The organism is Streptomyces sp. JJ36 (assembly GCF_021696945.1).
GTDB lineage: Bacteria > Actinomycetota > Actinomycetes > Streptomycetales > Streptomycetaceae > Streptomyces.
Genome location: NZ_JACYHE010000013.1, coordinates 56563 through 113776, shown reverse-complemented (window position 1 = coordinate 113776; position 57214 = coordinate 56563). Strand labels below are relative to the sequence as shown.

Annotated in this window: 48 protein-coding genes, 3 pseudogenes and 1 riboswitch (2 of these 52 running past the window's edge); of the genes and pseudogenes, 20 read left to right on the top strand and 31 right to left on the bottom strand. The window is 72.7% G+C overall.

All coding sequences use genetic code 11. The features are described 5' to 3' along the window. A protein-coding gene (locus HOY81_RS08145; protein WP_237319556.1) for a dienelactone hydrolase family protein crosses the window boundary here: on the bottom strand, positions 1-344 show its 5' portion. Its footprint begins 244 nt before the window's first position; the window shows 344 of its 588 coding nt (coding positions 1-344); it begins with the start codon at positions 342-344; the stop codon falls past the left edge of the window. Positions 345-444: 100 nt separating this feature from the next. Between HOY81_RS08145 and HOY81_RS08140 the strand changes: the two genes are divergently transcribed. Next, on the top strand, positions 445-1557 hold the full coding sequence (locus HOY81_RS08140) for a mechanosensitive ion channel family protein (RefSeq protein WP_237319562.1): 1113 nt from the start codon (positions 445-447) through the stop codon (positions 1555-1557). 193 nt (positions 1558-1750) lie between these two features. On the opposite strand, the pseudogene HOY81_RS08135 reads toward HOY81_RS08140, so the two are convergent. Continuing rightward, positions 1751-1955 (bottom strand): annotated as a pseudogene (locus tag HOY81_RS08135) (transposase); the annotation flags it as partial. Positions 1956-1971: 16 nt separating this feature from the next. Then, a pseudogene (locus HOY81_RS08130) lies at positions 1972-2319 on the bottom strand (ATP-binding protein); the annotation flags it as partial. On the opposite strand from HOY81_RS08130, the gene HOY81_RS08125 reads away from it, so the two are divergent. From HOY81_RS08125 to HOY81_RS08115, 3 genes and pseudogenes are all read left to right on the top strand, one after another. Beyond that, entirely contained in the window at positions 2278-4419 is a 2142-nt protein-coding gene (locus tag HOY81_RS08125; protein WP_306423455.1) for an ATP-dependent endonuclease, read from the top strand. The pseudogene HOY81_RS08130 and the gene HOY81_RS08125 sit on opposite strands and share 42 nt — an antisense overlap. A gap of 3 nt (positions 4420-4422) precedes the next feature. Next, positions 4423-6192 carry an ATP-dependent helicase gene (locus tag HOY81_RS08120; RefSeq protein ID WP_237319555.1) on the top strand — a complete coding sequence of 590 codons (1770 nt, stop codon included), beginning with the start codon at positions 4423-4425 and terminating at the stop codon, positions 6190-6192. Between the two features lie 36 nt (positions 6193-6228). Further along, positions 6229-7051: pseudogene (locus tag HOY81_RS08115) on the top strand (IS5 family transposase). Between the two features lie 141 nt (positions 7052-7192). On the opposite strand, the gene HOY81_RS08110 reads toward HOY81_RS08115, so the two are convergent. Beyond that, a complete protein-coding gene (locus HOY81_RS08110) occupies positions 7193-7456 on the bottom strand; it encodes a GntR family transcriptional regulator (RefSeq protein WP_237319554.1) in 264 nt (87 codons plus the stop codon). Positions 7457-7819: 363 nt separating this feature from the next. On the opposite strand from HOY81_RS08110, the gene HOY81_RS08105 reads away from it, so the two are divergent. Further along, positions 7820-8068 (top strand): hypothetical protein, encoded by a 249-nt coding sequence (locus HOY81_RS08105; protein WP_237319553.1) that lies wholly within the window; start codon positions 7820-7822, stop codon positions 8066-8068. A gap of 163 nt (positions 8069-8231) precedes the next feature. On the opposite strand, the gene HOY81_RS08100 is transcribed toward HOY81_RS08105, so the two are convergent. Further along, positions 8232-9173 carry an RluA family pseudouridine synthase gene (locus HOY81_RS08100; RefSeq protein ID WP_237319552.1) on the bottom strand — a complete coding sequence of 314 codons (942 nt, stop codon included), beginning with the start codon at positions 9171-9173 and terminating at the stop codon, positions 8232-8234. Between the two features lie 147 nt (positions 9174-9320). On the opposite strand from HOY81_RS08100, the gene HOY81_RS08095 reads away from it, so the two are divergent. Beyond that, a complete protein-coding gene (locus HOY81_RS08095) occupies positions 9321-10682 on the top strand; it encodes a peptidase M6 (RefSeq protein WP_237319551.1) in 1362 nt (453 codons plus the stop codon). An 87-nt stretch (positions 10683-10769) separates the two neighbouring features. On the opposite strand, the gene lspA is transcribed toward HOY81_RS08095, so the two are convergent. Beyond that, positions 10770-11372, bottom strand: coding sequence for a signal peptidase II (gene lspA, locus HOY81_RS08090; protein WP_237319560.1), 603 nt, complete (start codon positions 11370-11372; stop codon positions 10770-10772). A 43-nt stretch (positions 11373-11415) separates the two neighbouring features. Further along, entirely contained in the window at positions 11416-11889 is a 474-nt protein-coding gene (locus HOY81_RS27665; protein ID WP_237319550.1) for a TraR/DksA C4-type zinc finger protein, read from the bottom strand. A gap of 1 nt (position 11890) precedes the next feature. On the opposite strand from HOY81_RS27665, the gene HOY81_RS08080 reads away from it, so the two are divergent. Both HOY81_RS08080 and ileS read left to right on the top strand, forming a co-directional pair. Next, complete coding sequence (locus tag HOY81_RS08080; RefSeq protein ID WP_237319549.1) at positions 11891-12769, top strand: hypothetical protein; 879 nt, start codon at positions 11891-11893, stop codon at positions 12767-12769. Between the two features lie 812 nt (positions 12770-13581). Beyond that, positions 13582-16728 (top strand): isoleucine--tRNA ligase, encoded by a 3147-nt coding sequence (gene ileS / locus HOY81_RS08075; RefSeq protein WP_237319548.1) that lies wholly within the window; start codon positions 13582-13584, stop codon positions 16726-16728. A gap of 399 nt (positions 16729-17127) precedes the next feature. Here the strand turns inward: ileS and HOY81_RS08070 are convergent, their stop codons facing one another. From HOY81_RS08070 to rsmH, 16 genes are all read right to left on the bottom strand, one after another. Then, positions 17128-18291 carry a DivIVA domain-containing protein gene (locus tag HOY81_RS08070; protein ID WP_237319547.1) on the bottom strand — a complete coding sequence of 388 codons (1164 nt, stop codon included), beginning with the start codon at positions 18289-18291 and terminating at the stop codon, positions 17128-17130. A gap of 52 nt (positions 18292-18343) precedes the next feature. Further along, entirely contained in the window at positions 18344-18628 is a 285-nt protein-coding gene (locus tag HOY81_RS08065) for a YggT family protein (RefSeq protein WP_237319546.1), read from the bottom strand. A gap of 60 nt (positions 18629-18688) precedes the next feature. Beyond that, positions 18689-19318, bottom strand: coding sequence for a cell division protein SepF (locus tag HOY81_RS08060; RefSeq protein WP_237319545.1), 630 nt, complete (start codon positions 19316-19318; stop codon positions 18689-18691). Positions 19319-19481: 163 nt separating this feature from the next. Beyond that, a complete protein-coding gene (locus tag HOY81_RS08055) occupies positions 19482-20228 on the bottom strand; it encodes a YggS family pyridoxal phosphate-dependent enzyme (protein ID WP_237319544.1) in 747 nt (248 codons plus the stop codon). After that, on the bottom strand, positions 20221-20973 hold the full coding sequence (pgeF, locus tag HOY81_RS08050; RefSeq protein ID WP_237319543.1) for a peptidoglycan editing factor PgeF: 753 nt from the start codon (positions 20971-20973) through the stop codon (positions 20221-20223). Before pgeF ends, HOY81_RS08055 begins: the two co-directional genes overlap by 8 nt. 16 nt (positions 20974-20989) lie before the next feature. Beyond that, entirely contained in the window at positions 20990-22210 is a 1221-nt protein-coding gene (gene ftsZ, locus HOY81_RS08045) for a cell division protein FtsZ (protein ID WP_237319542.1), read from the bottom strand. Between the two features lie 240 nt (positions 22211-22450). Further along, positions 22451-23266: an FtsQ-type POTRA domain-containing protein gene (locus HOY81_RS08040; protein ID WP_237319541.1), complete on the bottom strand. Its 816-nt coding sequence runs from the start codon at positions 23264-23266 to the stop codon at positions 22451-22453. A 59-nt stretch (positions 23267-23325) separates the two neighbouring features. Beyond that, on the bottom strand, positions 23326-24420 hold the full coding sequence (murG, locus tag HOY81_RS08035; protein ID WP_237319540.1) for an undecaprenyldiphospho-muramoylpentapeptide beta-N-acetylglucosaminyltransferase: 1095 nt from the start codon (positions 24418-24420) through the stop codon (positions 23326-23328). Between the two features lie 6 nt (positions 24421-24426). After that, a complete protein-coding gene (ftsW, locus tag HOY81_RS08030; protein ID WP_237319539.1) occupies positions 24427-25815 on the bottom strand; it encodes a putative lipid II flippase FtsW in 1389 nt (462 codons plus the stop codon). A gap of 49 nt (positions 25816-25864) precedes the next feature. Then, complete coding sequence (murD, locus tag HOY81_RS08025; RefSeq protein WP_237319538.1) at positions 25865-27316, bottom strand: UDP-N-acetylmuramoyl-L-alanine--D-glutamate ligase; 1452 nt, start codon at positions 27314-27316, stop codon at positions 25865-25867. Beyond that, positions 27313-28377 carry a phospho-N-acetylmuramoyl-pentapeptide-transferase gene (gene mraY, locus HOY81_RS08020; protein WP_237319537.1) on the bottom strand — a complete coding sequence of 355 codons (1065 nt, stop codon included), beginning with the start codon at positions 28375-28377 and terminating at the stop codon, positions 27313-27315. The genes murD and mraY overlap by 4 nt, the downstream gene beginning before the upstream one ends. Beyond that, a complete protein-coding gene (gene murF / locus HOY81_RS08015; protein WP_237319536.1) occupies positions 28374-29777 on the bottom strand; it encodes a UDP-N-acetylmuramoyl-tripeptide--D-alanyl-D-alanine ligase in 1404 nt (467 codons plus the stop codon). Before murF ends, mraY begins: the two co-directional genes overlap by 4 nt. After that, the gene (locus tag HOY81_RS08010; RefSeq protein ID WP_237319535.1) at positions 29774-31363 is read right to left on the bottom strand and encodes a UDP-N-acetylmuramoyl-L-alanyl-D-glutamate--2,6-diaminopimelate ligase; all 1590 of its coding nucleotides are present in this window, start codon (positions 31361-31363) and stop codon (positions 29774-29776) included. The genes murF and HOY81_RS08010 overlap by 4 nt, the downstream gene beginning before the upstream one ends. A gap of 85 nt (positions 31364-31448) precedes the next feature. Continuing rightward, positions 31449-33581 carry a penicillin-binding protein 2 gene (locus tag HOY81_RS08005; protein WP_237319534.1) on the bottom strand — a complete coding sequence of 711 codons (2133 nt, stop codon included), beginning with the start codon at positions 33579-33581 and terminating at the stop codon, positions 31449-31451. Beyond that, entirely contained in the window at positions 33578-33940 is a 363-nt protein-coding gene (locus HOY81_RS08000) for a septum formation initiator family protein (RefSeq protein WP_237319533.1), read from the bottom strand. Before HOY81_RS08000 ends, HOY81_RS08005 begins: the two co-directional genes overlap by 4 nt. After that, positions 33941-34897 carry a 16S rRNA (cytosine(1402)-N(4))-methyltransferase RsmH gene (gene rsmH / locus HOY81_RS07995; protein ID WP_237319532.1) on the bottom strand — a complete coding sequence of 319 codons (957 nt, stop codon included), beginning with the start codon at positions 34895-34897 and terminating at the stop codon, positions 33941-33943. A 426-nt stretch (positions 34898-35323) separates the two neighbouring features. On the opposite strand from rsmH, the gene HOY81_RS07990 reads away from it, so the two are divergent. Genes HOY81_RS07990 through HOY81_RS07975 form a run of 4 tightly spaced genes read left to right on the top strand, consistent with a single transcriptional unit; the run spans position 35324 to position 40790 of the window. Next, positions 35324-35860: a carbonic anhydrase gene (locus tag HOY81_RS07990; RefSeq protein ID WP_237319531.1), complete on the top strand. Its 537-nt coding sequence runs from the start codon at positions 35324-35326 to the stop codon at positions 35858-35860. A 33-nt stretch (positions 35861-35893) separates the two neighbouring features. Further along, the gene (locus HOY81_RS07985; RefSeq protein WP_237319530.1) at positions 35894-36913 is read left to right on the top strand and encodes a MoxR family ATPase; all 1020 of its coding nucleotides are present in this window, start codon (positions 35894-35896) and stop codon (positions 36911-36913) included. Continuing rightward, complete coding sequence (locus tag HOY81_RS07980) at positions 36913-38211, top strand: DUF58 domain-containing protein (RefSeq protein ID WP_237319529.1); 1299 nt, start codon at positions 36913-36915, stop codon at positions 38209-38211. The genes HOY81_RS07985 and HOY81_RS07980 overlap by 1 nt, the downstream gene beginning before the upstream one ends. Continuing rightward, positions 38208-40790: a transglutaminaseTgpA domain-containing protein gene (locus HOY81_RS07975; protein ID WP_237319528.1), complete on the top strand. Its 2583-nt coding sequence runs from the start codon at positions 38208-38210 to the stop codon at positions 40788-40790. The genes HOY81_RS07980 and HOY81_RS07975 overlap by 4 nt, the downstream gene beginning before the upstream one ends. Positions 40791-40998: 208 nt before the next feature. On the opposite strand, the gene HOY81_RS07970 is transcribed toward HOY81_RS07975, so the two are convergent. The 3 genes from HOY81_RS07970 to HOY81_RS07960 all read right to left on the bottom strand — a co-directional run bounded on the left by HOY81_RS07970 (position 40999) and on the right by HOY81_RS07960 (position 43508). Further along, the gene (locus tag HOY81_RS07970) at positions 40999-41415 is read right to left on the bottom strand and encodes a DUF3040 domain-containing protein (protein ID WP_237319527.1); all 417 of its coding nucleotides are present in this window, start codon (positions 41413-41415) and stop codon (positions 40999-41001) included. 233 nt (positions 41416-41648) lie between these two features. Beyond that, a complete protein-coding gene (locus tag HOY81_RS07965; RefSeq protein WP_237319526.1) occupies positions 41649-42410 on the bottom strand; it encodes a methyltransferase in 762 nt (253 codons plus the stop codon). Between the two features lie 615 nt (positions 42411-43025). Then, positions 43026-43508, bottom strand: a complete 483-nt coding sequence (locus HOY81_RS07960) for an SAV_6107 family HEPN domain-containing protein (protein ID WP_237319525.1) — start codon at positions 43506-43508, stop codon at positions 43026-43028. 309 nt (positions 43509-43817) lie between these two features. Here HOY81_RS07960 and HOY81_RS07955 point away from each other — a divergent pair, with 309 nt between their 5' ends. Together HOY81_RS07955 and HOY81_RS07950 are read left to right on the top strand one after the other, a co-directional pair. Further along, positions 43818-44429, top strand: coding sequence for a TetR/AcrR family transcriptional regulator (locus HOY81_RS07955; protein ID WP_237319524.1), 612 nt, complete (start codon positions 43818-43820; stop codon positions 44427-44429). A 301-nt stretch (positions 44430-44730) separates the two neighbouring features. Then, positions 44731-46119, top strand: coding sequence for an NAD(P)/FAD-dependent oxidoreductase (locus tag HOY81_RS07950; RefSeq protein ID WP_237319523.1), 1389 nt, complete (start codon positions 44731-44733; stop codon positions 46117-46119). Between the two features lie 36 nt (positions 46120-46155). Here the strand turns inward: HOY81_RS07950 and HOY81_RS07945 are convergent, their stop codons facing one another. The 5 genes from HOY81_RS07945 to HOY81_RS07925 form a co-directional block, all read right to left on the bottom strand. Beyond that, complete coding sequence (locus HOY81_RS07945; RefSeq protein ID WP_237319522.1) at positions 46156-47325, bottom strand: hypothetical protein; 1170 nt, start codon at positions 47323-47325, stop codon at positions 46156-46158. A 24-nt stretch (positions 47326-47349) separates the two neighbouring features. Beyond that, a complete protein-coding gene (gene metF / locus HOY81_RS07940; protein ID WP_237319521.1) occupies positions 47350-48273 on the bottom strand; it encodes a methylenetetrahydrofolate reductase [NAD(P)H] in 924 nt (307 codons plus the stop codon). Between the two features lie 49 nt (positions 48274-48322). Then, positions 48323-49033, bottom strand: a complete 711-nt coding sequence (thiE, locus tag HOY81_RS07935; RefSeq protein ID WP_237319520.1) for a thiamine phosphate synthase — start codon at positions 49031-49033, stop codon at positions 48323-48325. A 113-nt stretch (positions 49034-49146) separates the two neighbouring features. Next, positions 49147-49512, bottom strand: coding sequence for an Rv2175c family DNA-binding protein (locus tag HOY81_RS07930; RefSeq protein ID WP_237319519.1), 366 nt, complete (start codon positions 49510-49512; stop codon positions 49147-49149). Between the two features lie 33 nt (positions 49513-49545). After that, positions 49546-50730: an NAD(P)/FAD-dependent oxidoreductase gene (locus HOY81_RS07925; RefSeq protein WP_237319559.1), complete on the bottom strand. Its 1185-nt coding sequence runs from the start codon at positions 50728-50730 to the stop codon at positions 49546-49548. A gap of 179 nt (positions 50731-50909) precedes the next feature. Next, positions 50910-51022, top strand: a riboswitch (TPP riboswitch). On the opposite strand from HOY81_RS07925, the gene thiO reads away from it, so the two are divergent. The 6 genes from thiO to HOY81_RS07895 all read left to right on the top strand — a co-directional run. Next, positions 51020-52219, top strand: a complete 1200-nt coding sequence (thiO, locus tag HOY81_RS07920) for a glycine oxidase ThiO (RefSeq protein WP_237319518.1) — start codon at positions 51020-51022, stop codon at positions 52217-52219. Its footprint overlaps the riboswitch before it by 3 nt. Next, entirely contained in the window at positions 52216-52428 is a 213-nt protein-coding gene (thiS, locus tag HOY81_RS07915; protein WP_237319517.1) for a sulfur carrier protein ThiS, read from the top strand. The genes thiO and thiS overlap by 4 nt, the downstream gene beginning before the upstream one ends. A 4-nt stretch (positions 52429-52432) precedes the next feature. Further along, the gene (locus tag HOY81_RS07910) at positions 52433-53230 is read left to right on the top strand and encodes a thiazole synthase (protein ID WP_237319516.1); all 798 of its coding nucleotides are present in this window, start codon (positions 52433-52435) and stop codon (positions 53228-53230) included. 152 nt (positions 53231-53382) lie between these two features. After that, the gene (gene pknB, locus HOY81_RS07905) at positions 53383-55377 is read left to right on the top strand and encodes a Stk1 family PASTA domain-containing Ser/Thr kinase (RefSeq protein WP_237319515.1); all 1995 of its coding nucleotides are present in this window, start codon (positions 53383-53385) and stop codon (positions 55375-55377) included. A 380-nt stretch (positions 55378-55757) separates the two neighbouring features. Then, on the top strand, positions 55758-56549 hold the full coding sequence (locus tag HOY81_RS07900) for a transglycosylase SLT domain-containing protein (RefSeq protein ID WP_237319514.1): 792 nt from the start codon (positions 55758-55760) through the stop codon (positions 56547-56549). Positions 56550-56578: 29 nt separating this feature from the next. Further along, positions 56579-57214, top strand: the 5' portion of a protein-coding gene (locus HOY81_RS07895; RefSeq protein WP_237319513.1) for a deoxyribonuclease IV. It continues 243 nt past the right edge of the window; 636 of the gene's 879 nt are visible here — the first part of the coding sequence; its start codon is at positions 56579-56581; its stop codon lies off the right edge, out of view.

Here is a 57214-nt window from a genome sequence, read left to right as displayed (position 1 = left end):
GACGCGTCCTCCGCGATGTCGGAGGTGCCGTGGAAGAGCAGCAGGCCGCGGGCCCGGGTGTCGCCGAGGGCGAGGGTCTGCGCGACGGCACCGCCCAGCGACAGGCCGGCGTAGACGAGGCCGTGCTCGGAGTGGGGTGCGGTGGCCGTGATCGCGCGCATCAGCAGCTCGTCCCGGCCGATCTCGTCGTGCAGGGCCATGCCCTCCTCGACCGTGCCGGCCGACCGTCCCTCGTAGAGGTCCGGCACATGCACCGTGTGACCCGCCTCCCGCATCCGGTCGGCGGCCTGCTGCACGGCGGGGCGCAGGCCGTAGGCGGAATGGAACAGCACGACAGTGGCCACGGGGTGTCTCTTCCCACACGGTTGCGATTTCCTACCCGCTCATCCTGCCAGTTAGCTTCGGACACCGTGGACCATGTCCGGCCGGAAGGAGCTGGAGGGGATGGAGCACGTACTGCGTCCGCTGGTGGTGATCGGCGGCACGGTCGCCCTGACGCTGGCTGTCGGCTGGCTGGTCGACCGGGTCCTGCACGGCGCGGACCGCCGGCATCCCGAGACACCGCTGTGGGGCCTGCTGCGCAACTGCCAGGTCCCGCTCCAGGTCGTGCTCGCCTCCGGCGCGCTGCAGGCCTCCTACGACTGGTCGGGGCTGGAGACCGGGAAGGAAGTCCTGATCAAGAACCTGCTGGCGCTGGTCACCGTCGGCTCGCTGGTCTGGCTGGCGGTGCGTATCGCGACGGCCATAGCGGAGACCTCGCTGGCCCGCTTCGCGGCGACCACGCGCGACCCGGCCCGGGTCCGCCGCTTCCGCACCCAGCTCACCATGGTCCGCCGGGTGGTGACCTTCGTGCTGGCCACCATCGCGGCGGCGATCGCCATCCTGATCCTCTTTCCGGACCTGCGCACCCTGGGCGCCTCGATGCTGGCCTCCGCCGGCGTGATCGGCATCGTGGCCGGTGTCGCCGCGCAGTCGATGCTGGGCAACCTCTTCGCGGGGCTGCAGATCGCCTTCGGCTCCTCCGTGAAGATCGGCGACACGGTGGTGGTGGACGGCGAGTGGGGCACGGTCGAGGAGATCTCGCTGGCCTTCCTGACCGTACGGATCTGGGACGACCGGCGGCTGACGATGCCGGTGTCGTACTTCAACAGCAAGCCCTACGAGAACTGGTCGCGCGGCGGGCCGCAGGTCACCTGCACCGTCTATCTCCACCTCGACCACGCCACCCCGGTGCAGGCGCTGCGGGAGCGGCTGCGTGAGGTGCTGGAGGACCGCGACGACTGGGACCGGCGGAGCTGGTCCCTGGTGGTCACCGGCACCACCCCCACCACCATCGAGGTGCGGGCCGCGATGTCGGCGGCCAACACCGACGACTGGTGGACGCTCCAGTGCGGCGTACGGGAGGAGCTGCTGACCTGGATCCAGCGGGAGCACCCCTACGCCCTGCCCCGGGTCGCCACAGCCCCCGCCGCCGTCGCACCCCGGGTGCCGCGGCCGGCCGGGCCGCCGGAGATCCCCGGCACGGCCGAGCCGCTGCCGCAGGACGGCGCGGGCTGACCGGGGACCGGCCGCCGGGCGCGGCCGGTCCTCCCCGCCCGGGCCGGTGGCCAGGCTGCGGCTGCGGCTGCGGCTGCGGGCACGGAACGACTAGTAGTGCTGGGTCAGGTGCGTATTGGGGTGGGTATGTCGCGGTGGCAGGTGGGGCAGGCGCCGGCCCAGAGCGCGAGGAGGGCCTGAAACTCGCGGACGACTAGGTAGAGGCTCGGGCCGACGCCGCGTCTCTTGGGGGCCGGGCCTGTCGCTGCAGGGTGCAGAGGGCGTGCGCGACAGCGACGAGGGTGACGTGGTGGTGCCAGCCTCGCCAGGTGGGCCTTCGAAATGGGCCAAGCCCAGGCCTGCTTCATCTCCCGGTAGTTGTGCTCGATGCGCCAGCGGAGCTTGGCGAGGCGGACCAGGGTGGTCAGCGGGGTCGGCGAAGCGGGTTGCGGCCCACTCCCGGGCCGTCCGGACCCGCTCCGCTACCGTGGCACTGGACTCCCCGGCGCCCCCGAGAGCGGTCAGCTCAGAGCGGGTCAGCGGCTCCACGGTCACCCGGAGATCGACCCGGTCCAGCAGCAGCCCGCAAAGCCGCGCCCGGTACCTGCGGACGGAGGCCGGCCGGCACTCGCACCACCCGCCCCGTACGCCGTGCCGTCCGCAGGGGCACGGGTTGGCCGCCAGGACCAGCAGGAACCGGGTGGGCATCCGGACCATGCCGCCCGCCCGCGCGACCACCACATGGCCCGACTCCAGGGGCTGCCGCATCGCGTCCAGCACCCGCGCGCCAGCGTCCGCGTACTACCCATCAGTTCACCTGCGCAGCCAGGGAGTTGTGTGGCATGGTGCACAGGGCTTCCTTGTGTGACACATGACGCTATGGGGGCTTTTGTTCTAGAATGTAGATATGCGATGCACGGGGATTTAACTATGGGCGGCGAGAACGTAGAGCCTGGAATGCACTTGCGGAGTCTCCGCATCAAGAACTTCCGATCTTGCTATGACACTGAGGTCGAGTTTCAACCAGGCATCACACTTCTCGTGGGTGAGAATAACTCGGGCAAGTCAAATGTGATCGAGTCGCTAAGGCTTGCGACTGCGCCGCTAAATCGCCGTGCCACCAGGTGGTTTGAGGAGTCCGACCTGTCGCATGGAAGGAAAAGCAAAGAAGCCGAGTTTCAAGCCTTCTACAACGGGCTGACAGAGGCACAGCGGGCGCACTACATCACCGCTCTCGACATTGACTCGAACCGGGCCATCTATACGACGACCTACAAGAAGGACCCTGCTCGCAATCAAATGCGCCCGAGCGTCACCGCTGGCCCAGTCGGTGGTCCGGAGGCAGAATCCAACAAGCGCGATCAGATTGCGCATGTCTATCTCGCTCCATTGCGCGATGCACAGAGAGAGTTGGACTCGTCGGACAGTCAGCGTCTTCTGAGGGTCATTCAGCACCTCACTACTGACGAGCAGCAGGAAGATTTTGTTAAGAGCGCCAATAAGTCCTTCAAGGCTCTGAAGGACCACGGGGTTCTCACCGTCGCCAAAGACGAGATTCAGGATCATCTAGGCAAGCTCACCGACTCTGTACGCGGCCAGAGTGTGGAAGTGACATTTGCGGACTACGAACTGAGTCGGCTGACTCGTAGTCTGCGGGTCAAAATGGCCGAGAATGGAATCGAGCCCGCCAACCTCATCGAGTCAGGTCTTGGGTATGCGAACCTGCTTTTCATCGCGACCGTCATTTTAGAGTTGCGTAAAGCCCGAGATTTCGAACTAACGCTCTTCCTTGTTGAAGAGCCCGAGGCCCACTTGCATCCACAGTTGCAGGCTGTGCTTCTTGAGTACTTGCGTGAGCAGTCCGAGGCGTCACCCAAAGACGACTCGAAGGGGCCCGCGGGCAGGATCCAGGTAATCGCCACCACACACTCACCAAACCTAGCGAGCAGCGTTGGGCTTGAAAACGTCGTCGCACTTCGCACGAAAGTAGAGACGGAGCAGGAAAAGGACGACGAAGGCAACGAGAAAAACGTTGATCGTCGCAAGACGCAAGCATTGCCACTCGCACAGCTCAACCTAACTCCCGATGAGCGACGCAAAATCAATCAGTACTTGGACGCAACACGTGCCGCCCTCTTGTTTGCGCGTCGTGTCATTTTGGTCGAGGGAATCGCTGAAGCAGTTCTCCTTCCAGTGGTCGCCCGCTACTGCGTATTCAGTGATGGTAAAAATGGCGACCACGTCAAGCAACATCGCGCCTTTCATGGGGTCACCATAGTCAACGTTGGCAGTGTCGACTTCGCACCTTACATCACTCTTCTCCTTTCATCTGTCAATGAATGTCGCCTCCTGGACAAACTGACGGTCGTTACCGACCGGGATCCAGACCCGGAGCTTCCGAAGAAAGAGAAGGAAGAGGGGGAGGCATCTGGCGAGCAGGAAAAAGGGAGTGGGAAATCTGCCGCAGAGGTAAGTAATGGGAACGATGATCGGGCAGCCAACCGAACCAAAGTCAGCAACCGCAAAGAGCAGCTTCTAAGGCACGCCGAGTCGATTGGGGCTGCTGAATACCTCGTTGTCGCCGAAGCTCCCCACACCCTCGAAGCTGACCTGCTCGGCCCAGAGAAAAACGAACCGGTCCTTAAAAGGGCGTACCTAAAACAACACAAGCAGTCAGAACATCACTGGACAGACATCCTGGAGCACGAGAAGGGTTCCTCCTTCGGCTTCTATCAAAAGCTTTGCAAGTACGACAAGTTCATCAGCAAGGGCGAGTTCGCTCATGACGTCGCACTCGCCATTGAAGATGGCGAAGAATTTGAGGCACCGGAATATCTAGCTGAAGCCATCCGTGGCGTGCTAGAGAGTGGAACGGATGGTTAGGGCTTGAGCACGATCGACCTGACGGAGGACCAGCGGGCCCTCGTTGATGCTTCGGACAGCCTGTTTGCTGTCGCGTGCCCTGGCGCTGGGAAAACCCATGCAATGGTGACGCGGTTTGTGAAGCGCACTGCGGAAGAACCACGCAAAGGAATCGGACTGATCTCCTTCACTAACGCAGCGGTCGACGAGGTCCGTCGCCGCTGCGGAGGTGATACTGAAGCCCTCAAAGCACCAAACTTCGTGGGGACCTTTGACTCCTTCCTCCATCGCTTCATAGTTACACCGCTCTTCACCAAGCACTACAAGAAGCCTCCGCGATACGTTCAGTCTTGGAAAGATGCACCAAGCGGCACCTTCCGTATGTACGACTACAGTCAAAGACGCGATCTCATCCCGGGATCTGAACCCATTCAAATGGGTTGGTTTGACTTTGACCTTAACGGTCGTGCGAGCCTTGTCAGAGTTCCGTCTCGCTTCGGCAAAACGGCGACTGAAACGCTCATGTCCTTGAGGGTGCAGGCGGAGGACCAAGCGTCAGACCGTTTCGGGAAGCTCATCAGGGAAGGAACTGTTACTTGCGAAGCCGGGAGAATCCTCGCTTGTATCTGGGTTCGCGATCCCAGGGCACGTAAGGTTATCGCACCACTCATTGCGGCCCGCTTCGCCGAGGTTATCGTCGACGAAGCCCAGGACTGTGGCGAAGAAGAGCTGCTTGTGCTGGGATTTTTGCGCGAATGCGGAATTCGCGTCATCATGGTAGGCGACATAGATCAGTCCATCTACGAGTTCCGCAGCGCAACGCCTCATGCGGTCCAAGCGTTCGCGGAAGACCTACCTATTCAACTAGAGCTGCGAGGTAACTTCCGTAGTTCGCCGGCCATCTCTGCCTTCAATAATGGACTGCGCTCGGGCAACCTTGTCGAGTCATCAAGCGGCAAGCACGCTACCCTCTCGACGCCGGTACATTTGCTTGAGTTCTCTAATCTTGACGAGATTGCGCCTGCGGCTCTCCGCATCGCGGAGAAGCACAAGCTCGATGCCAGTGACTTGATGCTTCTATCGCACGCTGAAGCACACAGCATGAGAGCTGCTGGAGTAACAGATGCCGAGAGCACCAGTAGCAAAGTTCTCGAAATCGCTGACGCGGGGTTCAAGCTAAGGGCAGCAGACTTCGATGCTCGTACTCGCCTTAAGATGCTTGAAAAGGTTGAGCGCTCCGTCTTGAAGCTACTTACCTACGGGAAAGACACGGGCCACAAGAGCTACGAGCTTATCCGCGAAGAGCTCGGGATCGACCCACGGTGGCTGCGTGAGTTTGCCGTTCGATTGACTGTAGCCTTGAATGCCACAGGAAAAAATCGGACCTCCTTTGCGGCTGAGGTTCGCGACTTTTTGAACAACGCGGACTGGGGCGCCGCCACGCCGCCCAAGGCGCAGGACATCAGCAATCTCTACAAGGCGCCCACAGAGAAGACCTGGGACAGCGTCACAGATCTGCAAGACGGCCCTGTGGTCCGTTATGCGACCGTGCATGGAGTGAAGGGTCTGGGATTCCGTGGTGTGGTGCTCATCATTCCCGAGGCACCGAAGAGCAAGGCCACCGAAGAAGTGCTGGACGCTTGGGAACGTGGTCAGGACGCTGAGGCACGACGCGTCTTGTACGTCGCCGGTTCCAGAGCAGAAGAGCTTTTGATGCTCGCCGTTCATACCAACCACGTGGATCGGGTTGCTGCTCTCCTTGTCGCTAAGGGTGTTCCTCACGAGCGGCCTTAGCGCTTGCCTCACGTGGCGTCGTCTTGATGCCGCAGGATGCCGTGGCATGGTGTTGATCTGTCGCAGCGGTTGGTTCCTGATGAACTCTGGGCGCTGGCCGCGCCGTTGTTGCCGTCGTTCTCCCCCCGCCCGCAGGGCGGTGGGACGGCGCCGGTTGATGAGCGGGCGGTCTCCACGGTTGTGTGGTGTACGTGTCGACGAGCGGCTGCGCCTGGCGACACCTACCGGAGACATTCGGTGTCTCGACCGCACACCGCCGCTTCGCCGCATGGACTCAAGGACGGGCTGTGGCGGCGGTTGCACCAGGCCGTGCTGGACGAGCCCGGCTCCCGCGGTGAGGTGGACTGGACCTCGGCGATCGTAGACACGGCCTCCGTCCGTGCGAAAAAGGGGGATCACTGTCCGGGCGCAATCCGGTCGACCGGGGCAAGAAGGGCAGCAAGCTTCACGTGCTGTCCGACGCCCAGGGCTTACTCTCACGCTCGGCGTCTCCGGCGCCAACGTCCACGACAGCCAGGCGCTCCTGCCGCTCATCGTGGGCATGCCCGCCGTCCGGTCCCGACGTGACCCCCGCAGACGGCGCCCTGGCAGGCTCCACGCCGACAAGGCGTACTACTCAACCGAGCACGTGAAGTGACTGCGGAAGCGGAACATCGTCCCACGCACTGCCCGGCCCGGCATCGAGTCCAGCGAGCGCCTCGGCCGGCAACGCTGGAAGATCGAACGCTCGATCTCCTGGCTCTTCGGGTACCGCCGTCTGACCACCCGGTACGAGCGAAGAGGCAGCCACTTCCTGGCCTTCCTCGGCCTCGCAGCGGTCCTGACCTGCTACAAGAAGCTGGCGAAACTCACCACGTGAGACACGGTCTAAGTCGTCAGGAGAGAACGAACGGTGGTATCGGCCTACGAGCTGGGCGTAGGCTGGGCTGAAACGCACCCGCAGTCGAGCATCGTCTTGCCGGCACCCGGCGGGGCGGCCCAAGGGAGACAGTCCAGAGGGTCAGTCGGCGGAAGCTTCGCCCTGGGAGGAGACGAAGGTCCCGCGTTGCGGGACGGTGAAGACCTCGCCGTCTTCAATCAGGACGGCAAGCGCCCTGCGTACGGTCGAACGTGCCAGGCCGTAGCGCTGCACCAACTGTGTCTCACTCGGGATCGCACGGCCCGGCTGCCAGTCGCCGCGCCGGATCTGGGCACGCAGGATCTCGGCAAGCTGTCGATACGGCGTGAGGGGCGCGCCGTGGTCGATTTCGTCGTCTGGTCCCATAGGGCAAGCCTGTACGTGCTCTTACGAGTGAGCATCAGCAGATACGTCTAGATACGTAGCGATACAAGGCGCTACTATTCGAGGCGCGAGAAGGCCCGGCGACGGGGGCAACCGTCCCGGGCTGTGGCCGACGTGATTGGAGCACGCCGACATGACGAAGGCTATCCGTGCGCTCCTGGGCTGGCTACTGCCGCCCACGGGAAGCCGCCGCCGAGACGCGGCACCCGTCCACCCCTCCCAGCCCGACAGCTCAACCCTGGTTCTTCCCGCCACGCGCCCGCAGCCCCCATGGCCCGAGCCGTTCGACGGAGACGCGACCGCCCTGGTCCGGCCATACGTGGTGGCCACCACCGGAGGTGCCCCATGACGGAGCAGGAGCACGCATCCACCGCGAAGGTGGTAGCACTCACGTCCAGCGGGAGCGCAGTGCTGATCACCGAGGCCGACCCCGACGACGCGACCCTGGTCCACAACGCCGCACAGGTGCTCGGCTTCGCCCGAACGACGATGGCGGACCCGAACCTGACGGCCGACGAACTCCGCTTCGTGGCGCGGCAACTGGCCGCGTCACTGGGTGACCTGCTCCCCCTGGCGGGAGCACCGGAGGAGTAGCCCCACGGACGCCCCCCGTCGATGCCGACGGGGGGCTTCGCTGCGGGGACCCCGGAGTACTCACACGCTGCAACCGGGCGTGACCTCCCCGCTGAGCAGGCCGCTCGCGCACCACACAGCGAGCGAGCCTCCGCCACCTCGGGCCACCTACGCCCCCGTGGAACTAGGCGCTCTCCGCCCGGACGGTGTCCAGGGCGTGCCGCAGGTCCTCCGGGTAGTCGCTCTCGTACTCCACCCAGCTCCCGTCGGCGGGGTGGGTGAAGCCGAGCCGGACGGCGTGCAGCCACTGACGATGCAGCCCGAGCCGCCGGGCCAGGGTGGGGTCGGCGCCGTAGGTGAGGTCCCCCACACAGGGGTGGCGGTGCGCGGCCATGTGCACCCGGATCTGGTGGGTGCGCCCGGTCTCCAGCTTGACGTCGAGCAGGCTGGCCGCCCGGAACGCCTCGATCACGTCGTAGTGGGTGACGGAGGGCTTCCCGTCGGCGGTGACCGCCCACTTGTAGTCGTGCTGCGGATGCCGCCCGATGGGGGCGTCGATGGTGCCGCTGAGCGGGTCGGGGTGGCCCTGCACCAGCGCGTGGTAGCGCTTGTCGACCGTGCGCTCCCGGAACTGCTGCTTGAGCAGCGTGTAGGCGCGCTCGGACTTGGCCACGGCCATCAGCCCCGAGGTGCCCACGTCCAGCCGGTGCACGATGCCCTGCCGCTCGGCGGCGCCGGAGGTGGTGAGGGCGTAGCCGGCGGCCGCCAGTCCGCCGATCACCGTGGGCCCGGACCAGCCGGGGCTGGGGTGGGCGGCGACCCCGACCGGCTTCATCACCACGACCACGTGCTCGTCGTCGTGCACGATCTCCATGCCCTCCACCGGCTCGGCCACCACCTGCACCGGGGCGGCCGGCGCGGGCATCTCCACCTCCAGCCAGGCCCCGCCGCTGACCCGGTCGGACTTTCCGGCCGACGTGCCGTCCAGCCGCACCTTCCCGCCGGCCGCCAGCTCCGCGGCCTTCGTGCGGGAGAAGCCGAACATGCGGGCGAGAGCGGCGTCGACGCGCTCGCCCTCCAGGCCGTCCGGTACGGGCAGGGTGCGGATCTCGGGAAGCGTACTCACCCGGTCGAGTATGCCGGACCGCCCGTTCGGCCCCGTACCGCCCGCCCCCCGCCGGTCTCACCCGCGCGGCGCACCTCCGCATGCGGGTCCGACAGCCCGACGTGACCGTGTGACTACGTACGCGATCCCCGTCGGAGGGAGTCCCGCATGTCCCCCCGCACGCCCGCCGTGCCCGGTGGCAACCGTATACCCGGCAACCGCACACTCGCCGTCACCACCGCGACCGCGCTGACCGCCGTGGGACTCTCCCTGATGCCGGACGGGGGAAGGGACGCCGCCGCGCTGGACATCACCGGACCGTGCGCCATCGCCGCCGCGGAGGGCTTCGGGGAAGGGCCGATGAGCCCCGACTACATCCGTCCCACCGGACACCGCAAGGCGACCATGATCATGGTCGACTTCCCGGACATCCCCGCCACCGGGAACGCCCGGGAACGCGCGGACTTCTTCGCCGCCTACGGCGACAGATACCTGGACCTCGCCTCCTACGGCACGTACGACCTGGAGCTGGTGCCCACGCCGGAGTGGATACGGATGCCGAAGCCCTGGACGGCGTACGGCGTCAAGCGCGGCATCAGCTCCGCGACGATGCAGGCGTACGTCCAGGACGCGATCGACGCGGCGCGCGCCCGGGGCACGGACTTCGGGGACAGCGACTTCGTCTACGTCGTCGCCGACGAGAACGTCCCGGCCCGGCCCACCGTCTCGCAGGCGAACGTCTTCGAGAACCTGCGGGCGGGCGACCACAGGATCCGGGCGGCGGCGCTGGTCTTCGGCCGCGGCAACGACTCGGCGACCTGGCAGCGCGGCAACTTCGTCCACGAGGCCAATCACCTCTACGGGCTGCCGGACCTCTACAACTCCCGGAACGGCGCCTCGGTCGAGTACGCCGGGGGCTGGGACACCATGAGCATGGCGGGGATATCGGACCTGATCGGCTGGCACAAGTGGAAGTTCGGCTGGCTGGCGGACGAGCAGGTCGCCTGCGTGCCGGCCGGTACCAGCAGCCACACCCTGCGGCCGATCGGCGCGCCGGGGGCGAACATCGCCGTGGTCAAGACCGGCCCCACCAGCGCCGTGGTGGCGGAGACCCGTACCCGGACCGGCCTGGACAAGGACATCTGTACCGAGGGCGTGCTCGTCTACACCGTCGACTCGTCGGTCCCGACCGGCCGCGGCCCGGTGCGCGTGGTGGACTCCGCCCCGCACAGCAAGGGCGGCACGGCCTGCGCCAGCCGCTCCCCCGCCGAACTGGCCGAGCTCGGCGACGCGCCGTTCGGCGTGGACGAGAGCCACACCTTCGCGAACGGGGTGCGGATCGGCGTCACCGGGCGCGAGGACGACGGGAGCCACCGGGTGCGCATCACCAAGCCCGCGCTCACCCCGGACGACCCGGACGCCACGGGCACGCCGGACGCTACGGCCTCCTCGGACGCCCCCGCGGCACCGGTCCCGGGCCCCGGGCTGCACCGGGGACCCGGGGTGTACGGGGTGCACCGGCCGCACTGACGGCCACCGCCCGCGACCGGGCCTGGCGCGGGCGTCCGGACGGCGCCGGCTCCGCGGCGTGGTGGGCGCGGCAGCCCGGTCGCGGGGTCAGTCCCGGTGGACGGTGCCGTCCGGGTCCAGCCCGCGGAACGACAGCAGCACGATCAGGATGCCGCCGCAGACGATCGCCGAGTCGGCGAGGTTGAACACGGCGAAGTGGGTCGGCGCGATGAAGTCGACCACGGCGCCCTGGAAGACGCCGGGCGAGCGGAAGATCCGGTCGGTGAGGTTCCCGAAGGCCCCGCCCAGCAGGAGACCCAGCGCGATGGCCCACGGCGTGCTGTAGAGCTTGCGCGCGATCCGGGCGATCACCACGATCACCACGACCGCGATCACCGTGAGGACCACCGTCAGCGCCTCCCCGAAACCGAAGGCCGCGCCCTTGTTGCGCACCACCTCCAGCCGGAGCAGGTCACCGACGACATCGATCGTCGCTTCGTTCTCCAGCTTCTCGACCACGATCACCTTGGTGATCAGGTCGAGCACGTAGGCGAACGCCGCGACCGCGACGAGCACCGGGATCCGGCGCCTGCCGCGGTCCGCGGGCCGCTCCTCCGGGCCGCCGGAACCCGGCGACTCCCGTCCGTCCGGCTCACCCGATCGGTCCGTCGCGGCCACGTCCTCGTCCGGGGTCTCGATGGCCCGCTCCACCTCTGTCACGTGATGAGGGTACGACACACGCGTTCGCGTCCGGTCAACGCCGCTCCTGCTTCTGCTTGCACTCCACGCACAGGGTCGCCCGCGGGAAGGCCTGCATCCGGGCCTTCCCGATGGGCTTCCCGCAGCTCTCGCAGAGCCCGTAGGTACCGGCCTCCAGCCGCTCCAGGGCGCGCTCGGTCTGGTAGAGCATCTCCCGGGCGTTGGCCGCGAGCGCCATCTCGTGCTCGCGCGTGATGTTCTTGGTGCCGGTGTCGGCGTCGTCGTCGCCCGCACCGCCCCCGGAGTCCCGCATCAGCCCGTTGAGCGCCTCCTCGGAGGCCAGGAGCTCGGCTTCGATGCGGCCGGCCTCCTCCTGCAGCCCGGTGCGCGCCTCGGTCACCTCCTCCTCGGTCCACGGGTCCTCACCCGGGCGTACCGGGAGTTCCTCGGGCGTCGCGGGGGCCGTACGGGCCGTACGGGCGGTCGGCACCGCCGCGGCCTTCGCCGCCGGAGTCTTCTTCGCAGCCACCTTGTCGGCTCCCGTCTTCTGGGCGGCAGTTGTCTGTGTCGCGCGCTTCCGTGAGGTAGACGCCCGTTCGGGCGTCGACACCTTCCTCGCCGGGACGCCTTCTTCGGCGGTCCCGGTTCCTGCGGCGGGGGCGGGCCGCTCCGCAGCGGCCTTCCTCGCCGGGGTCTTCTTCGCCGCGGCCCTCTTCGCGGCGGCCTTCTTCGCCGGCGCCGTCTTCCCCGCGGGCTTCCTCGCCGGGGCCTTCCCGGCCGCGGCCTTCCTCGCCGGGGTCCTCTTCGCCGGAGCCTCCGCACCAGCCACCGCCTCGCCGGCAGCGGTCTCCGCCGGGGCCTCCTCCGCGGCCTTCTTCTTCCCCGCCGCCTTCTTCCCCGTCTTCCCGGCGGCCCTCTCGGCCGCCGTCTTCCGCGCAGCGGTCTTCGCGGGGGCCCGCTCCGCACCCGCGGCCGCCCCCGCCGTCTTCCTCATGGCTGTCTTCCTCCCCGCGGACCGACCCGGGGGCGTCTCCCCGGACTCCGCGGCCGGGTCGCCGGCGGCCTGCTCCGAGGCCGCCCGCCTGGCCCGTGCGGCCTGCTTCGCCGTGGCCTTGCGGGCGTCCGCCATTCCGGCGGCGGTCTCCGCGGGAGGGGGCTTCTTCGTGGCCCTGGCCACGGCCGCCTGCCGCGCCGGCGCCTTCTCGGCGACCGCCCGCTTCGCCGTCGTCTTCTTCGTCGTCTTCTTCGTCGCCGCCCGCTCGGCGGTCGTCCTCCGCGTCGCGGCCCGCTTCTCCGGGGTGCCTCCGGGGTCGCCGGTGGTCCCGGTGTCCCGCGTGCGCTCCTCGTGTCCGGCGGGACGCGCGGCCGCGGCGGCGTCCGTCACCTCGCGGCGCTCCTGCGGCGCGTGACCGGTGGCCGTGGGCCCGCGGTCAGCGGCGCTCCTCCGGGCGGTCGCCGCCCGTCCGGCGCTCCGGTCGGCCGGTGCCGTCCTCCCCTGCGCCGACGCGCCCTGCGCCTTCTTCCTGGTGCCCTTCGCGGTGCCCTTCGCGGTGCCTTTCGCGGTGCTCTTCGTGGTGCTCTCGGCAGCGGTCTTCGCGGCGTTCCGCCCGGCCGTCTTCGCGGCCTTCGCCGTGGTCGTCGGCTGGGCCGCGGTCTTCGCCGGCGCAGCCTTCCTCGCGGCTGCCGTCTTCTGCGCGGCGGTCCTTCTCACCACCATGGCCGCGACCCCTTCACATATTGTGATCTTGCTCGCGAATCGTGACCGGAACGATAAATCGACTCCTCGTACGCGGCAACGGGGCGCGCCGGTCCCTTCGCGATCTTCGTCCGCCCCGGGAGGCGGCCTTCGCGGGGCGTCGGTATGCCTCGCGAAGGCGTTGTGCCCAGCCCTGGGCCCTGAAAACCGGTCGGCGCGGTCCTCCGCGGCCCGTACACTGGGGGAAGCGACAGGCGTGGATGGGGACGAGTAGCGCCGTACGCAGCCGAGAGCGACCCGGGGACGGTGGGAGCCCGGGGGCGAGCGCGACGTGAAGATCACCCCGGAGCCGCCGGAGGAAAGCCCGGCCGTGACGGCGGGCGAGTAGAACCGGCAGCGCGACCCCAATGAGGGGGCGGCGGTCTCCGCCGCCAAGGAGGGTGGTACCGCGGGAGTCCGCCGGTGAGGCGGTTCCTCTCGTCCCTCCGACGGAAGCACACGTGTCCGCCGGAGGAAGACGACCCGATGAGTCAGTCGCAGGCCAAGCCGCTGTACCGCCAGGTGCCCGCCCAGGTCGACCTGCCCGCGCTCGAGCACGCCGTGCTCGACTTCTGGCGCGAGCACAAGGTCTTCGCCCGCAGCCTGGAGCAGTCCGAGGGCCGACCCGAATGGGTGTTCTACGAGGGTCCGCCCACCGCGAACGGCATGCCCGGCGCGCACCACATCGAGGCCCGGGTCTTCAAGGACGTGTTCCCGCGGTTCCGCACCATGCGCGGGTACCACGTCGCCCGCAAGGCGGGCTGGGACTGCCACGGGCTGCCGGTCGAGCTGGCGGTGGAGAAGGAGCTCGGCTTCAGCGGCAAGAAGGACATCGAGAACTACGGCATCGCGGAGTTCAACGCGCAGTGCCGCGAGTCCGTGACCCGGCACACCGACGCGTTCGCCGAGCTCACCACCCGGATGGGCTACTGGGTGGACATGGACGACGCGTACCGCACCATGGACCCGGAGTACATCGAGTCCGTGTGGTGGTCGCTGAAGGAGATCTTCCGGAAGGGCCTGCTGGTCCAGGACCACCGGGTCGCCCCCTGGTGCCCACGGTGCGGGACGGGGCTGTCGGACCACGAGCTGGCCCAGGGGTACGAGACCGTGGTCGACCCCTCGGTCTATGTGCGCTTCCCGCTGACCTCCGGCCCGCTGGCGGGCGAGGCGTCCCTGCTGGTCTGGACCACGACGCCGTGGACCCTGGTGTCCAACACCGCGGTCGCCGCACACCCGGAGGTGACGTACGTCGTCGCCACGGACGGCAACGAGCAGCTCCTGGTGGCCGAGCCGCTGCTGGAGAAGGCGCTGGGCGAGGGCTGGACGGCCACCGGCCGCTCCTTCACCGGCGCGGAGCTGGAGCGCTGGACCTACGAGCGGCCCTTCTCGCTGGTGGAGATCCCGGACGCGCACTTCGTGGTGAACGCCGACTACGTCACCACCGAGGACGGCACCGGCCTGGTCCACCAGGCGCCCGCCTTCGGTGAGGACGACCTGCTCACCTGCCGGCGCTACGGCCTCCCGGTGGTGAACCCGGTGCTGCCGGACGGCACCTTCGAGCCGGAGCTGGAGCTGGTCGGCGGCCGGTTCTTCAAGAAGGCCGACGAGGCGCTGGTGGCGGACCTGGAGGAGCGCGGCAGGCTCTTCCGGCACGTGGCGTACGAGCACAGCTACCCGCACTGCTGGCGCTGCCACACCGCGCTGCTCTACTACGCGCAGCCGTCCTGGTACATCCGCACCACCGAGATCAAGGACGCCCTGCTCCGGGAGAACGAGAACACCCACTGGTACCCGGACTCGGTCAAGCACGGCCGCTACGGCGACTGGCTGAACAACAACATCGACTGGGCGCTCTCCCGCAACCGCTACTGGGGCACGCCGCTGCCGGTCTGGCGCTGCCCGCAGGACCACCTGACCTGCGTGGGCTCGCTGACCGAGCTGAGCGAGCTGACCGGGACCGACCAGTCGTCCCTGGACCCGCACCGGCCCTACATCGACGAGGTGGTATTCCCCTGCCCGACCTGCCGGGAGACGGCCACGCGCGTACCCGAGGTGATCGACGCCTGGTACGACTCCGGCTCGATGCCGTTCGCGCAGTGGGGCTACCCGTACCGCAACAAGGAACTCTTCGAGAAGCGCTATCCGGCGCAGTTCATCTCCGAGGCCATCGACCAGACCCGCGGCTGGTTCTACACGCTGATGGCCGTGGGCACCCTGGTCTTCGACCGCTCCAGCTACCAGAACGTCGTCTGCCTCGGCCACATCCTGGCCGAGGACGGCCGGAAGATGTCCAAGCACCTGGGCAACATCCTGGAACCCATCGCACTGATGGACCGGCACGGCGCCGACGCGGTGCGCTGGTTCATGGCGGCCGGCGGCTCCCCCTGGGCGGCCCGGCGGGTGGGCCACGGCACCATCCAGGAGGTGGTCCGCAAGACCCTGCTGACCTACTGGAACACCGTGGCCTTCCAGGCGCTCTACGCCCGCACCTCCGCCTGGGCGCCCGGCCCGTCCGACCCGGCACCGGAGGACCGGCCGCTGCTGGACCGGTGGCTGCTGAGCGAGCTGCACGCACTGACCGACCAGGTCACCGTGGCGATGGACAACTACGACACGCAGCGCGCGGGCAAGCTGCTCTCCACCTTCGTGGACGACCTCTCCAACTGGTACGTGCGGCGCTCCCGTCGCCGCTTCTGGCAAGGCGACGCGGCGGCGCTGCGCACCCTGCACGACACGCTGGAGACGGTCACCCGGCTCATGGCGCCCCTGGTCCCCTTCATCACCGAGCGGGTCTGGCAGGACCTGGTCGTCCCGGTGGACCCGGACGCCCCGGACTCCGTGCACCTGGCGCGGTGGCCGGAGGCCGATCTGGAGGCGATCGACCCGGAGCTCTCCGGTGACATGCTGCTGGTGCGCAGGCTGGTGGAACTGGGGCGCGCGACCCGCGCGGAGTCCGGGATGAAGACCCGGCAGCCGCTCTCCCGCGCGCTCGTCGCGGCACAGGGCTTCTCCACCCTCTCGCCGGACCTGCGCCGGCAGATCGCCGAGGAGCTGAACGTCAACGAGGTGGCCTCGCTCTCCGAGGTCGGCGGCTCGCTCGTCGACACCTCGGCCAAGGGGAACTTCCGGGCGCTCGGCCGGCGCTTCGGCAAGGGCACGCAGGCCGTGGCGAAGGCGATCGCGGACGCGGACGCGGCGGAGTTGTCACTTGCCCTGCGCCAGGGCGCCGCCACCATCGAGGTGGACGGGGAGAGCGTCACGCTCTCCCCGGACGAGGTCATCATCACGGAGACGCCGCGGGAGGGCTGGTCCGTGGCCTCGGACTCGGGTGCCACGGTGGCCCTGGACCTGGAGATCACCCCCGAGCTGCGCCGGGCCGGCCTGGCCCGGGACGCGATCCGGCTCATCCAGGAGGCGCGGAAGAACTCCGGGCTGGACGTGGCGGACCGCATCGCGCTGCGCTGGACGGCCACCGACGCGGACGTGCGGCAGGCGCTGACGGACCACTCCGGGCTGATCGCGGAGGAGGTGCTGGCGACGGACTTCGCGGAGGGCGAGGCCGACGCGGCGTACGGCGAGCCGGTGACGGACGAGGCGCTGGGGCTCTCCTTCCGCCTGCGGAAGGCCTGACCCTCCTCCGGAGCGGTCCCGGGGCGCTGCTCCCGGGACGGTGGTCCCCGGGGCGGTGCTCCCCGGGGTGGCAGTCCCCGGGGCGATGCTCCCCGGGGTGGCGCTCCAGAGCCGCTGGTCCCCCGGGGGCGCTGCTCCCGGGGCGGTGGTTCCCGTCCCCGCCGCGGGAGCGGGAGGACGGCGGTACCGGCGGGGCACGGGCTGCCGCCGCCGATGTGACCGCGGGGCCGCACCGCCCCGCGCGGTCGCCCCGGACGGCCGGCACGGCACGGCGGTCTCCGGCAGCCCAGCTGCCGGCCGTTCCCGCCACCGGGCGCACGGGAACGGCCGCGGGCCGGACAGGAGCGGTGCTCCGTCCGGCCCGCGGCCGTGGGTGCCGTGTGTGCCGCCCTCAGGCGGTCAGTTGTCGTCCTCGTCGATCAGGAAGCCCCGCATCGGCGAGGGGGCCTGCTGCACCTGCTGCTGCGGACCGCCCTGGGGCCGGACCGGAGCCATCGGCTGGGTCATCGCCGGGGACATCTGCTGCTGGCCGCCACCGTAGCTCTGGCCACCGCCCTGGGTGTGCCCGCCGGGGCCGCCGTGACCGCCCATCGGCTGGCCGCCGCCCATGGACTGGCCACCGCCCATCGACTGGTGTCCGCCCATGGTGCCGCCGCCCGACGGGGCGCCGGCCGACGCCATCGAGGGGGAGGGCGGCAGCGACGCCGTGGCGGGGGTCCGCGGGGGCGCCAGGGAGTCGTCGGCCTGGTTCTCGAGCTGGCGGAGCTGGCTCTCCAGGTACGACTTCAGGCGGGTGCGGTACTCGCGCTCGAAGCCGCGCAGGTCCTCGACCTTGCGCTCCAGCGTGGCGCGCGCGGACTCCAGGGAACCCATGGCGACCCGGTGCTTCTCCTGCGCGTCCCGCTCCAGCGCGTCGGCCTTGGCGCGGGCGTCCCGCTCCAGGCCCTCGGCACGGCTGCGGGCCTCACCGACGATCTTGTTGGCCTCGCTGCGGGCCTCCGCGATCGCCTGGTCCGCGGTCTGCTGGGCCAGCGACAGCACGCGTGCGGCGCTGTCGTTGTTCTGCCCGCCACCGGGAAGCTGCGGACCACCGTGTCCGGGGCCGCCCATCGGGCCGCCCTGCGGACCACCGTGGCCGCCCATCGGGCCGCCCTGGGGGCCATGGCCCTGCTGCGGACCTCCGGGACCGGCAGGCAGCTGCGGCTGTCCGCCCGGCAGCTGGGGGGGTCCGCCCATCCCCTGCTGCTGTTGCGGCGGCACCGGCTGCGGTCCGGATATGGCGGCGGGCACGGGTGCACCGCCCGGCCGCTGCTGCTGCTGCTGTTGCTCCTGGCCCTCGGGCTTGCGCATGCCGCCGCCCTGCTGCTGTTGCTGCTGGCTCTGAGCGGCAGCGCGCGTCGCGGCCGCGAGCTTCGCCCGCAGGTCCTCGTTCTCCCGGAGGAGACGGGTCAGCTCGGCTTCGACCTCGTCGAGGAAGGCATCGACCTCGTCCTCGTCATAGCCTTCTCGGAGGCGGACGGTCGTGAACTGCTTGTTCCGCACGTCCTCGGGGGTCAGTGGCATCTCTTCACCTCAACGTAAGTCGTCGGCATATCGGCAAGACCATTGGAATCGTTCACAGCCCGGCCACGACGCTGATCAGGATGTAGACGATGATCATGAGTACGAAGAAGGACAGGTCGAGCGCCACGCCCCCGAAGCGCAGCGGCGGAATGAACCGCCGCAGAAGCTTGAGTGGCGGATCGGTGACAGTGTAGGTGGCCTCCAGGATGACCACCATCGCCTTGCCGGGTTGCCACGAGCGGGCGAACTGGAAGACGTAGTCCATCACGAGTCGGAAGATCAACACGAGCATGAAGCACCACAACGCGATGTAGATCACCTGCTGTGCGATGGCCATCTCGCTGCGCCTCTCCCCTGGCTCGTGCGGCCCTGCGGCCGTCTCCCTCGATCCTGCGTCTCAGCTCTGGTTGAAGAACCCGCCCTCTGCGATGCGGGCCTTGTCCTCCGCCGTTACATCGACGTTAGCAGGAGACAGCAGGAAGACCTTCTGTGTCACCCGTTCAATGCTTCCGTGCAGACCGAAGACCAGACCGGCCGCAAAGTCGACAAGTCGCTTCGCGTCCGTGTCGTCCATCTCCGTCAGATTCATGATCACCGGAGTGCCCTCACGGAAGTGTTCCCCGATGGTACGGGCTTCGTTGTAGGTCCGGGGATGCAGTGTGGTGATCCGGTAGGGCTCCCGCTCGGACACGACCTTGGGCATGATCACCGGTGCGCTCTTCTCCAGGTTCTGACGTTCGGGTGTGATGGATGACACGGGAGCAATCCTCCCGCCTCGTCCGCTTTCACTCGTCGCCGGAGGCGGCGAGGGCTCGCGCTCCCGCTGGGCCGGCGGCACCATCCGCACCGGCTCCTCGGGCTCGGTCTTCTGCAGGGAGTGCTGCGAGGGGGGCTCCTGCCGACGACGGTCACGCTCGGGCTCCGGCTCGGGCTCGAACTCGTCGTCGGGGTCGAACCCCGGGCCGTCGTACCCATCGTCCTCCACGAGGCCGAGGTAGACCGCCATCTTGCGCATCGCGCCGGCCATTGACTGCGTCCTCCGCTCTGTGGTGGGTCCCCTGCCCCCGGCGGGGGCGGCCCCAGGCTCCCGTCGCCGGTGGCCTTGGATCCACGTGGCCCCCGCCGCCCGAATAGTCCGTTTTGACGGGAATGACCATATTTTCTGCTGTGGTCCGACTTGCTTGGCGACGTTACCCGAGCCGCGGTCGGACTCCGAGTACCGCACTGCCGACGCGTACATGTGTCGCACCGGCCGCGACTGCCTCCTCGAGGTCCGCGCTCATCCCTGCTGACACCATGTTCGCAGCAGGATGCCCGGCCCGCAGGCGGGTTGAGATTTCCGCCAGCCGCTCGAACGCCTCGCCGGGACGTCCCGCGTACGGGCCGGAGAGCGGCGCGACCGTCATCAGCCCCGCCAGCCGCAGACCTTCGGCGGCGGCCACCGCGTCCGCCAGCTCCGGCACCCGCTCCGGCGCCGCCCCGCCCCGGGGGCCGGCCGCCCCGGCCGTCCCGGCCTCCGCGTCGAGGGCCACCTGGAGCAGGCAGTCCAGCGTGCGTCCCGCACGGACCGCCGCACCCGAGAGCGCGCCGACCAGCCGCTCCCGGTCGACCGAGTGCACGGCGTCGGCGTAAGCCGCCACCGATCTGGCCTTGTTGGTCTGGAGCTGGCCCACGAAGTGCCAGCGCAACGGCAGCCCCGCACAGGCCTCGGCCTTGGGCGCGGCCTCCTGGTCGCGGTTCTCGGCGACGTCCCGGACGCCGAGCTCCGCCAGCAGCCGTACGTCGCTCGCCGGGAAGGTCTTGGTCACCACGATCAGCGTGACGTCCCCCCGCTCGCGCCCCGCCGCGCGACAAGCGCGGGCGATGCGCTCCTCCACCCGGGCGAGACTGGCGGCCAGTTCGGCCCTGCGCTCCCCCTCGGGCACCTGCTCACTCATGGTGTGATCTTTCGCTCACTTCGGCCAGCCAGACATAGCCCGCCAGCCGGCCCGTCGTCCGGTCCCGGCGGTACGAGAAGTGGTCGCCCGACTCCAGCGTGCACACGGGCGACTGTTCCACGGTGGTGACCCCCAGCTCCGCGAGCTGGGCGTGCACGCCCGCCGCCACATCCACCGCCGGTGTGCCCCGGCGCGTGGTGGCGTACGCCCCGGGCACCACGCCGGCCACCGCGGCGCGCATCTCCTCCGGAACCTCGTAACAGCGGCCGCAGACAGCGGGCCCGGTGCGGGCGACGATCCGCGCCGGGTCGGCGCCCAGTTCCGTCATGGCGCGCACCGTCGCCGGGACGATCCCGGCCACCAGCCCGGGCCGGCCGGCGTGTGCCGCCCCGGCCACCCCGGCCACCGGCTCGGCCAGCAGCACGGGGACGCAGTCGGCGGTCAGCACGGCGAGCGCCAGGCCCCTGCGGGTGGTGACCACCCCGTCGACGGGCTCCCCCTCGCCGGTCCACGGCCGGTCGACGACCGCCACCGTGCGGCCGTGCACCTGGCGCATCCAGACCACCCGGGCCGGGTCGAGACCCAGTCCGGCGGCCGCCCGCCGGCGGTTCTCCCGGACGGCGGCGGGGTCGTCGCCGACCGCGCCGCCGAGGTTGAGGGTGCCATAAGGAGCGGCGCTCACCCCGCCCCACCGGTCGGTGAAGGCGAAGTGCGCGCCGCTGGCCGTGTCCTGCTGTCGTATCACCGCGGAAGCGTCCCGCTCACTTCAGGAAGTCCGGGACGTCCAGTTCCTCTGCCTGGCTGTCCTGATAGGGACGGGCCGGCGGTACCTGGGGCTGCGGCGGGGGCGCCGGCACCTCGGCCGCGCCCGGGGCCGGCTCGGCGACCGGGGTGGTCGCGTCGTCCTCCCGCGGACTCAGCACCCCGAGGGCGGGCCGCTCCGGCTCCTCGGCCGGCGGCCGGGCGGCCGCGGAGGAGCTCTCCTCCTTGCCGCCGTAGGCACCGAGCACCTTGTCGCGGTTCTTGGACGGCGGCTGGCCGCCGTCGAACCCGGCCGCGATCACCGTGACGCGCACCTCGTCCCCGAGAGCGTCGTCGATCACCGCGCCGAAGATGATGTTGGCCTCGGGATGCGCGGCCTCGCTGACGAGCTGTGCCGCCTCGTTGATCTCGAACAGGCCGAGATCCGACCCGCCGGAGATGGACAGCAGCACCCCGCGGGCGCCGTCGATGGACGCCTCCAGCAGGGGCGAGGAGATGGCCATCTCGGCCGCGGCGACCGCGCGGTCGTCGCCGCGCGCCGAACCGATGCCCATCAGGGCGGACCCCGCCTCCGACATGACCGACTTCACGTCGGCGAAGTCGAGGTTGATGAGGCCCGGGGTGGTGATGAGGTCGGTGATCCCCTGCACACCGGAGAGCAGCACCTGGTCCGCGGACTTGAACGCGTCCAGCACGCTGACCTGGCGGTCCGAGATGGACAGCAGCCGGTCGTTGGGGATCACGATGAGCGTGTCCACCTCGTCCCGGAGGGCCGCGATGCCGTCCTCGGCCTGGTTGGCCCGGCGGCGGCCCTCGAAGGTGAACGGACGGGTGACGACGCCGATGGTGAGCGCGCCGAGGGAACGCGCGATGTTGGCGACCACGGGCGCGCCGCCGGTGCCGGTGCCGCCCCCCTCGCCCGCGGTGACGAAGACCATGTCGGCCCCCTTGAGGACCTCCTCGATCTCCTCGCGGTGGTCCTCGGCGGCCTTGCGCCCGACGTCCGGGTTGGCCCCCGCGCCGAGGCCGCGGGTGAGCTCCCGTCCCACGTCGAGCTTCACGTCGGCGTCGCTCATCAACAGGGCTTGCGCATCGGTGTTGATCGCGATGAACTCGACGCCCTTGAGACCGACCTCGATCATCCTGTTGATGGCGTTCACGCCACCGCCGCCGATACCGACGACCTTGATGACTGCGAGGTAGTTCTGCGGTGCTGCCACGTCGAAGGCCTCTCGCCTCGAGTTACGTATCCCTGTGGGGCGGTCCGAACGCCGACCCGAACCCCAACCGTGCAGTTTAGGGTTACCAGTGCCTGTACTTCCCTGGAGTCTTCGCAACGGACACTAAGTCGACAAGTGCTGGGTGTTCAACGAACACGCCGAACCTCCCGTTTTTCTTTTCACCCTATGTGATCAGGCCGAGCAGTGCTGATCCAGGGTGCTGGCCTGCACGTATGTACGTCAACTCCCGGACACCGCCGGTGCGCTGGGCACGCTGACGTCGAAGTGCCGGGCGTCCTTCGCGGCTTTCCGCAGCGCCGTCAGCGCACGCGCCTTCGCCGCACCGTGGCCGGGACCGCCCCACAGGACGGTACGGCCACCGGTCAACTCCACGGTGACGGAGTCGTAGGAGCGGACCCGCACGACCCGGGTCTCCTCCCGCACCGGACCGGGCAGCGCGGTCACCACCGTGGCGGCGGCACGGCGCAGCGCGGCCGGCGGGAAGGCCCGGGCGGAGGGCGAGCGGCGGGCCTCCATGCGGAGAAGCGGAACTCCCCCGGGTGGCTTCCCGACCGCCGCAAAACGCACCCCTCCGGCGTCCACTTCGACGTATTTTCCGGCCTTTTCCAGGACCAGTTCCGGCTTTCGCTCCGTCACCTTCACGCCGATCCCGCCGGGCCAGGACCGCTCCACCCGTACCTCGGCGACACGCCGCAGCGCGGTGCGCACCCGCTGCTCCACCCGGGCGGTGTCCACGGAGGCGAGCGGGGTACCGAGCGGAACCCCGGCCGCAGCGCGCACCTGGCGCTCCGTCAGCACCCGGGTGCCGTCCACGGAGACCTGCTCCACCCGGAACCAGGAGGAGCCGTAGAGCGCCCAGACCGCGAAGCCGGCGCACACGGCCACGGCGGCGACCGGCAGCAGGGCCCGGCGGCCCGGCAGCCGGAGGCGCCGGGCGGCCGGCTCCCCGGCCGGCCCGGTCGCCCGGGTCTGGCGCGGCGCCGGTGCGCCCTCCCGGCGCCCGCGCCGTTCGGCGGTCCTCGTCGGTCCGGCCACGCGCTCCCTGCCCTCTCGCGCCTCTCGCGCCTGTCCCGCTCTCGCGCCTCACGCTGCCGCTACGCCTCCCGGCGCGCCGCCATCGCCTCGTACACCATGCCGACCAGCAGCTCGTCCGCGTCCCGGCGACCGAACTCGGCCGCGCACCGGGCCATGTCGTGCAGCCGGTGCGCGTCGGTCAGGACCGGGAGCACGTTCTCCTTGATCCACTCGGGCGTCAGCTCGGCGTCGTCCACCAGCAGCCCGCCGCCGGCCTTGACCACCGGCTGGGCGTTGAGCCGCTGCTCGCCGTTGCCGATGGGCAGCGGGACGTATGCGGCCGGCAGTCCGACGGCGGAGAGCTCCGCGACGGTCATCGCGCCCGCGCGGCACAGCATCATGTCCGCCGCGGCGTACGCGAGGTCCATCCGGTCCACATACGGTACCGGCACATAGGGCGGCATTCCGGGCATGTGGTCGAGCTGCGGCAGGTCGTTCTTCGGGCCGACCGCGTGCAGGATCTGGATGCCGGCCCGCTGCAGGTGCGGAACCGCGGTCTGGACGACCTCGTTCAGCCGGCGGGCGCCCTGCGAGCCGCCCGTCACCAGCAGCGTCGGGAGGTTGGGGTCGAGGCCGAAGGCCTGCCGCCCCTCCGGGCGTGCGGCGCCGCGGTCCAGAGTCGCGATGGAGCGGCGCAGCGGGATGCCGACGTAGCGGGCGTGCCGCAGCTTGCTGTCGGGGGTGGAGACGGCGACGAACCGCGTGTAGCGGGAGCCGATCTTGTTGGCCAGACCGGGCCGGGCGTTGGCCTCGTGCACCACGATCGGGACGCCGAGCCGCTTGGCGGCGAGATAGGCCGGCAGGGCGACGTAACCGCCGAAGCCGGCGACACAGTCCGCCTTGGTGCGCTCCAGGATCTGCTCGGCGGCCTTGATGGTGCCACGCAGCCGCCCGGGCACGGTGATCAGCTCGGGGGTGGGCTTACGCGGCAGCGGCACCGCCGGGATCAGCTCGAGCTCGTACCCCCGCTCCGGGACGAGCCGGGTCTCGAGACCGCGCTCCGTGCCGAGGGCCGTGATGCCCACGGTCGGGTCCTGCCTGCGCAGGGCGTCCGCGAGGGCGAGCGCGGGCTCGATGTGGCCGGCGGTCCCCCCACCGGCGAGTACGACATGCACCGAAATTCACCGCTCTCCGGACGGCGGGCGTCCGGCCCGCCGTCTCATCGTCGTCCATCTCACCCCAGCCCGTCTCCTGCCGAGGCCGAGCACGGGCTGCCGCGCGGCCAGAGCCGCCCGCGCCGCGGGCTCGCTGCGCGCGAAGGCGATCAGCAGCCCGACGGCGAACATCGTCGGCAGCAGGGCGGACCCGCCGTAGGAGAACAGCGGGAGCGGGACACCGGCGATCGGCAGCAGGCCGAGCACCGCACCGATGTTGATCCCGGCCTGCGCCGTGATCCAGGTGGTCACGCCTCCCGCGGCATACCTGACGAAGGGGTCCTCCGTGCGTCCGGCCACGCGGATACCCGCATAGCCTAGAGCCGCGAAGAGAGCGAGCACCGACAGCGTCCCCGCCAGACCGAGTTCCTCCCCGGTCACGGCGTAGATGAAGTCGGTGTGCGGTTCGGGGAGTTGCCCCCATTTTTCCACACTCGCGCCGAGCCCGGAACCGAACCATCCGCCGGAGGCCAGCGCGTAGATCCCGTGCACGGCCTGCCAGCACCGGTCGTCCGGCCCCGGGTCCGTGGCGCCGAGGCAGCCGAGCCGCGCCATCCGGTTGGGGCTGCTCCGGATCAGCAGCAGCCCGAGGGCGACGGCCACCCCGAGCACCCCGGCGAAGAGCCGGGTGGGCGCACCCGCCAGCCAGAGCAGCCCGAAGAGGATCGCACTGACGATGATCGCGGTGCCCATGTCGCCGCCCAGCATGATGAGGCCGAGCAGCAGCAGGGAGCAGGGCACCAGCGGCACCAGCAGGTGCTTCCACTGGGTGAGCAGCCGCCGTTCCCCCTTGCGGGCCAGGAGGTCCGCGCCCCACAGCACCAGCGCCAGCTTCGCGAACTCGCTGGGCTGGAGCTGGAAGGGCCCGCCGAGCTGGATCCAGTTCTGGTTGCCGTTGACGGCGTGGCCCACCCCGGGCACCTGGACGAGGCAGAGCAGCACCAGGGAACCGAGCAGGAGCGGGTACGCGGTGGCGCGATGCAGCGCCAGCGGCATCCGGGAGGCGAGCAGCAGGAGCCCGGCCCCCAGCACCGCGGCGAAGAGCTGCTTGCGGAAGTAGTAGGTGGAGTCCAGGCCGGACCGCAGCGCCTCGATCTGGGATGCGGAGAAGACCATCACCAGGCCCAGCCCGGTCAGCAGCAGGCTGCCGCCGAGCAGCAGGTAGTACGCGGTCAGCGGGCGGTCCCAGGCGCGGCGGGCGCGGGTGGGGAGCCCGGCGAGCCCCTGCAGCCCGGCCTCCCGCTGCCGCGGGGGCCGGCGCGGCGGCCGCCGGGGCGCGGGCGCGGAGGGGAGCGCGGTACGCGGGACGCGGCGCGTACGCCGCCCGGCGGGGCCGGCGGCCCGTTCGGCGGTCATCTCCGTGTCCCCTCCTCTTCGCCCGTGCCGGCGGTCCGGGGACGCGACGTCAGCGCTCCCCGGCCGCGGGGCCGCCGGTGAGCGCGTGCACCGCCGCCGCGAAGGCCTCGCCGCGCCGGATGTAGTTGGTGAACATGTCCATCGAGGCACAGGCCGGGGCCAGCAGCACCGTGTCGCCGGGGCGGGCCAGGCGTGCGGCGTCGCCGACCGCGGCGGCCATCGCCCCAGTGTCCGTCCGGTCGAGGTCCACGACCGGGACATCCGGCGCGTGTCGTCGGAGCGCCTGCCGGACGAGGTGCCGGTCAGCCCCGAGGAGGACGACGCCGCGCAGGCGCTTCGCCGACCGGGCGACCAGCTCGTCGAAGTCCGCGCCCTTGGCGAGCCCGCCGGCGATCCAGACCACGGAGTCGTAGGCGGCCAGGGAGGCCTCGGCGGCGTGCGTGTTGGTGGCTTTGGAGTCGTCCACGTAGCCGACGCCGCCGACGTCCGCGACGTGCTCGATCCGGTGGGCCTCCGGACGGAACGCGCGCAGCCCGCCGCGTACGGCGGCCGGCGGGACCCCGAAGGCACGGGCGAGAGCGGCGGCCGCGAGGGCGTTCGCGACGTTGTGCGGGGCGCCGGTCGCGACGTCGGAGACCTCCGCGAGCTCCTGCGCCCGGTGGTGCCGGTCCTCGACGAAGGCCCGGTCGACCAGGATGCCGTCCACCACCCCGAACTCGGACGGGCCAGGGCTCCCCAGGGTGAAGCCGACGGCCCGGCAGCCCTCGACGACGTCGGCCTCGCGCACCAGCCGCTCGGTGACCGGGTCGGCGGTGTTGTAGACGCAGGCGACGCGGTTGCCCTCGTAGATCCGGCCCTTGTCGGCGGCGTACGCCGCCATGGAACCGTGCCAGTCGAGGTGGTCGGGGGCGACGTTGAGCACCACGGCGGAGTGCGGGCGGACGCTCGGCGCCCAGTGGAGCTGGTAGCTGGAGAGTTCGACCGCCAGCACGTCGTACGCCGCCTCGCCGTCCTCCTGCCGGAGCACGGTGTCGACCAGGGAGACGCCGATGTTCCCGACCGCCTCGGTGCGCAGCCCGGCGGCCTCCAGGATGGCGGCGAGCATCCGCACGGTGGTGGTCTTGCCGTTGGTGCCGGTGACGGCCAGCCACGGCGCGGCGTCCGGGCCGCGCAGCCGCCAGGCCAGCTCCACGTCGCCCCAGACCGGGACGCCCGCCTCGGCGGCCGCCGCGAACAGCGGACTCGACGGGGGGAAGCCGGGGGTGGTGACGATCAGCTCGGTGCCCTCCGGCAGCGTGCGGTCGTCGCCCAGCCGTACGGCGATGCCGTGCTCCTCCAGCTCCGCGGCCTGCCGGCGGGCGGGTTCGCCGTCGGCGCCGTTGACCACGGTGACCCGGGCGCCGAAGCGGTGCAGGGCGCGGGCCGCGGGGACCCCGCTGACCCCGAGCCCGGCGACCGTGACCCGGCGCCCGGTGAACTCCTCGGCGTGCGGGGTGCTCAATTGGTCGCCGCCCAGCCCGCGTAGAAGATGCCGACGCCGACGATGGCGCACATGCCCTGGATGATCCAGAAGCGGACCACCACCAGCACCTCGGACCACCCCTTGAGCTCGAAGTGGTGCTGGAGGGGCGCCATCTTGAACACCCGCTTGCCGGTCAGGCGGAAGGAGCCGACCTGGATCACCACGGACATGGTGATGAGCACGAAGAGGCCGCCCAGCACGGCGAGCAGCAGCTCGGTGCGGGAGCAGATGGCCAGCCCGGCGAGGGCGCCGCCGAGGGCCAGCGAGCCGGTGTCGCCCATGAAGATCTTGGCCGGCGAGGTGTTCCACCACAGGAAGCCGAAGCAGGCGCCCATCAGCGCCGCGGCGACGACGGCGAGGTCGAGCGGGTCGCGCACCTCGTAGCAGCCGGGCCCGGCGGTGGGCAGGTTGGCGCAGGACTCCTGGTACTCCCAGACGCCGATGAAGGTGTAGGCGCCGAACACCATCACGGAGGCACCGGTGGCCAGGCCGTCCAGCCCGTCGGTGAGGTTCACCCCGTTGGACATCGCCAGGATCATGAACAGCGCCCAGAGGACGAACAGCACCGGGCCGATCGACCAGCCGAAGTCCTGGGTGAAGGAGAGCTTGGTGGACGCCGGGGTGAGGCCCCGGGCGTCCGCGAAGTTGAGCGCGAGGACCGCGAAGGCGACACCGACGATGAGCTGGCCCGCCATCTTCGCCTTGGCCCGCAGCCCGAGGCTGCGCTGCTTGACGATCTTGATGTAGTCGTCCAGGAAACCGACCAGGCCCATGCCGGCGAAGAGGAAGAGCACCAGCACGCCGGAGAAGGTGGGCTGGCTGCCGGTGAGCAGCTTGGTCAGCGCGTACGCGGCCAGCGTCGCCAGGATGAAGGCGATGCCCCCCATGGTGGGCGTGCCGCGCTTGCTGTGGTGGTTGCGCGGCCCGTCGTCCCGGATGAACTGCCCGTAGCCCTTGGAGGCGAGCAGCTTGATCAGGAGGGGGGTCCCGATGAGGGACAGGAAGAGTCCGATGACTCCGGAGAAGAGGATTTGCCTCATCGGGCGGTGACCTCGCCCTCGAGAAGGCCGAGCGCGACACGCTCCAGGCCGGCCGAACGGGAAGCCTTCACCAGGACGACATCCCCCGGGCGCAGCTCTCTGCGCAGCAGGTCGACCGCCGCCTGAGCGTCGGACACGTGCACCGACTCCTCACCCCACGAACCCTCGTTCTTGGCGCCCATGTCCAGCCAGACGGCCTCCTGGCCACCGACCGCCACGAGCTTGCTGACGTTGAGCCGGACGGCGAGCCGTCCGACCGCGTCGTGCTCGGCCAGCGCCTCGTCGCCGAGCTCGGCCATCTCCCCCAGCACCGCCCAGGTCCGCCGGTCCCGTCCCATCGCGGCCAGCGCCCGGAGCGCGGCCCGCACGGAGTCGGGGTTGGCGTTGTAGGCGTCGTTGACGACCGTGACGCCGTCGGCGCGCTCGCTGACCTCCATCCGCCACCGCGACAGCGTCTCCGCAGCGGAGAGCGCCGCGGCGATCTCCTCCGTGGGCATGCCGGCCTCGTGAGCGACGGCGGCCGCGGCGAGCGCGTTCGACACGTGGTGCTCACCGTACAGGCGCATGGTCACGTCGCTGCACCCGGCCGGTGTGCGAAGCGTGAAGGCAGGCCGACCGTGCTCGGTGAGCCGGACATTCTCGGCACGGATGTGGGCGTCCGGGGACTCCCCGAAGAGCACCACGCGGGCGTCGGTGCGCGCGGTCATGGCCCGCACGTAGGAGTCGTCGGCGTTGAGCACGGCCACCCCGCCCTCCCCGGCCGGCGGCAGCGCCTCGACCAGCTCGCCCTTGGCGCGGGCGATCTGCTCCCGGCCGCCGAACTCGCCGATGTGCGCCGTACCGACGTTCAGGACCACGCCGGTGGAGGGCGGGGTGACGCGGGTGAGATCGCGGATGTGGCCGATGCCGCGGGCGCCCATCTCCAGTACCAGATGGCGCGTGTCCGGGCCGGCCCGGAGGGCCGTCACCGGGTGGCCGATCTCGTTGTTGAACGACTCGTGGGTCCACACGGTGGGCCCGAGGCGCTCCAGGAGCTGGGCGATGAGGTCCTTGGTGCTGGTCTTGCCGGAGGAACCGGTCAGGGCGACCACCCGGGTGTCGAGGCGCCGGACGCTGTGGCCGGCCAGGGTGGCGAGGGCGGCGGTGACGTCCTCCACGAGGACGGCGGGGACGCCGACGGGCCGGGTGGCGAGCACGGCCACCGCGCCCGCGTCCACCGCGGCCCGGGCGTAGTCGTGGCCGTCGACGCGTTCGCCGGCGTAGGCGGCGAACAGGCAGCCGGGGGCGGCGTCGCGGGAGTCGATCACGACCGGTCCGGTGACCCGCAGGTCCGGGTCCGGTATGTCGCACTGCTGTCCGGAGACCACAGCGGCGAGCTCGGCGAGGGAGAGGGGGATCATGGATTCTGGTCGTCTGTCCGGGAGGTCGGGGCGCGGTCCGCGGCGGCCTGCTCGATGGCCTCGCGGAGCACCTGCTTGTCGTCGAAGGGGCGTACCACTCCGGCGATGTCCTGGCCCAGCTCGTGGCCCTTGCCCAGCACGAGCACGGTGTCTCCGGGCTCGGCGCGGGCGACGGCCGAGGCGATCGCGGCGGCCCGGTCCTCTTCGACCAGAACGATGCCGCGCTCGTGCGCGGGCACCTCGGCGGCGCCCGCGAGCATGGTGGCCAGGATCGCGAGGGGGTCCTCGGAGCGGGGGTTGTCGGAGGTGAGCACGGCGGTGTCGGAGAGCCGGGCGAGCGCCTGGCCCATCGCGGGCCGCTTGTGCGGGTCGCGGTCGCCGCCACAGCCGAGGACCGCGTGCACCCGGCCCTCGGTGACCTTGCGGACGGCGTAGAGGACGGACTCCACGGCGTCCGGTTTGTGCGCGTAGTCCACCACGGCGAGGAAGGGCTGGCCGGCGTCGACCCGCTCCAGCCGGCCGGGGACCCCGGGGACCGCGGCGACGCCGTCCGCGGCGGTCTGCGGGTCGATGCCGGCCACGGCCAGCGCGGTGATCGCGGCGAGCGCGTTGGCGACGTTGAACGGGCCGGGCAACGGCGCGTGCGCCCGTACGGACACCCCGCCCGGGCCGCGCACGGTGAAGTCGGAGCCCAGCCGGCCCACGGTCACGTCCGCGGCCCGCCAGTCCGCGTCCGGGTGCCCCTCCGCGGAGTAGGTGGTCACCGGGACCTCGGACTCGCCTGCCAGCCGCTGGCCGTGCTCGTCGTCGATGTTGACCACGCCGGCGCGGGAGCGGGCCTTGGTGAAGAGCTGCCGCTTCGCCCGGTAGTAGTCCTCCATGTCGGGGTGGAAGTCCAGGTGTTCCGGGCTGAGGTTGGTGAAGACCGCGACGTCGAAGACGCAGCCGTCCACCCGGCCCAGCACCAGGGCGTGGCTGGAGACCTCCATGGCGACGGAGGTGACGCCGCGCTCCCGCATCACGGCGAAGAGCGCCTGCAGCTCGGTGGCCTCGGGCGTGGTGCGCTCGGCCTTCAGGCGCTCGTCGCCGATCCGCGACTCGACCGTGCCGATCAGGCCGGTGAGCCCGCCGTCCTTCTCCGCCGCCTTCCGCAGCCCGCCCTCGATCAGGTACGCCGTGGTGGTCTTGCCGGAGGTGCCGGTGATGCCGATCTGCAGCAGGTCGCCGCCGGGCTCGCCGTAGATCGCGGCGGCCAGCTCCCCCATCCGGGCGCGCGGGTCCGGAACGGTGAGCACGGGCAGCCCGGTGGCCGCGGCCCGGTCGGTGCCGGCCGGGTCGGTCAGCACGGCGACGGCGCCCAGGCTCTCGGCCTGGGTGGCGAAGTCGGCGCCGTGGAAGCGGGCGCCGGGCAGCGCGGCGTAGATGTCGCCGGGCCGCACCGCGCGGGAGTCGTGGGTGATCCCGGTGGCGGCCGCGTCACCGGCCGGGGCCTCGGTCCCGAGCCGACGGGCGAGCTCGGCGAGCGGCACCGGGCTCAGTTGCGCCGGGCGGGGCGGTGCGGTGGGGTTCTGATCAGCTTGTGGCACGGCGGTGAGCGTACCGGGCGGACGCCCGCCGTCGCGAAGCGAGGGGCGCGCCGGGCGCGGGGAGTCCTCGTGGTTCCACCCGTCGTCAGTGATCGTTCTCACGTGCCGCTCCGGAGCGCTCGTTCGGGTCGGGTGTTCCGTCCCGCCGCCCGTCCTGGCGCGGCGCGTCGGGGTCGAAGGTGACCGGCAGCGGGTCGGCGGTCTCGCCGGTCGGGGGGACCTGGAGGCTCTTCAGGGAGAACTCCATGACCTCCTTGAAGACCGGGCCGCACACGTCGCTGCCGAAGTAGCTGCCCTTGCGGGGGTTCTGCACGGCGCAGTAGACGGTGACGCGGGGCTTGTCCGCGGGGGCGAAACCGGCGAAGGAAGCGGTGTAGCCGCGGTAGCGGCCGGTTTCGGGATCCACCCGGTTGGCCGTCCCGGTCTTGCCGGCGACCCGGTAGCCGGGGATGCGGGCGGGGCTGCCGGTGCCCTCGTCGCTGGCGACGACCGACTCCAGCATCCGGGAGAGGGTGCGGGCGGTCCGGGTGCCGACCACGCGCCGCTCGTCCGGCGCGGGGGCGGCCGTGAACCGCCCGTCCGGCCCGGTGGTGCCGCGGACCAGGGTCGGCTCCAGCCGGACGCCGCCGTTGGCGACGGTGGAGTAGATGGAGGCGGCCTGCACGGCGTTGAGCGAGACGCCCTGGCCGAAGGGGATCGTGTACTGCTGGGAGGCGGACCAGTCCTCCGGGGCGGCGAGCAGGCCGGGGGTCTCGCCCGGGAAGCCGAGGCCGGTGGGCCGGCCGAGGCCGAACTTCCGCAGGTAGGAGTGGAGCACCCGGTTGGCCTCCTTCCGGGTCTCGCCGAGCTGTTCGGTGGCCAGGATGGTGCCGATGTTGCTGGACTTGGCGAGTACGCCGTTGAGGGTGAGGTACCAGGTCGGGTGGTCCACGTCGTCCGCGAAGGCGCGGTCCGCCCGGGGCAGCCGGTTCGGCACGGTCACCCGGGTGCGCGGGGTGGCGACGTTCTCCTCCAGGACCGCCGCCATCGACATCACCTTGGCCGTGGAGCCGGGCTCGTAGGCGTCCTGGAGGGCGCCGTTGCCCAGGGTGGCGCTGTCCGCGCGGCGGATGTGGTTGGGGTCGAACCCGGGAGCGTTGGCGAGGGCGAGGAGCTCGCCGGTCCCCGGGTCCTGCACGACGACGTAGCCGCCGTCCGCCTCGGACTCCCGCACCTGCTCGGTGATGGCGCGCTGGGCCGCCCACTGGATGTCCCGGTCCAGGGTGAGCCGGACGTCCGAGCCGGGCACGGCAGGCTGCTCCCGCTCGCCGGCGGTGGGGACCTGACGGCCGGCCGACTGCGCGTAGGTGATCTTCCCGTCCTCACCGGCCAGCGTCTCCTGGAGCTTGGCCTCCAGGCCGCCGCCGCCCTCGCCCGCGGCGTTGACGAAGCCGAGGACACCGGCGGCGAGTTCGTTGTTCGGGTAGACCCGTTTGGCGTGTTCCTCGGCGTAGACCCCGGCCAGGACGTTGTGGCCGTCGCCGTTCGCGGCCTTGTCGGCGAGGGCGCCCTTGAGGTCCTTGATCTGCCGCCAGGTCTGCGGCGTCCGCTGGCGGGCGAGGAGCACATAGCGGGTGTTCTTCCGGGCGAGCTTGCGGGACAGCTCCTTGCGCCCGGTGCCGAGGACGGGCGCGAGCAGGTCGGCCGCGCGGGCGGGGGCGTCCCGGACACCGGTCTGCTCGCGGGTGAAGAGGTAGGGGTCGGCGGTGATGTCGTACGCGTCCACGGTGGTGGCCAGCGGGGCGCCGTCCCGGGCGGACATGGTGCCGCGTTCGGCGGCGAGCGGCACCGTGATGTAGCGGTTCACTGCCGCCTTCGCGGCGTAGGCGTCGGCGTCCACGGCCTGCACCTGGAGCAGCCGCCCGGTGAAGACCAGGGCGACGACGGTGATGAGAATGCCGATCAGGCGCAGCCGGGGCCGGGCGCGGGCCAGGCGCAGCGGCCGGCCGGGGCCCGCGGGGTGGGAGCGGCCGGCTCCGGTCCGGCGGGCCGCCGGGCCGGCGGAGCCGCGTGCCGTGCCGCCGGCGCGGTCCCGGACGGTGCGGGCTGCGGCACTCCGGGCCGTGCGCCCGCGCGGGGCACCCTCCCGGGACGTACGCTCCGGGGTCCCGCGCTCCCGTGCGGGACGGCTCCGGGCGGGACGGGGGACGCGGCGCGGCGGCCGCGGGCGCTCGCTCATCCCTCCTCCCCGGCGGGCGCGGGGCTGCCGCGCACGGTGCCGTCCGGCGCGAGGAACACGGGCGGGCCGCCGGGGACCATGCCCAGCTCGCGGGCGCGTTTCTCCAGGGCCGCGGGGTCGGAGTAGGAGGCGATCTCCTGTTCCAGTGCCTGCTCCTGCTCGTCCAGCTCCCGGGTCTCCTGCTCCAGCCGGGTGACCTGGAAGGAGCCCTGGTTGAGCGAGGCGTTGAGGTAGAGCAGCGTCAGCAGCCCGGAGCCGAGCAGCACGACCACCAGCAGCACGAAGGGCGTCCGGGCCGCGCTGGAGCCGCCGGCCGGGACCAGCCGGGCCAGCCGGGCGAGACGCTGTTGCGGATTCACTCAGGCCACCTCTCTGATGCGCTCGGCGCCGCGGAGCCGCGCGGGCGCGGCCCTGCGGTTCTCCGCGACCTCCTCCCCGGTGGGCAGCTCGGCGCCCCGGGTGAGCAGGCGCAGGCGCGGCTGGTACTGCTCCGGCACGACGGGCAGGCCGGGCGGCGCGGTGTGCGTCGCCCCGGCCGCCAGCACCCGCTTGACCAGGCGGTCCTCCAGCGAGTGGTAGGAGAGCACGGCGATGCGCCCGCCCACGGCGAGCGCGTCGACGGCCGCCGGCAGGGCCCGCTGCAGCACCTCCAGCTCGCCGTTGACCTCGATGCGCAGGGCCTGGAAGGTGCGCTTGGCGGGGTTGCCCCCGGTGCGCTTGGCGGCCTGCGGCAGGGCGTCACGGATCACCTGCACCAGCCGGGCGCTGGTGCGGAAGGGCTCGCCGGCGCGTTCCCGGACGATCGCCGCCACGATCCGCTTGGCCTGCTTCTCCTCGCCGTACTCGCGCAGAATGCGCACCAGCTCGCCGGGGGGATAGGTGTTCAGCACCTCGGCCGCGGCGACGCCCGTCGTCCGGTCCATGCGCATGTCCAGCGGTGCGTCCCGGGCGTAGGCGAAGCCGCGCTCGGCCTCGTCGAGCTGGAGCGAGGAGACGCCGAGGTCGAAGAGGACGCCCTGCACGCGGGGGCGGCCGAGGCGGTGCAGCACGGCCGGCAGCTCGTCGTAGACCGCGTGCACCAGGGTGGTGCGGCCGGCGTACGGCGCCAGCCGCTCACCGGCCAGCTTCAGCGCGTCGGTGTCCCGGTCCAGGCCGATCAGCCGGACCTCCGGGAGGGCGGCGAGCAGCGCCTCGCTGTGGCCGCCGAGGCCGAGGGTGCAGTCCACGACCGTCGCGCCGGGCTCCCGGAGGGCGGGGGTGAGCAGGTCGAGACAGCGTTGCCGCATGACCGGGACGTGTCGCTCGTTCGTACTCATGTGCCCTCTCAGGTCCGGCGGGCACCACGGCCTGGCCCTTCGGTCACGCCCCGTCGCTCATGCCGCCGGGTCCCCGCCCGCTCAGCGGGGTACGTCGTCTGGCGCCGGGGAAGAGACGTCAGCCGACCCGGAGCGGGAGGAGGCCGGGCCGCACGAGCCACACGCCTGCACCCGCCTGCTGCGGGTGCACCCACGTGCACGAGGGATCCGGGATGTGTGGGGGGCGTCACGCCTCCCACTTCGCGTCACTTTAGTCCACTCGTCCCCGCGGTCAACAACGGACCGGGGCGCGTCCCGGCAGGGGCGTACGCACGACCGGAGCAGCGCCGGTCCCACTGTGGAGTAGGTCACACGGCTGCCGGGTTGACCGGCTTTGCCCGGGCTCCGGGGAGGCCGGTGCGGAACCGCCCGTCTACCGTCGTACGCATGACCTCCTCAACCCCCTCGCGTGAAGACACGGTCACCGACGAGCTCGTCGCCGCCAACGCACGGTATGCGGAGAAGTTCACCGACCCCGGCATGGACGCCCGCCCGGTCCGCCGGGTCGCGGTGGTGGCCTGCATGGACGCCCGTCTGGACCTGCACCGGGCACTGGGCCTGGACCTGGGCGACTGCCACACCATCCGCAATGCGGGCGGCGTGGTCACCGACGACGTGATCCGCTCCCTGACGATCAGCCAGCGCGCCCTGGGCACCCGGTCGGTCGTGCTGATCCACCACACGGGATGCGGTCTGCTGAACCTCACCGAGGACTTCCGGCACGACCTGGAGGACGAGGTGGGCCAGCGCCCCTCCTGGGCGGTCGAGGCCTTCAAGGACCTGGACGCGGACGTGCGGCAGTCGATGCGGCGGGTGCAGACCTCGCCGTTCCTGCTGCACACGGACGACGTACGGGGATTTGTCTTCGACGTGCACACCGGCCGGCTCCGGGAGATCGGCCCCGGGATCGATCCGCAACGGTGACGCGAACGCCCCTCGACATGAAGAATGGGCCAAGTGACAACGTATGACGAACACGTGAGCCTCAGCGATCTGACCACCACCGCGGACCAGGTCCGCCACTCGGTGGAGAGCGTTCTCGAGGGCAAGCCGGAGGTGGTGCGGCTCTCGCTGACCGTGCTGCTGGCCGAGGGGCACCTGCTCATCGAGGACGTGCCCGGGGTGGGCAAGACACTGCTCGCCAAGGCACTGGCCAGGTCGATCGACTGTTCGGTACGGCGGATCCAGTTCACCCCCGACCTGCTGCCGTCCGACATCACGGGCGTGAGCGTCTACGACCAGCAGCGCCAGGACTTCGAGTTCAAGCCGGGTGCCATCTTCGCCCAGATCGTCATCGGGGACGAGATCAACCGCGCCTCCCCCAAGACGCAGTCGGCGCTGCTGGAGTCCATGGAGGAGCGCCAGGTCACCATCGACGGGCAGACCTACGCCCTGCCCGACCCGTTCATGGTCGTCGCCACCCAGAACCCGGTGGAGATGGAGGGCACCTACCCGCTGCCGGAGGCCCAGCGGGACCGCTTCATGGCCCGGGTCTCCATCGGCTACCCGAGCCCGGCGGCCGAGCTGGAGATGCTGGACGTGCACGGCGGCGCCTCACCGCTGGACAAGCTGCAGCCGGTGGCGCACGCGCACGACATCGTGCAGCTCGTGGAGGCGGTGCGCGGTGTGCACGTCTCCGACCCCGTGCGCCGGTACGCCGTCGAGCTGGTCTCCGGCACCCGCTCCCACCCCGAGCTGCGGCTCGGCGCCTCACCGCGCGCCACGCTCCAGCTCCTGCGGGCGGCGAGAGCCGGCGCCGCCCTGTGCGGCCGCGACTACGTCCTCCCGGACGACGTGCAGTCCCTCGCCGTGCCGGTGCTGGCGCACCGGCTGCTGCCCACCGCCCAGGCCCAGCTCAACCGCCGCAGCGCCGAGCAGCTCGTCACCGAGATCCTCCAGCGCACCCCGGTCCCCACCGGGACGCCTCAGGGCACCGCCGTCCCCGAGTACGGCCGGCGGCAGCAGCGGGGCTTCTGATGTCCGGCGCCCCGGGCCCGGACCACGAACAGCACCGGGGGTCGCTACGCACCGCGCTGGCCGGCCTCACCACCCGGGGCCGGTCCTTCCTCGCGGCGGGCGTCGCCGCAGGCGTCTGCGCGTACGTCCTGGGCCAGGCCGACCTGCTCCGGGTCGGGATGCTGCTGGCGGTGCTGCCGCTGGTCTGCGTGCTGGTGCTGCACCGCACCCGCTACCGGGTGGCGGGCTCCCGGCGGCTGTCGCCGGCCCGGGTGCCGGCCCGCACCGAGGCCCGCGTCCAGCTCCGCGTGGACAACGTCTCCCGGCTCCCCACCGGCCTGCTCATGCTGCAGGACCGGGTGCCCTACGTGCTGGGGCCCCGCCCCCGCTTCATCCTGGACCGGGTGGAGCCGGGCGGCCGCCGCGAGGTGTCCTACCGGGTCCGCTCCGACCTGCGCGGCCGCTATCCGCTGGGGCCGCTCCAGCTCCGGCTCACCGACCCGTTCGGCATGTGCGAGCTGACCCGCTCCTTCAGCCAGTACGACACGCTCACCGTGGTCCCGCGCACCGAGCCGCTGCCGCCGGTGCGGCTCGCCGGGGAACACGGGGGGCACGGCGACGGGCGGCAGCGGGCGCTGGCCCTGGCCGGGGACGACGACGTGATCCCCCGCGGCTACCGGCACGGCGACGACCTGCGGCGGGTCCACTGGCGCTCCACGGCGCGCCACGGACAGCTGATGGTGCGCCGCGAGGAGCAGCCGCAGCGGCCCCGCTGCACGGTGCTGCTGGACACCCGGCGCGCCGCGTACGCGGGCTCGGGCCCCGACTCGCCCTTCGAGTGGGCCGTGGAGGGCGCGGCCTCCGTCTGCCTCCACCTGCTGGAGCGCGGCTACGCGGTCCGGCTGATCACGGACACCGGCCCCGCCGCCCCCGGCCTGGAGGGCTCCGGCTTCGGCGGCGACTCCCCGGACCTCGCCGGTCTGCTGCTGGATGCCCTGGCCCTGGTCGAACACTCGGCCGAGCCCGGGCTCTCCCGCGCGTACGACGCGCTGCGCGGCGGCACCGGCGGCCACGAGGGACTGCTGATCGCCTTCCTCGGCACCCTGGACGCGGAACAGGCGCACTTGCTGTCCCGGATGCGGCAGCGCGCCCACCGGGCGGTGGCCTTCGCCGCCGAGCCCGGTGCGGAGGACGGCGAGAGCCCGCCGGCGACCCTGCGGGAGGCGGGCTGGACGATGGTGCCCGGCGGTCCCGGCACGCCGATGCGGGAGGCGTGGCACGAGGCCGACACGGCGATGGCGAAAGGGCTGGACCGATGACCGGACGGGGACGCCTCGCGGTGTGTGCGGCGGTGGCCGCGCTCGCCGCGGCGTGCGCGCTGCTGCCGCTGGTGACGCCCGCGACCTGGCTGCTCCAGGTGGCGCTGCTGGTGGCCCTCCAGACGGGCGTGGGGGCCGCGGCCCGGCGGGTGCCGCTGGCCCGGCCGCTGACGATCGCGGCGCAGGTGACCGTCTCGCTGCTCGCCCTCACCGTGGCCTTCGTCCGGGACGAGGCGATCCTCGGCGTCCTGCCGGGGCCCGAGGCCCTCAGCCGGTTCGGCGCACTGCTCGAACAAGGCAGCACGGACGTCGGACGGTACGCCATCCCCGCGCCGGTCACCGACGGCATACGGCTGCTGCTGGTCGGCGGGGTCCTGGTGATCGCGCTGCTGGTGGACGTGCTGGCGGTGACCTACCGGAGCGCCGCACCCGCCGGGCTGCCGCTGCTGGCGCTGTACTCGGTGGCCGCGGGGCTGTCCGAGGGCGGCGCCCGCTGGCTGTGGTTCCTCTGCGCGGCGGGCGGCTACCTGCTGCTGCTCCTCGCGGAGGGCCGGGAACGGCTGGCCCGGTGGGGACGGGTCTTCTCCGAACGCGGCGGACCGGGCCGCACCGCGTACGAGCCGGGCGGCACCGGCCCCGCGGTCGCGCCGGTGCGCACCGGGCGGCGGATCGGCGCCCTGACGCTGGGCCTGGCGCTGGTGGTGCCCGCCCTGCTGCCGTCCCTGGGCAGCGGCCTGCTGGACTCGCTGCGCGGCACCGGCGGCACCGGACCGGGCGACGGCACGGTCTCCGCGGTGAACCCGCTGGTCGCCCTCCAGGACAGCCTCAACCAACCGGAGAACCGGACCGTCCTCACCTATGTCACGGACAGCCCCGCGCCGCAGGAGATGTATCTGCGGATCGTGGCGCTGGACCGGTTCGACGGCTCCTCCTGGAAGCCCTCGGAGCGGCGCATCACCGGCGTACCGGACCGGCTGCCGCCGCCGCGCGGCCTGGACCCGGGCGTACGGACCCGCCGGGTGACCACGGAGTTCACCGCGGCCGAGTGGTACGCGCAGGACTGGCTGCCCATGCCCTTCCCGGCCAGCCGGGTCTCCGTCGACGGCCGGTGGCGCTACGAGCCGGAGGGGCGCACCCTCGTGGGCGACGACGGCCAGACGACCCGGGGCGCGCGCTACCGGGTGGAGAGCCTGCTGGTCGAGCCGACGGCGGAACAGCTCGCGCAGGCGGGCGAGCCGCCGGCCGCGCTGACCGCGGAGTACACCCGGGTCCCCGACTCGCTGCCCGCGCTGGTGCAGCGGGAGGCCCGGCGCATCACCCGCGCCGCGGAGAACGACTACGAGCGGGCGGTGGAGCTCCAGGAGTGGTTCACCCAGGAGGGCGGCTTCAGCTACGACACCGAGGTGCGGGCCGGCAGCGGCTCGGCGGCCATCGTCAACTTCCTGGAGCAGAAGGAGGGCTTCTGCGTCCACTTCGCCTTCACCATGGCCGCCATGTCCCGGACCCTGGGCATCCCCGCCCGGGTCGCCGTGGGCTTCACCCCGGGCACCCAGACCTCCGGCGAACGGCTGGCCGTCGGGCTGCAGGACGCGCACGCCTGGCCCGAGCTCTACTTCGAGGGCGTGGGCTGGACGCGTTTCGAGCCGACCCCGAGCCGCGGCCTGACCCCCTCCTACGCGCTGCCGGAGTCCGGCGACCTGTCCGGCGAGGGGGACAGCGGGGTGCCGCAGCGCCCGGAGGTGCCGAGCGAGTCGCTGCCGGAGCCGTCCGCCACGGAGGAGTGCACGGTCGAGCAGAAGCGGCTCGACCCGCAGTGCGGGCAGGCGCTGCCCGCGCCGGGAGGTGGCGGCACGGGGCGGGACGGGCCCGGTCCGGTGGTGCTGCTGGCGGTCCCCGTGGGCCTGGTCGCGGCAGGCGTGCTGCTGCTGCCGCTGCTCTGGCGGGTCCGCGTGCGGGCACGGCGGCTGGGCGTCCCCCGGTCCGCGTACGCCGCCGGGCGCGGCCGGAAGACCGGGGCCGGCGGCCCGGGCACGGCCTCTTCCGGCGATCCGGAGGCTGCCGCCGCGGAGGATGCCACGGAAGGAGCCGCGGCGGGGACCGCGGACGGCGCCGCACAGGGCTCCGGGGCGGGCGCCGGGCTCCCGGGGCGGGCCGGTGCGGTCACCGCCCCGGAGGACGCCGAGGCGGCCCGCCGGTGGGCACAGGCCGCCTGGCGCGAGCTGCTGGACAGCGGCTGGGACTACGGCATCGTGCCCGACGAGTCCGCCACGCCGCGGAAGGCGGCCGAACGGCTGGTACGGCTCGGCGAACTCGGCCCGGAGCCCGCGGAGGCCGTCCTCCGGGTGGCGCACGCCGTGGAGCAGGCCCTCTACGCGCCCACGGTACGGCCCGTGCCGGGGCTGCCGGACGACGTACGGCGGGTGCGGGCGGCCCTGCGTGACCAGGCGTCACGGGGGGTACGGGTGCGGGCACTGCTGCTGCCCCGTTCCTCCATTCGGGTGATCTGGGCGGCCGCGGACCGCTGGACCGCGGTGACCCACCGCTGGCGCAGCCTGCTGCGGGCCCGTCCCGCCCGCTGAGAGCCCCCGGCAGTGCTTCCCCGCGGGGGCCGGTGTGCGGTCGCCCGGCCCCCGCGCCGGGCAGGGCGGCCGCGAGGCGCTGTGCCGGGCGGCCCCGCGCCGGAGGGCAGATCCGAGGGCCGCTGCGCGGCGGGCCGGGCGCGGGAACAGCGAAACCGCCGCACTGCGGAGCGGTGCGGCGGAAGGCGGAGGACGGTGGAGCAGGCGGCTACTGGTCGCGCTCGTCGCGCCGCCGCTGCCAGCGCTCCTCGATGCGGGTCATCATGGAGCGCCGCTGCCGGGCCTGCCGGCGCTGCCGACCGCCGCCACCGGGGGGCGCGCCCGCCCCGGCTGTCGCCTGCTCCTCGCCGGGCTTCGGCGCCTTGCGCCAGCTCGTGACGGCCAGCACGGCGCAGCCCAGCATGACGAGGAAGCCCACGACGCTGACCCAGATCTGCTGCGCGACCATACCGGCCATGAGGAGTCCGATACCCACCAGGAAGCCCGCCACCGCCTGGTAGACCCGCTTGCGGGTGTACGTGCGCAGCTCACTTCCCTCGAGCGCTGTCGCGAACTTGGGGTCTTCTGCGTACAGCGCTCGCTCCATCTGCTCGAGCATGCGCTGCTCGTGATCAGAGAGCGGCACGGCGTCCTCCTACTCGTCGGTCGCGGGGGCGACCGGGTGCGACCCTTCAAGGATAGGCAGGGAATCGCCCCCGTGAAACCCGCCCTCTACGCCAATTCCTCCCACCTGGACCGGGATGTCGGGCAGGTGCGTCGGTCGGTGCATTCCGTGCATTCCCTCACCGCCTTTCCGTCATGCCGGAGGGCGATGCCTCGATCATACGGCGCACGGGCGGCGAACGGGTGAGCCATCGGTCACCCCACGGAAGCGGGCAGCTCCGCGAGGATGTGGAGCCGGGTCGCGACCGACTGGAAGGCCGGGAGTTCGGAGGCGGCCGCCTCCAGCCTGGCCAGCGCCTCCTGGGCGTCCGGCTCGGTGTCCACCAGGGCTCCCGGGACGAGATCGGTGAAGACCCGCACGCCGTGCACCGCGGCCACCTCCATGCCGGTGGCGGTCACCAGGGCGGTGAGCTGCTCGGGGGTGAAGCGGCGCGGCATCGGGTCGCCCTCGCCCCAGCGGCCGTCCGGGGCGGTGAGGGCCAGCCGCGCCTCGGTGAAGTGGCCCGCCAGCGCGCGGGCGACCACGGCGCCGCCGAGGCCGGCGGCGAGCAGGCTGAGCGTGCCGCCCTCCGGGCGCAGCGCGTCGACGACGTTGCGCAGCCCCTCGGCGGGATCGTCGACGTACTCCAGGACGCCGTGGCAGAGGACGACGTCGTACCCGCCGCGCTCGGCCACCTCGAACAGGCCGTGGGCGTCGCCCTGCACACCGCGCACCCGCTCGGCGACGCCCGCCTCGGCGGCCCTGCGCTCCAGTCCGAAGAGGGCGTTGGGGCTCGGGTCCACCACGGTCACCCGGTGACCCTGCCGGGCGACCGGCACCGCGAAGCTGCCGGTGCCGCCACCGGTGTCGAGGACGTCGAGGGTCTCCCGGGCCGCGCTCCCGGCACGGCGGTCGAGCGCGTCCCGGAGCACCTCCCAGACCACGGCGGTACGGAGGGAAGCGCTGGGGCGGGACATGACGGGTGCTCCTCGGCGGCTCAACGTGCGGGCGGTCCCCACCCTATGACCTCCGCACCGAGGAACCGAGCCTCGGCAGGGGGATCGCCTCCGGCGCGCGCGGGGCCCCCGGTGCCGCGTGGGAGACCGCGACGGCCCCGTGCCGCGACGCGTCCGGCTGCCGGCCGTGGTACGGCCGGCTCCCCCGCTCCGCACCGAGGCGCGGGGCTCTGTTGCACGGCCCACCCCAGGGCGGGCCCCGGGCCCTCCGGGCCGTACGGATCAGCGCCGCCCGCGGCACGCCACCGCGGCGGGAGGCGGTTCCCGTGGCGTCGCGCCGAGGCGGCAGGTCCCGCACGGCGCACCACCACGCGGGCGTCGCGATGCCCGCAGGGCAGGCCACGGGGACTCCGCCGGACACCACCGTCCGGCGACCGCCGTGGGGCGGGCCCTCCGCGAGACGCCGCTCCCACGAGCCCCCGCGCTGCCGCAGTCGGACATGCCGCCAGGCCCTCGGGCGACCCGCCATGGCGGCGGCAGACAGTCCCCCGGCGCCGCGCCGGGGCGCCGGGAAGCCGGCCTCCCGCGGACCCCGGGCCGTGGGACGGGCGGTGGCCCGGACGGCCCCCGGGGACGTCAGCCCGCGCGGGGCTGCGGCTCGTCCACCGGGGCCACCCGCGGCTGGGGCAGCGCCGGCTGGTGCACCAGCATCCGCTCCACCAGACGCAGGAACACCCCCGCCTCCCGCACCAGGTCGTCCGCGTCGCGCCACGTCGCGGCGCCCGCTATCCCCGCCTCGGCGCGGGCCCGGCGCCGCGCCCCGGAGGCGAAGAGCGCGCTCCACTCGGTGAGCTCGGGAGCGGCCTCCGGGAGCACCTCCCAGGCGCTGCGTATACGGGCCCGGCGGCGCGGTGTGGTCTCCGGGCGGCCGCGCACCGCGAGCACCGCGGCGGCGGTGCGCAGCGCGGCGAGATGTGCCGCGGCATAGCGCTCGTTGGGCGTCTGGTGGCTCACGGCTTCGTCCAGGCCGTGCTGTGCCTGGGCCAGCAGGTCCAGCGCGGCGGGCGGGGCGCTCGCGCGGCGCAGGACGGGATGGACATCGCTCGGGGGCCCGTGCATGGCGAACCTCCTGTCGTCTGACGGCTCCGTCTCTTCGGCCGTATGCAGACATCGTTGCCCATGCCACTGACAATCCGTGCTGACCTGCGCAAACGGCACGTCCGGTGGCCGGTCGGGCGACGGGGCACAGCATGTGCCATGCCTCGGTGGGACCGGGCCGGTGTGGCGGGCGTGCGCCGTGCCGGCCGCTTTCACCGCGGCCGCCCTCGCGCTCACCGCGCTCGCGGCCCCCCGCAAGCAGATGTGGACCCTGGACCGGCTGCATCCGCCGATCAGCCGCTGAACGCCGGGTCTGTGACAATCATCGCCATGCAGACCAGCACGCGCCGGAGCACCACCCGTCAGCGGCTCTACGAGGCGGCGGTGACGCTCATCGCGGAACAGGGCTTCTCCTCCACCACGGTGGACGAGATCGCCGAGCGCGCGGGCGTCGCGAAGGGGACGGTCTACTACAACTTCCGGAGCAAGAACGAGCTCTTCGAGGAGCTGCTGCGGCACGGCGTGGAGCTGCTGACCGCGGACCTGGCCGAGGCCGCCGACCGCACCGCCGCGGCGGGCGGGAGCCGGGCCGACGCGCTGGACGCGATGATCCGCGCGGGGCTGGTCTTCGTCGACCGCTGTCCGGCCTTCACGCAGCTCTACGTCGCGGAGCTGTGGCGCACCAACCGTGCCTGGCGGCCCACGCTCATGGTGGTGCGCCGGCAGGTCGTCGCGGTGGTCGAGACGGTGCTGCGGGAGGGGGTGGCCGAGGGGGAGCTGAGCGGCGAGATCGACATCCCGCTCACGTCCGCGGCCCTGGTCGGCATGGTCCTGGTGGCGGCGCTGGACTGGCAGGCGTTCCAGCCGGAGCGCTCGCTCGACGAGGTGCACGGCGCGCTCTCCCTGCTGGTGCAGGGACGCGTCGGCGGGTGCGCGCCGTAGCGCGCACCCGCCGGATCCCCCTGGGGGCGCCCCCCGTTGTGCCTCCCCCGCGCCCCCGTGCGGTCTCCCCCTTCTCTTCCCCGTCGGCGGTCCGGCCGGCGTCGTTCCGCCGCCCCGTGCCGGCGGTGCGGCGCCGTCTTCCCGCCATGCCCTCACTCTGCCGTCCGGGCCGGGAGCGGCCCATCCGCGCGGCTACTCAACCGGTCGCCTGAGTATCCGTACTCAGGCGTGGGTACCGGCGCCCACCGCGGCCCCGCCCCGCCCCCGCCGGGCGACGGGCGCCCGGTTAGAGTCGCCGCTCATGGCACGTATCGCGGTGATCGGCGCCGGAATGGGCGCGATGGCGGCCGCCGCCCGGCTGGCCACGGCGGGACACGACGTCACGGTGTACGAGCGCGGGGAGACCTACGGCGGCGCGGTACGCCGGTTCGAGCGGGACGGCTTCCGCTTCGACACCGGACCCGGGCTGCTGCGGCTGCCGGCGGTCTACCGCGACCTGTTCGTCAAGACCGGCCGGGAGCCGCTGGAGCGCTGTGCCGAGCTGGTCCGGGTGGACCCGGCGGCCCGGCACGTGTATGCCGACGGCACGGCCGTCACCCTGCCCGGCGCCTCCCGCGGCGGCGTGACCGAGGCGCTGGACCGGGCCTTCGGCGCCGGGTCGGGCGCCCGGTGGAGCGCCCTGCTCAACCGCGCCCGGGACACCTGGGAGGCGACCCGGCGGCCGTTGCTGGAGGAGCCACTGGTCCCCGGCGACGGTGTGCCGCAGCGGGATCCGTACCCGGCGGTCCGCCGCCGCGGGCTGCTCCGGCGCCGCCCGCCGACGCTGGCCGAGGCGGCCGCGAGCGAGCTGCCGGACCCCCGGCTGGCGGCGCTGCTGGAGAGCCACGCGTGGGCGTACGGGCTGGACCCGGCGCGCGCCCCGGCCGGAGCCGCCGTGCTGGCCTACCTGGAGGACGCCTTCGGGGTCTGGTACGTGCGCGGCGGCATGCGGGAGCTGGCCCGGGCGGTGTACGAGCGCTGCCGGGCGCGCGGGGTGGAGTTCCGCTTCGGCACCGAGGTGCGGGTCCGGGCGCACGACGGCAGGGTCACCGGAGTGGAGTGCGCGGACGGCACGGCCGCGGCGGCCGGCGCCGTGGTCTCCGGCGCGCCCCCGGCGGCGCGCGGGACGGAGACGGCCGGGGCGGCCGCCCGCTTCACGGTGCTGCTCGCGCTGCGCGGCGCCCGCCCGGCCGGTACGCCGCACCGGACCGTGGTGCACGGCGGGGCGCGGCCGGTGACCGTGCTGCGTCCGGACGACCCGGAGCTGTGCCCCGGCGCCGGGTACCAGACCGCGGTGCTGAGCACCGTGGTGCCCGGCCCGGTCGCGACGCCCGGCGAGCTGGCGGACACCCTGACCGCCGCGGCGGACCGGGCCTGTCCGGGTCTCGCCGCGCAGGTGCTGTGGCGGGTGCTGCGGACGCCGGAGGACGCCGCGGCGGAGACCGGGGCACCGGACGGCCTGGTGCCGCCGCCCGCACTGGCGGGTGCGGGCGGCGGTCTGCTGCGGGGGCCCAACCGGGCGGGGCCGGAGGGCCTGTACCGGGTCGGCGGCTGGGCCCATCCGGGGGGCGGGCTGGCGCACGCCGGGATGTCGGGGGCGCTCGCCGCCGGGCTCCTGGTGGAGGGCGACGACTGGCGGGGGTCCCGGTAGGACGGCCCGGGGCCCGGGAGGGCGGGCCGTTCGGGGTCAGTAGCCCCGCTGCTCGTCGTAGGAGTAGCCGGTGGGGTCGTAGGAGTAGCCGGTCGCGTCGTAGCCGTAGGGCTGGTGGCCCGGCGGCTGGTGACCGTCCGGGTACGGGTAGGGCTCCTCGGCCGGCAGGCCGCCCGGTTCCCGGTGCTGCTCCCGCTGCTGCGGCACCCAGACGCCGCCCGGCGGGGTGCCGGGGTCCTGCGGTGCGTACGGGGCGTAGGAGTCGTGGGGACCGTAGGAGCCGTAGGACGAGCCGTACGCGTCGTACGGCTGGTACGGGCTCTGCCCTGTGTACCCGGTGCCCTGGCCGTCGGTGCCGTAGCCGGCGGCGTACCCGTCCGTGCCGTAGCCGGTGCCGTAGCCGTCGGCGGAGGAGCCGGAGAAGTGGTCCCCGGAGGAGTAGTCCCCGGCGGGGTAGCCGTCCGCGCCGTAGCCGACGGGCGCGTGGCCGGGTGGTGCGGGGATGCCGCCCTGGGGGTCGAAGCTGACGGAGCCGGCGTAGCCGTCGTAGGGCTGGTAGCCGGCGGTGGCGTACTGCCCGGCGTGTGCGGGGTCCTGACCCGTGTCCTGGCCGGCCGGGTGGGGATCGGCCCAGGCCGCGTACTGGTGCTGGTCCTCGGGCCCGTGGCCGTAGCCGCCGGGGAACGTCGGTGCGGGCCGGTCTTCCGGCCCGTCGGAGAAGAGCTGGTCGCCGCGGTCGTAGACGCCGTACTCGCCGGTCTCGTCGGGGAGCGGCTCCGGGGCGTAGGCGGGCGGCTCCCAGGAGTCCTGGCCCTCCGGCAGCTCCGGCGCGCCGGTGCCGGCGTCGTACGGCTGCGAGGCGTCGGCCACCACCTGGGTGACCTCCAGGACCGGGGGCTCGTCCGCGGCGGCCGGCTGGGCGCCGCGGCGGCGCCGGCTGGACCCCGGCATGCCGCCGAGGGCCCAGCCGGTCGAGAATCCCCGCCGGTAGGAGAGGGTCACGAACGTCTGCCCGACCGCGAAGGCCATCGCGCCGAGCGTGATCACGAGGACGGAGGAGAGGGCCACCACGCCGATCACCACGGTGACGAAGCCGGCGAAGGCCAGCACCCGCCACCGCAGTCTGGCCTTGTACTGCAGCAGCACCTCACCGAGGAGCCACAATGCGACGATTCCGAACGCTATGTACAGGATCGTCCAGAGCATGTACGCCCCTCTTCCCGCTGCCGCTCAGCTCATGGACTGCTCGTGGAGTCCCAGATTCTCGTAGATTTCGAGCGTCGCCGTGGAGTGGTTGAGGGTAATGAAGTGCAGACCGGGGATCCCCTCGGACTGCAGCCTCGCACAGAGCTCCGTGGCGTACTCGATGCCGATCGAGCGTACCGCCGCGGGATCGTCCTGCACCGCCAGGATGCGCTCGGCGAGTTCCGGCGGGAACGACGCGTTGCTGAGCTGCGCGAAGCGCTCGATCTGGCGGACGTTGGTGACCGGCATGATCTCCGGGATGATGGGCACGTCGCAGCCCTGCGCGGCTGCGCTGTCCCGCAGCCGCAGGTAGTCCTCGGCGTAGAAGAACATCTGCGTGATGGCGTAGTCCGCCCCGGCCCGGCACTTCTCGACGAAGTACCGCACGTCGGTGTCCCAGTCGGTCGAGCGCGGGTGCATCTCCGGGAAGGCCGCGACGCCGACGCAGAAGTCGCCCGACTCCTTGATGAGCTCGACCAGTTCGGAGGCGTAGTCGACGCCCTCCGGGTGCTTGACCCACTCGCCCATCGGGTCGCCGGGCGGGTCGCCGCGCAGCGCGAGGACGTTGCGGATGCCGGCGTCCGCGTACTGGCCGATGACGTGCCGGAGCTCGGCGCGCGAGTGGTTGACGGCGGTCAGGTGGGCGACGGGGGTCAGGGTGGTCTCGTTGGCGATCCGCTCCGTGTTCCGCACCGTGCCCTCACGGGAGGAGCCGCCCGCTCCGTAGGTCACCGAGACGAAGGTCGGCGAGACGGCCTCGATGCGGCGCAGGGCGTTCCAGAGGGTGCGCTCGCCCTTCGCCGTTTTCGGCGCGAAGAACTCGAACGAGTACGAACGCCGCCCGGACGCGAGCAGATCACGGACGGTCGGTGGTCGGTCTGTCCTGGTGAACGGGGTACCAAGGGCCATGTGTGCAGGTTAACGGGCCACGCAAGACCACCCCCGGCCCCGACGGCCGCTATGCCCCTTCCGTCCGTTCTGCGGGCGCCGGATGTCCATCCAGTGGACGCTCCCGCAAGCGCCGTGCCAGCTCCGCGGCAGCGGCGCCCGGATCCTCGGCCTCGGTGATCGCCCGTACGACGACCACGCGCCGGGCCCCGGCGTCCAGCACCGCGTCCAGTGTGCCGGCCTCGATCCCGCCGATGGCGAACCAGGGACGGGCGGGAGCCAGCGAGGCGGCGTACCGCACCAGCGGCAGGCCCGGCGCGGCGCGCCCCGGCTTGGTCGGGGTGGGCCAGCACGGGCCGGTGCAGAAGTAGTCCACGCCCGGCTCGCGGACGGCGGCGTCGACCTCCGCGGGCGCGTGGGTGGACCGGCCGACCAGCACGTCCTCCGGGCCGGGCCCGAGCAGGGCGCGGGCGGCGGGCACGGGAAGGTCCCGCTGGCCCAGGTGCAGCACGTCGGAGCCGGCGGCGTGCGCGACGTCCGCGCGGTCGTTGACCGCGAGCAGGGCGCCGTGCCGGCGGCAGGCGTCCGCGAGGACGGCGAGGTGCTCCAGCTCCTCCGCGGCCTCCATGCCCTTCTCCCGGAGCTGCACGATGTCCACGCCGGAACCGAGCACCGCGTCCAGGAAGGCGGGCAGGTCGCCCTGGCGCTTCCGGGCGTCGGTGCAGAGATAGAGGCGGGCGCCGGCCAGCCGCTCGCGGGCGGTGCGTGGCACGTCGGGCATGGTGCTTCCCCCCCGGGGGGCGGGGCGCACGGGCCGCGGCGCGCGGCGGCCCGTGCACCGTGGTGTGCGGTGGACGATGCGGTGCGATGCCGCCGGGCGGCCCGCGGCCGCCGTCAGACGGCCAGAGCCTGTGCCCGGCGCTTCACCTCGGTCCCGCGATTCTCGCGCAGGGCCTGCACGGGAGTGCCGGGCAGGGTGTCGTCCGGGGTGAAGAGCCACTCCAGCATCTCCTCGACGGTGAAGCCGTCGTCCTTGAGGAGGGTGATGGTGCCGACCAGGCCCTTCACGATCTTCCCCTGCCCGATGAAGTCGGCGGGCACCTGGAGCACGCGGTTCTCACCGCGGCGCACGGCGATCAGCTGCCCCTCCTTGACGAGCTGGCGGACCCGGGTCACCTCGACGCCGAGCTGCTCGGCGATCTCGGGGAGGGTCAGCCAGGAGGGGACGAGCGCCTCGGTCTTCGTGTCAATCTCGGTCACGTGACCCAGCCTGCCACCTGCCGCCGACAGCCACTACCGCACGGCCTTCTTCAGGGCGACGCCGGCGTCCGTCAGCAGCTCCGGATCCAGCCGGGCGCCGCGCTCGATCAGCCGGCGCCCCTGGGCGAGATCACGCGGCCGGCCGACAGCGAGCAGGGCGACCAGCACGCCGTCCCGCAGCCAGCAGACGGACCAGGCGGGTTCCCCGGGGTCCCCCCGCCAGACCAGCCGGTCACCCTCCGTGTGGTGCCCCGCGTACTGGACGAAGCGGCCGAACTGCTCGGACCAGAAGTACGGCACCGGATCGTAGACCGCCTCCTCCGCAGGGCCCGCCCCGCGGGCGTCCGCCAGCAGGTTCGCGGCCGCCACCACCGGGCTCTGCAGGGCGTGGTCCCAGTGGTGCACCAGCAGCCGGGCGCCGTAGCGGGCGGAGGGGAAGGAAGCGCAGTCACCGACCGCGTAGACCGCCGGCACCGAGGTGCGCAGCCGGTCGTCGGCGCGCACCGAGCCGTCCGGGCAGAGTGCGACACCGCTGCCGCGCAGCCAGGCGGTCGCGGGCCGGGCCCCGATGCCGACGACCACCGCGTCGGCCGGCAGCCGCTCCCCGCCGGCCAGCACCACCGCCCCGGGCTCCACGGCCGCCACGGCGGTGCCGGTACGCAGCCGGGCACCGCTCTCCGCGTACCAGCCGCGCACCGCGGCCGCGACCTCCGCGGGCAGCGCCCCGGGCAGCGGCCCGGCCGCGGCCTCCACCACGGTGACCTCGCAGCCGGCCTCCCGCGCCGCGGTGGCGAACTCGGCGCCGATCCAGCCGGCGCCGACCACCACCAGCGTGCGGCGCTCCTCCAGCACCGGCCGGAGCCGGGCGACGTCGTCCAGGGTGCGCAGCACATACACACCGGGCACGCCCTCGCTGCCGGGCAGCGACACCGGCTCGGCACCGGTGGCCAGGACCAGCCGGTCGTACGGCACCGGGCCGCTCGCGGTCTCCAGCACCCGCTCCTCCGGGTGCAGCCGGACGGCCCGGCGGCCCAGCTCCAGCTCGACGCCGAGCGCCGCGAAGTCGATGTCGAAGGCCGAGCCCTCGGCCTTGCCGAGCAGCACCGCCTTGGACAACGGCGGCCGGTCGTAGGGCGGGTGCAGTTCCGCGCCGAGCAGTCGCACGCGCCCGCGCCAGCCCTGCTCGCGGAGCTGCACGGCGGTCTGCACGCCCGCCATGCCGGCGCCGGTGATCACGACCTGCTGCTGCGCCTCGGGCGTCTCGCTCTCCCTCACCAGATCACTGTAGACCGGCGGGTCCGGCGCGGGTGGTGCGCCGTGCGGCCGGGCCCCGCACCGGCCGCCCCGCGGGGCTCCCCTTACCGGCCGCTCCGCCGCCGCAGTAAGGTGGCGGGCGTACGTCACCACGCGGGAGCCCGGACGCACCGGGCTGAGAGGGAGGCTGGCCGGCCTCCGACCGTACGAACCTGATCCGGGTCATTCCGGCGAAGGGAGGAGCGGCACACCCATGCGCACCGGCAGTCCGCCCGACGTCCTCGTCCTCGGCGGCGGCCTCATGGGGCTGGTCACCGCCTGGCGCGCCGCGCAACGCGGCCTGCGGGTCACGGTCGCCGATCCGGAGCCCGGCGGCGGCGCCGCCCGGGTGGCGGCCGGGATGCTGGCCCCGGTCACCGAGCTGCACCACGGCGAGGAGCGGCTGCTGGCCCTCAACCTGGCCTCCGCGCGCCGCTATCCGGAGTTCACGCGGGAGCTGGAGGAGGCGAGCGGGCGGCGGATCGGCTACCGCGCCTGCGGCGCCCTCGCGGTGGCCTTCGACGCCGACGACCGCGCCCAGCTCCGCGAGGTGCACGCGCTCCAGCAGCGCTGCGGCCTGGACGCGGAGTGGCTCAGCGGGCGGGAGTGCCGCCGGCTGGAGCCGATGCTGGCGCCCTCCGTCCGCGCCGGGGTGCGGGTGGACGGCGACCACCAGGCCGACCCGCGGCGGCTGGGGGCCGCGCTCCTCGCCGCCTGCGAGCGGGCGGGAGTGGTCTTCCACCGCGCCGCGGCCGCGCGGCTCTCGGTCTCCGGCGACCGGGCCGCCGGCGCGGTGCTCGGCGACGGCACCGCGCTCTCCGCCGGGCAGACGGTGCTGGCCACCGGCTCCTGGAGCGGGCGCCTCGACGGCGTCCCCGACGGCGTGCTGCCGCCGGTGCGGCCGGTGAAGGGGCAGGTACTGCGGCTGCGGGTGCCGCGGGCGGCGGCGCCGTTCCTCTCCCGCACCGTCCGGGCCGTGGTGCGGGGCGCCCCGGTCTATCTGGTGCCGCGTGCCGACGGCGAACTGGTGGTGGGCGCGACCAGCGAGGAGCTGGGCTGGGACACCACCGTGACCGCCGGCGGCGTCTACGAACTGCTGCGGGACGCCCGTGCGTTGGTGCCGGGCATCACCGAACTGCCGCTGACCGAGGCCCAGGCCGGGCTGCGCCCCGGCTCGCCCGACAACGCCCCGCTGCTCGGTCCCACCGCGCTGCCGGGACTCCACCTGGCCACCGGCCACCACCGCAACGGCGTCCTGCTCACCCCGGTCACCGGGGACGTACTGGGCGAGGCGCTGGAGACCGGTGAACTCCCGGACGCGGCACGGCCCTTCTCCCCGCGCCGGTTCGCCACCCCGGCCGCGCCCGGCGGCGCGGCACCGCAGACTCCGCACTCCGAGGAGCGGCCCGCATGACCGACACCGTGCACATCACCGTCAACGGCGAACCCCGGGAGCTCGGCGGGGAGCCCACCCTCGGCCGGCTGGTGGCCACGTTGACCACCGCGCCGTCCGGGGTGGCGGCCGCCGTCAACGAGGCCGTGGTGCCGCGTGCCCGCTGGGACGGCACCCGCCTGGCCGAGGGCGACCGCGTCGAGATCCTGACCGCCGTGCAGGGAGGCTGAGGACATGGCAGACGATCCGCTGGTCATCGGCGACACCGCCTTCGACTCCCGGCTCATCATGGGCACCGGCGGCGCGCCCAGCCTGGAGGTCATGGAGCGCGCGCTGCTGGCCTCCGGCACCGAGCTCACCACCGTGGCGATGCGCCGGCTGGACCCGACGGTGCAGGGCTCCGTCCTCTCGGTGCTGAGCCGGCACGGCATCCGGGTGCTGCCGAACACCGCCGGCTGCTACACCGCGGGTGAGGCGGTGCTGACGGCGCGGCTCGCCCGGGAGGCGCTGGGCACGGACTGGGTGAAGCTGGAGGTGATCGCCGACGAGCACACCCTGCTGCCGGACCCGGTCGAGTTGCTGGACGCCGCCGAGACCCTGGTCGACGAGGGCTTCACGGTGCTGCCGTACACCAACGACGACCCGGTGCTGGCCCGGAGGCTGGAGGAGGCCGGGTGCGCCGCGGTGATGCCGCTGGGCTCCCCGATCGGCTCCGGCCTCGGCATCCGCAACCCGCACAACTTCCGGCTGATCACGGAGCAGGCGCGGGTCCCGGTGATCCTGGACGCCGGGGCGGGCACCGCCTCCGACGTCGCGCTGGCGATGGAGCTGGGGTGCGCCGCGGTGATGCTGGCCTCGGCGGTCACCCGGGCCCAGGAACCGGTGCTGATGGCGGAGGCCATGCGGCACGCGGTGACGGCCGGGCGGCTGGCCCACCGTGCGGGGCGGATCCCGCGGCGGCACTTCGCGGAGGCGTCCTCGCCGGTCGAGGGTGTGGCGGCGCTGGACCCGGAGCGCCCGGCCTTCGGCTGAGCCGGGCCCGGGGGCGTGAGCGAGTCTCCGCCCGGGCCCGGGGCGCCGTGGCCGCGGAGTCGTACGCGCCGTGTCACCGTTCTGCTGCAGGACGGCCCTGCTCCGGCACGGGGCGGCGTGGCGGCCGGAACCCGGCTCGTAGACTCTGCGCCGTGGACACCACCCTTCGCGACCCGCTCATCGGTCAGGTTCTCGACGGCCGTTACCGCGTCGACGCGCGGATCGCCGTGGGCGGCATGGCCACCGTCTACCGGGCCCTGGACACCCGCCTGGACCGGGTGGTCGCGCTGAAGGTGATGCACCCCTCGCTGGCCGCCGACGCGGTCTTCGTGGAGCGCTTCATCCGCGAGGCCAAGGCGGTGGCCCGGCTCGACCACCCGAACGTGGTCGGCGTCCACGACCAGGGCGCGGACGGCGCGCACGTCTATCTGGCCATGGAGTACGTGGCCGGGTGCACCCTGCGGGACGTGCTGCGGGACCGGGGCGCACTGCGGCCGCGGGCGGCGCTGGACGTGCTGGAGCCGACGCTCGCCGCGCTGGGCGCGGCCCACCGCGCCGGGCTGGTGCACCGCGACGTGAAACCGGAGAACGTGCTGATCGGGGACGACGGCCGGGTCAAGGTCGCCGACTTCGGGCTGGTCCGCGCGGTGGGCAACGAGACCTCCTCCGGCATGACCTCGATCATGGGCACCGTCTCCTACCTGGCGCCCGAGCAGATCGAGCACGGCCAGGTGGACACCCGCTCCGACCTGTACGCGTGCGGGGTGCTGCTCCACGAGATGCTCACGGGTGACAAGCCGCACACCGGGGAGACCCCCGCGGAGGTCCTCTACCGGCATCTGCACACCCCGATGCCGGCCCCGTCGGCGGCCGTTCCCGGGCTGGCACCGGAGCTGGACGCGCTGGTCGCCCGGGCGACGGCCCGGGAGCCGGAGGCCCGGCCCGGGGACGCCGTCGCGCTGCTGGCGGAGGTCCGGGCGACCCGGGCCGCCCTGGGCGACGCGGAGCTGGACCTGGCCCCGCCGCAGGAGGCCGGGGGCGGCCCGCGCGCGGTGCCGGTGCCGGCCGGGGGCGGGGACGGCCGCACCGCCCGGGCCCCCCGCAGCGTGGCACCGGAGGACGACGGCGCCGGGGACCGTACGACCGTGCTGTCCCGCGTGCCGGCCGGCGGCCCGGGAGACGACGGCGTGGACCGCACCTCCCGGCTTCCCACCCCGCCCGGCGGCCCGTCCGGGGAGCCCCCGGAGGGCCCGGCGGGCGGGAGGCGGCGGCGCGCCCCGCGCCGCTCGCTGCTGGTGCTGCTCGGCGTGGTGCTCGCCGCCCTGCTGGGCACGGCCGTGTGGTACGTCAACTCCGGCCAGTTCACCCGTACGCCCGCGGTGCTCGACATGACCGAGGCGGAGGCCCGGAAGGAGCTCGCGGAGGCCGGGCTCGGGGTGCGGGTCGAGCGCGACCACAGCCTGAAGGTGGAGCGCGGCCGGGTCGTCGAGAGCGATCCGGCACCCGGCGCGCGGATCCGGGACACCGGCACGGTGACGCTCGTGGTCTCCCGCGGCCCCGAGCTGGTGAAGGTGCCGGAGTTGTCCGGCACCCCGCTCGCAGACGCCCGGCGGCAGCTCCGGGACGCCGGGCTGGACCCGGGTCGGGTCACGCGCCGGTTCGACGCGGAGACCGCTCAGGGCTCGGTGGTCCGCACCGAGCCCGCGGCCGGCACCGAGCGGCGGCCCGGCTCGGCGGTGGCCCTGACCGTCTCCAAGGGCGAGAAGACCGAGATCCCGGAGGTCACCGGCCAGGACGCGGAGGACGCCCGGGAGGAGCTGCGCGAGGCGGGGCTGACGGTGCGCCTGGCCGACGAGCGGGTGTTCTCCGAGGAGGAGAAGGGCGCCGTCGCCCGCCAGTCCCCGGAGGCCGGGGCGACCGCCGCGCGCGGCGACACCGTGACCCTGACCCTCTCCAGGGGCCCGGACCTGGTGGCGGTCCCGGACGTCGAGGGGAAGGGCCTGGACGAGGCGCGGCGACTGCTGGAGGACCAGGGGTTCACCGTGACCGTCCGCCGCGTCTTCTTCGGGGACACGGTCTTCAACCAGTCCCCGGACGCGGGCGACGAGGCGCCCCGCGGCTCCGAGGTCACCCTCTGGGTGCGCTGACCCCGAACATCCGGGCAATTCGGACTGTTCCGGCGCGGGTCCTCAATGGGTGTTTTCCCAGTTTTCCCCTCACGCAACGTGCGTAACGGACGACCCGGCGTCTATCCGGACGGGTCCCGCTGTGACACCGCGCATAGGACCCACGTCACGTACGAAGAAAAGTAGTGGACCCACCGCGGCTCGCTGACCGGTGAAAACGCCCCGGAACAGCGCCGCACCCCTTTCCTGACGCACGACAGCGGATAGTACGTCACATTTTTGATTACTGAATTTGCGGGCTTTAACAATTGCCGTCGTTCGCATGGCGCCGTGAGACCGAACGCGGCGTGTCCGCCCGCCCGGCTCTGCGACGTACGCAACGGAAAGGTCCGCTCGCACACATGCTCAGCAACATTCCGCGCTCTCTCCGCTCTCTCCGCTCCCTCCGGCTCCGTTCCCCCCGGGCCACGCGCTACTCCGCGGCCGGCGTCGCCGCCGCGGGGGCGGCCGCCATGGCCCTGACCCTGGTGCCCGGCTCGGCCGACAGCGGCAGCGCCGACCAGAGCCCCGCGGCCAAGGTCTCCTCCGTGCCGACCGCGTTCACCGGCCAGAGCGGCCATGCCGAGGCCCAGAAGGAGGGTGTCGCCAAGCAGCTCGACACCGTCCGGGAGGAGATCAAGGCCGAGGCCGTCGCGGAGAAGAAGGAAGCGAAGAAGGTCGCGGCCGAGAAGAAGGCCCAGGCCGAGAAGAAGGCGGAGGCCGAGAAGAAGGCCGAGGCCAAGGCCAAGGCCGAGAAGGCGCGCCAGGAGAAGCAGGCCGCGCGCAAGGCCGAGCGGGCGGAGGTGGAGAAGAAGTCCGCCAAGCCCAGCTACCCGGACAACCTGGACGGCTGGATCCGTGAGGCGCTGGCCATCATGGACAAGCACGACATCCCCGGCACCTATGAGGGCATCCACCGCAACATCATGCGGGAGTCCAGCGGTGACCCGCGGGCGATCAACAACTGGGACATCAACGCCCGGAACGGCGTGCCCTCCAAGGGCCTGCTCCAGGTGATCAAGCCCACCTTCGACGCCTACCACGTGCCGGGCACCGCCTGGGACCAGTACGACCCGGTCGCCAACATCGTCGCCGCCTGCAACTACGCGGCGGACCGGTACGGCACGATCGACAACGTGGACTCGGCCTACTGAGCCCGCACCCCGCTGGGATACTGGGCGGTGTGAGCAGCACACCGCGACAGCGCAATCCGGTCGGCGGCCATGTCCCCGTGGCAGGGGGCCTGGCCGCCGTCGGCGTCTCCCATGCCGACGCGATCGGCGCGGAGGCCGTGCAGGTCTTCGTGGCCAACCCGCGCGGCTGGGCGACCCCGCCCGGCGACCCGGAACAGTCGGAGGCCTTCCGGGCCGCCTGCACGGAGCGCGGGATGCCCGCCTTCGTGCACGCCCCCTACCTGATCAACGTCGGCTCGCACACCGCGGAGACCGCCGCCGGGTCGGTGCGTTCACTGCGCCACTCGCTGCGCCGCGGCCGCGCGATCGGCGCCCGAGGGGTGGTGGTGCACACCGGCTCCGCGACCGGCGGCCGTCCCCGGCGGGTAGCCCTCGACCAGGTACGGGAGTTGATGCTCCCGCTGCTCGACGAGCTGACCCACGAGGACGACCCGTGGCTGCTGCTGGAGCCGACCGCGGGCCAGGGCGCCTCGCTCTGCTCCCGCATGGAGGAGCTGGCGGAGTACTTCGAGGTGCTGGAGCGGCATCCGCGGCTGGGCGTCTGCCTGGACACCTGCCACGTCTTCGCCGCCGGCCACGACCTGGCCGCACCGGGCGGGGTGAAGGAGACGCTGGACGCCCTGGAG

Excerpts from the sequence above, each read along its gene's own strand:
- HOY81_RS08140 (WP_237319562.1), top strand. The coding sequence starts at position 445 with ATGGAGCACGTACTGCGTCCGCTGGTGGTGATCGGCGGCACGGTCGCC.
- HOY81_RS08125 (WP_306423455.1), top strand. The coding sequence starts at position 2,278 with ATGGCCCGACTCCAGGGGCTGCCGCATCGCGTCCAGCACCCGCGCGCC.
- HOY81_RS08110 (WP_237319554.1), bottom strand. The coding sequence starts at position 7,456 with ATGGGACCAGACGACGAAATCGACCACGGCGCGCCCCTCACGCCGTAT.
- HOY81_RS08105 (WP_237319553.1), top strand. The coding sequence starts at position 7,820 with ATGACGGAGCAGGAGCACGCATCCACCGCGAAGGTGGTAGCACTCACG.
- HOY81_RS08095 (WP_237319551.1), top strand. The coding sequence starts at position 9,321 with ATGTCCCCCCGCACGCCCGCCGTGCCCGGTGGCAACCGTATACCCGGC.
- ileS (WP_237319548.1), top strand. The coding sequence starts at position 13,582 with ATGAGTCAGTCGCAGGCCAAGCCGCTGTACCGCCAGGTGCCCGCCCAG.
- HOY81_RS08070 (WP_237319547.1), bottom strand. The coding sequence starts at position 18,291 with ATGCCACTGACCCCCGAGGACGTGCGGAACAAGCAGTTCACGACCGTC.
- HOY81_RS08065 (WP_237319546.1), bottom strand. The coding sequence starts at position 18,628 with ATGGCCATCGCACAGCAGGTGATCTACATCGCGTTGTGGTGCTTCATG.
- HOY81_RS08060 (WP_237319545.1), bottom strand. The coding sequence starts at position 19,318 with ATGGCCGGCGCGATGCGCAAGATGGCGGTCTACCTCGGCCTCGTGGAG.
- HOY81_RS08055 (WP_237319544.1), bottom strand. The coding sequence starts at position 20,228 with ATGAGTGAGCAGGTGCCCGAGGGGGAGCGCAGGGCCGAACTGGCCGCC.
- ftsW (WP_237319539.1), bottom strand. The coding sequence starts at position 25,815 with ATGACCGCCGAACGGGCCGCCGGCCCCGCCGGGCGGCGTACGCGCCGC.
- mraY (WP_237319537.1), bottom strand. The coding sequence starts at position 28,377 with ATGAGGCAAATCCTCTTCTCCGGAGTCATCGGACTCTTCCTGTCCCTC.
- murF (WP_237319536.1), bottom strand. The coding sequence starts at position 29,777 with ATGATCCCCCTCTCCCTCGCCGAGCTCGCCGCTGTGGTCTCCGGACAG.
- HOY81_RS08005 (WP_237319534.1), bottom strand. The coding sequence starts at position 33,581 with ATGAGCGAGCGCCCGCGGCCGCCGCGCCGCGTCCCCCGTCCCGCCCGG.
- rsmH (WP_237319532.1), bottom strand. The coding sequence starts at position 34,897 with ATGAGTACGAACGAGCGACACGTCCCGGTCATGCGGCAACGCTGTCTC.
- HOY81_RS07990 (WP_237319531.1), top strand. The coding sequence starts at position 35,324 with ATGACCTCCTCAACCCCCTCGCGTGAAGACACGGTCACCGACGAGCTC.
- HOY81_RS07980 (WP_237319529.1), top strand. The coding sequence starts at position 36,913 with ATGTCCGGCGCCCCGGGCCCGGACCACGAACAGCACCGGGGGTCGCTA.
- HOY81_RS07975 (WP_237319528.1), top strand. The coding sequence starts at position 38,208 with ATGACCGGACGGGGACGCCTCGCGGTGTGTGCGGCGGTGGCCGCGCTC.
- HOY81_RS07965 (WP_237319526.1), bottom strand. The coding sequence starts at position 42,410 with ATGTCCCGCCCCAGCGCTTCCCTCCGTACCGCCGTGGTCTGGGAGGTG.
- HOY81_RS07960 (WP_237319525.1), bottom strand. The coding sequence starts at position 43,508 with ATGCACGGGCCCCCGAGCGATGTCCATCCCGTCCTGCGCCGCGCGAGC.
- HOY81_RS07955 (WP_237319524.1), top strand. The coding sequence starts at position 43,818 with ATGCAGACCAGCACGCGCCGGAGCACCACCCGTCAGCGGCTCTACGAG.
- HOY81_RS07950 (WP_237319523.1), top strand. The coding sequence starts at position 44,731 with ATGGCACGTATCGCGGTGATCGGCGCCGGAATGGGCGCGATGGCGGCC.
- HOY81_RS07945 (WP_237319522.1), bottom strand. The coding sequence starts at position 47,325 with ATGCTCTGGACGATCCTGTACATAGCGTTCGGAATCGTCGCATTGTGG.
- metF (WP_237319521.1), bottom strand. The coding sequence starts at position 48,273 with ATGGCCCTTGGTACCCCGTTCACCAGGACAGACCGACCACCGACCGTC.
- thiE (WP_237319520.1), bottom strand. The coding sequence starts at position 49,033 with ATGCCCGACGTGCCACGCACCGCCCGCGAGCGGCTGGCCGGCGCCCGC.
- HOY81_RS07925 (WP_237319559.1), bottom strand. The coding sequence starts at position 50,730 with ATGGCGGGCGTGCAGACCGCCGTGCAGCTCCGCGAGCAGGGCTGGCGC.
- thiO (WP_237319518.1), top strand. The coding sequence starts at position 51,020 with ATGCGCACCGGCAGTCCGCCCGACGTCCTCGTCCTCGGCGGCGGCCTC.
- thiS (WP_237319517.1), top strand. The coding sequence starts at position 52,216 with ATGACCGACACCGTGCACATCACCGTCAACGGCGAACCCCGGGAGCTC.
- HOY81_RS07910 (WP_237319516.1), top strand. The coding sequence starts at position 52,433 with ATGGCAGACGATCCGCTGGTCATCGGCGACACCGCCTTCGACTCCCGG.
- HOY81_RS07900 (WP_237319514.1), top strand. The coding sequence starts at position 55,758 with ATGCTCAGCAACATTCCGCGCTCTCTCCGCTCTCTCCGCTCCCTCCGG.